Genomic DNA, 54,022 nt, shown 5'->3' with positions numbered 1-54,022 from the left:
TGGATATGGGGCACGCGGGCCACGACATGGGCGCGGCACCAAAAAGCGCGACCATGCTGCCTGAGGGCCAGGCGTTGCGCGAGTTGCCGCTGCTAGCCAATGAAGCCAATGCGCCCCGCCTGTTCAGAGCAAACCTCACGGCTGAACCCGCCATGGTTCGCTTTGCAGAAGGGCTCGACACGCCAATCCTTGGATACAACGGTATGAGCCCGGGGCCATTGATCGAGGTGACTGAAGGCGACCGTGTCGAGATTGCATTCACGAACCGAATTCCTGAAGAGACAAGCACCATCCATTGGCATGGCATGCCGGTTCCAGCTGACCAGGATGGCAATCCTATGGACCCCGTTGCGACGGGCACGGAGCGCACCTACAGCTTCGAACTGCCCGAAGGAAGCGCGGGGTCGTACTGGTATCATCCGCATCCGCACGGCAAGACGGCCGAGCAGGTCTATCGCGGACTTGCCGGCGCGTTCGTGGTCAAGCCGAAGGCGGACCCGATCCCGGCCCAGTATGGCGACACTGTGCTGGTGTTCACAGACCTTCGCCTTGCCGCCGACGGCACCATGCCGGACAACACCATGGTCGATTTGATGAACGGGCGCGTCGGCGATCACGTGCTGGTCAATGGACAGAAAAATCCCGCGCTATCGGTTCCGTTTGGAACAAAGCGGCGATTTCGGTTCTACAACGCGACTAACGCGCGCTTTTTGCGGCTCTCCTTCGACGGCGCACCCATGACGATCATCGGCACCGATGGCGGTCTGCTGGAGGCGCCGGTGGCAGCCAAGGATGTCCTGCTCAGCCCGGCGGAACGCCTTGAACTGATCGTCTCGTTTGAGAAGCGCGGCCCCGTCACCCTGAACACGCTCGACTACGATCGCGGCTGGATGGGCGCAGGCCGCCCCGCCGATGCAGGCCTGACATTGCTTACGGTCAATGTTTTGGACACGCCTGCAGAGACGTTTCCTCCGCTGCCGGAAAAGCTTCGACCAATTGCGCAACTTGGCACCCCTGCCGTCAGCCGGCGTTTCGTGTTCACCGAAACGACGACGATGAGCGCGACGGATATGCAGATGGGCTTCCTGATCAACGGCGCGGCGTTCGACATGGGCCGCATCGACGTGGTGTCGAAAACAGGACAGGTCGAGCTCTGGGAAATCGTCAACAAGGCCGACATGGACCATCCGTTCCATGTTCACGGGACGCAGTTCCAAGTGGTCGAGCACGAACGTGGTGGGCAGGTCTCGAAACCGGCCTATCTCGCCTGGAAGGACACGGTCAACGTGGCGCGCGGCGAAACGATGCGGCTTTTGCTGCGCCAGGATCGCCCCGGGCGGAGGATGTATCATTGCCACATCCTGGAGCACGAGCAGCTCGGCATGATGGGCGTCGTCGACGTGCAGGCCTAGCCGGTCGCTCGACGTGGCTGCACTGGCAATCTATGGCGCCATGTTCACCAGCGCATTCCTCGCCGCAACCATCTTGCCGGTCTCGTCGGAAGTTGTGCTCGCTGGCTTGATCGCCGGCGGCCGTGGCGATCCGGTGCTACTGCTTGCGGTCGCCACAATCGGCAACACGCTCGGCTCGGTGGTGAACTGGACGCTGGGCCGTGGCATCGATACGCTGAAATCTAGGCGATGGTTTCCCATCACCCGTGAACGATACCAGCGGGCCAGCCGGAGCTTTCGCCGCTTTGGCGCGTGGCTGCTCCTATTCGCCTGGCTGCCGGTCGTCGGGGACGCCTTCACTGTCGCGGCAGGCGCGGCCCGCATGCATCTCGGCATATTCGTGATGCTTGTCGCATTGGGCAAGGCTGCACGATATGCGGCAATTGTCGCAGGATTGTGGGTGCTAAGATAATTGCCGCTGCTCGCCATCGACCAAAGGGCAGATCCTCCCGAGCATCACCGCTCGTCGAATACGCGTAAGGTCCGAGCAAGACAGAGAGCCCGGTCCGCCGGTCTTGTCCCGAACCGGCGTACAGGATCAGTGCAGGATCTGCGACAGGAACAGCTTCGTGCGCTCATGGCGCGGGTGGTCGAAGAACTCGGCCGGCGTGTTCTGCTCGACGATCTGGCCTTGGTCCATGAAGATCACCCGGTTGGCGACTTTGCGCGCAAAGCCCATTTCGTGGGTGACGCAGAGCATGGTCATGCCTTCCTCGGCCAGCCCGACCATCGTCTCCAGCACTTCCTTGATCATTTCCGGATCGAGAGCCGAGGTCGGCTCATCGAACAGCATGATGCGCGGGTTCATACACAGCGAGCGGGCGATCGCCACGCGCTGTTGCTGGCCGCCGGAAAGCTGGCCGGGATATTTGTTGGCCTGTTCCGGGATCTTGACGCGCTTGAGGAAATGCATGGCGATTTCCTCGGCCTGTTTCCGCGGCATCTTGCGCACCCAGATCGGCGCCAGCGTGCAATTCTCCAGGATGGTCAGATGCGGGAACAGGTTGAAGTGCTGGAACACCATGCCGACCTCGCGGCGCACCTCGTCGATCTTCTTCAGATCGTTGGTCAGTTCCTTGCCGTCGACTATGATCTTGCCCTTCTGGTGTTCCTCCAGCCGGTTGATGCAGCGGATCATCGTCGATTTGCCGGAGCCCGACGGGCCGCAGATGACGATGCGCTCGCCGCGCATCACCTTTAGATTGATGTCCTTCAGCACATGGAATTCGCCGTACCATTTGTGCATGGCGATGATGTCGATGGCGACATCGGTGGTGGAAATGTGCATCTTGGCGGCATTGACCTTGATCTCTTCCGCGCTGACGGCGTTTTCTATGGCCATGACAAGGTCCCCTTTTTTAGCGTTTGTGGCCGGTGTCGAGACGGCGTTCCGTGTACATTGAATAGCGCGACATGCCGAAGCAGAACAGCCAGAAGATGAACGCCGCGAACACCAGGCCGGATCTGGCCGTCTGCGGCGTCGCCCAATTGGCGTCGGAGAAGTTCTGCTTGACGATGCCGAGGAGGTCGAACATCGAGATGACGATGACCAGGCTGGTGTCCTTGAACATGCCGATGAAGGTGTTGACGATGCCGGGAATGACCAGCTTCAGCGCCTGCGGCATGACGACCAGACCCATCTTCTGCCAGTAGCTGAGGCCGAGCGAATCGGCGCCCTCATACTGGCCTTTGGGGATCGCCTGCAGGCCGCCGCGCACCACTTCGGCCATGTAGGCGGCGGCAAACAGCGACACGCCGATCAGCGCGCGCAGGAACTTGTCGAAGCTGACGCCGGCCGGCAGGAACAGCGGCAGCATCACGCTGGCAAAGAACAGCACCGTAATCAACGGGATGCCGCGTACCGTCTCGATGAAGATCACGCACAGCAGCTTGACGATCGGCATGTTCGAGCGCCGGCCGAGCGCCAGCACGATGCCGACCGGCAGCGACACAGCTATGCCGACGAAGGACAGGCTGAGTGTCACCAGCAGTCCACCCCAGAGCGGGGTTTCGACATAGGGCAGGCCGAACATGCCGCCGATCAGCAGAACGAAGGCGACGACCGGCAGTGCAAAAAAGAGAAGAATGGCATTCAGCCCCTTGCGCGGTACGCGCGGAACGAGCAGCGGCACCAGCAGCGCCACGAACAGGATGGCGACTAGGATCGGGCGCCAACGCTCTTCCAGGGGATAGCGGCCGAACATGAACTGGCCGAACTTGGCGTTGACGAAAGCCCAGCAGGCGCCGGTCCAGCCGTCCGACTGGATGCCGCCCTGCGCCACGGTGGCGCAGACCGTGCGGTCCGGTCCCGTCCACTGGGCGTTGATGAAAGCCCAATTGACGATCTGCGGCAGGATCATGGCAACCAGCACGATGCCGATGATGGTCAGGATGGCGTCGCCGGTCGATGCGATCAGATTCTTGCGGACCCAGGCGGTGAGGCCGCGCTCGCTCGACGGCGCCGGCTGCGCCAGCGCCATCTCCGTCCGCACCCAGGACATATCGTGCTCTTGCATGGCCCTACCTCTCCACCAGCGCCATCCTGGCATTGACGACGTTCATGATCGCCGACGTGATCAGGCTGAGCGCCAGGTACACCGCCATCATGATCACCACGCCTTCGACTGCCTGCCCGGTCTGGTTCAAGACCGTGCCGGCCGTCGCCGTCAGGTCCGGATAGCCGATGGCGATGGCGAGCGAGGAATTCTTGGTCAGGTTGAGATACTGGCTGGTCAGCGGCGGAATGACGATGCGCATCGCCTGCGGCACGACGACAAGCCTGAGGATCGATCCCGAGCGCAGCCCGAGTGCCGCGGCCGCCTCGGTCTGGCCTGCGCTGACGCCCCTGATGCCGGCGCGCACGATCTCGGCGATAAAGGCGGCCGTATAGCAGGACAACGCCAGATAGAGTGACAGGAACTCGGGCCTGACCTGAAAGCCACCGACGAGATTGAAGGTCGACTGCTTTGGAAATTCAAAGCTCAGCGGAAAGCCGCTCAGCGCGTAGGCCAGCAACGGCAGGCCGACGATCAACGCCATGGATGTCCAGAACACCGGGAACGGCTGACCCGTCGCCATCTGCCGCTGCCGCGCCTTGCGGGCGACGAACCAGGCCATGGCGATGCCGAGGAGCAGTGCGACCAGGATCAGCCAGGAGCCCTCGCCCCATATAGCGCGGGGAAAATAGAAGCCGCGCTGGTTGAGAAAGGAGCCGAACGGCAGATTGATGCTCTCGCGCGGCGGCGGCAGCACAGCGAGCACGCCGGAATACCAGAAGAAGATGACCAGCAGCGGTGGGATGTTGCGGAACACCTCGACATAAACGGTGCAGATCTTCCTGATCAGCCAGTTATGCGACAGCCGGCCGATGCCGACGATGAAACCGATGATGGTGGCGGTGATGATGCCGACGACAGCAACGATGACGGTGTTGATAAAGCCAACCAGGATGGCACGGAAATAGGTCGAATCCGATGAATAAGCGATGGCGCTTTCGCTGATGTCGAAGCCGGCGCGGCCCTTAAGAAAGCCGAAGCCGGAAGCGATATGCAGCCGCGTCAAATTGGCGATGACGTTGTGGGTAACCCACCAGACACCCGCTACCAGCAGGACGAGGACCAGTGCTTGAAAGAATATGCCGCGGACGCGCGGATCATTGATGAAGGAACCGCGGCTTGGCTCCTCGCGAAGAACTTCCTGCGATGCCATTCGACAGTCCCCTGGAAAGAGAGACCGGAAGGCAGACGATCTGCCTTCCGGATCCATTTTCGATCAGCGGATCGGCGGAGCGTACTGCAGGCCACCCTTGGTCCACAGCGCGTTGATGCCGCGGGCGATCTTCAGCGGGCTGCCGGAGCCGACATTGCGTTCGAACATCTCGCCGTAATTGCCGACGGCCTTGACGATGTTGACGACCCAGTCGTTGGAGACACCTAGATCGGTGCCGATCTTGGTGTCGGCTTCCTGGCCGAGCACGCGCTTGATCTCGGGATTGTCCGAGTTCTTCATCTCGTCGACATTGGCCTGGGTGATGCCCAGTTCCTCGGCGTTGAGCAGCGCGAAATAGGTCCACTTGACGATGTGGTACCACTGGTCGTCACCCTGGCGCACGGCCGGCCCAAGCGGCTCCTTGGAGATGATCTCGGGCAACACGACGTGGTCGGCCGGCGAGCTGAGCGTCAGGCGAATGCCGTAGAGACCCGACTGGTCGGTGGTGTAGACGTCGCAGCGGCCGGCGTCATATGCGGCGTTGACCTCATCCAGCTTTTCGAAAACGACGGGGTTGTACTCCATCTTGTTCGACTTGAAATAGTCGGCAAGGTTGAGCTCGGTCGTGGTGCCGCTCTGCACACACACCGCCGCGCCCGAAAGCTGCAGTGCCGAATTCACGCCCGGAAGCTTCTTGGCGTTGATCATGAAGCCCTGACCGTCATAATAGGTGACGCCGACGAAGTTCAGGCCAAGCGCCGTATCGCGGTTGATGGTCCAGGTGGTGTTGCGCGACAGGATGTCGACCTCGCCCGACTGCAGCGCGGTGAACCGCTCCTTGGCGCTGAGCGGCGTGAACTTGACTTTGGTGCCATCGCCGAAGACGGCGGCCGCCACGGCGCGGCAGAAATCCACATCGATGCCTTTCCATTCACCCTTGTCGTCAGGCGCCGCGAAGCCAGCAAGACCCGTATTGGTACCGCACTGGATGAAGCCTTTCGCCTTGACATCGTCGAGCGTGCTCGCCGATGCGGCCGAAGCCGCGAATCCAAACGCGGCGGCGCCCAAAAGGCCGATTGCAATGTGTTTCATGACCCACTGACCCTTTTCTGTTTTTTCCAGGCGAACCTGACTTTTTCCCGTGTGAACGCAGCTAAGTATCCCGGCCCGTTACCGGAATCCCGCATCGTCACCGACGCGCTGCCTCCCATTCACGAACAACATCGAAGGCGATTATTCCTGTGAGGTCAAGGGAAATGACCAAATCCGAAAGACTTTGAAAACCAACCGCCTGAAATGCCTGAAATTGCAGACAAACGCGCTCGCAAATTGGTCAGCGCGCCAATAAAGCCGGCAAAGTCCGACCGTGAGTTGCCAAGCGCACTTGGCAGCCTTCCCGCGGATCCACGGCTCGTTGCTGAATTGGCATATTCAAGACCTTGGCCTGGCGAGTGCGGTGCGGTTGCGCGGCCAATGCCGCCGCACTATGGCTAACGACCAACCCATGGGACGAAAAGCAATGGCAAAAGACGACAGCGAGATGGGCGTCAACACGCGGCTCGCCCATTCCGGCAACAACCCGCATGACTATTTCGGCTTCGTCAATCCGCCGGTCGTGCATGCCTCGACCGTACTCTATCCCAATGCTGCGACGATGGCGGCGCGCAGCCAGAAATACACCTACGGCACGCGCGGCACGCCGACCACCGATGCGCTGACCAGCGCCATCGATGCGCTGGAAGGCTCCGCCGGCACGGTCGCGGTGCCGTCCGGCCTAGCGGCGGTGATGCTGCCGCTGCTCGCCTTCCTGTCGGCCGGCGATCATCTGCTGATCGTCGATTCCGTTTATCATCCGACCCGCAATTTCGCCGACACGATGCTGAAGCGGCTGGGCATCGAGGTCGAATATTACGAGCCCCGCATCGGCGCCGGCATTGCGGCGCTGCTCAGGCCCAACACCAAGGTGGTACTCACCGAATCGCCGGCCTCCAACACCTTCGAGGTGCAGGACATACCGGCCATCGCCAAGGCAGCACACGCCGCCGGCGCCATCGTCATGATGGACAACACCTGGGCGACGCCGCTCTACTTTCGCCCCCTCGACCATGGCGTCGACATCTCGATCCACGCGGCGACGAAATACCCGGCCGGCCATTCCGACGTGCTGCTCGGCACGGTGTCGGCCAACGCAGCCTGCTGGAAGCAGCTTTGCGAGACGTTCAACACGATGGGCTGCTGCGCCGGGCCGGACGACGTCTACCAGGTGCTGCGCGGCCTGCGCACCATGGGCGTGCGGCTGGAGCACCATCAAAAGAGCGCGCTTTCCCTCGCCGGCTGGCTGGAGGGTCAGCCGGGCGTAGCGCAGGTGCTGCATCCGGGGCTGCCCAGTCATCCCGACCACGCCATATGGAAGCGCGATTTTTGCGGATCGAGCGGCATCTTCTCGATCGTTCTCGCGGGCGGCGGACAGAAGCAGCAGCACGCCTTCCTCGACGCGTTGAAGTTTTTCGGCCTCGGCTATTCCTGGGGCGGCTATGAGAGCCTTGCCGTGCCGGTATTCCTTGGCGACCGCACCATCGCCAAGGGCCCGTATGACGGGCCGCTGGTGCGCCTGCAGATCGGGCTCGAGGATGTAGGGGATTTGAAGGCCGACCTGGCGCGCGGGCTGGCGGCGGCCGCTGGGGCCTGAGCCAGCACCTTTTCAAACTGAGTCAGAAAATCGGCGTAACAGCCTGGAAAAATTGCGATCCTGAGCGATATCATGGCGACCGATCGACCGATGATACGGCTCTACAAAATAGAGGCGGCGGCGTGGTGAAGGCGGTAGAATAGCCTCTGCCAGTCGTTGACACGGATTGAGGCTGGCCGGCGGGATCGGTCGGGAACCTTTTGTCGGCCGATGCATCCAATGTCGCGATGAGAAGCCTATCAGGAGATCGGCCATGCCTGCTGCGTTGACGGCAACGCCCGCCGCTTCCGGCGATATGCAGCTTGTCGGCCGCGCGCTGGCACGTGATGGCGATGCATTCCGCACCATCATCAAGACGCACAACCAAAGGCTCTACCGCATCGCCCGAGGCGTCGTGCGTAACGACAGCGAGGCCGAGGACATCGTCCAGGAGGCCTATGTCAGCGCCTTTGCCCATCTCGAGGCCTTTCGCGGCGATGCCTCGCTCGCGACGTGGCTATCGCGTATCGTCATCAACGAAGCGCTCGGTCGCTTGCGCAAAAGGCGGCGAATGGTAGCGATGCCTGAAAACCCGCAAGCCGAAATCATCCGGTTTCCCCTCAACCCGAGCGACGATCCGGAGCGGACGATGGCGCAACGGCAGATCCTTGAGCTTGTCGAACGGGCAACCGACAGTCTTCCCGATGTCTACCGGATGGTGTTCGTGGCGCGCGTCATCGAGGGATTGAGCATCGAGGAGACCGCCGAACTGCTTGGCGTGCGGCCAGAAACCATCAAGACCAGGCTGCACCGCGCCCGCGCGCTGGTGCGCAAGGCGCTGGACGACCAGATCGGCCCGGTGCTGCTCGACGCCTTTCCCTTCGCGGGCCGGCGCTGCGAACGGCTGACCAATGCCGTGATGCAGCGGCTTGGTCTTTCCGGATAGGCCGCGCCGATTTTCGCGGGAACGTTTGGCGGCGACCTGCATCCAATGAGCATCACTGAAAACGAAGCCCGATGCAGTTCCGCGTCGGGGCGAAGGAGAGCATCATGTTTATTCGATCGACCACGGCACTGGCCGCAGTTTTCCTGCTTAGCGCAGCGCCCTTGTCGCAAGCTGCCGACAAACCGACCGATCCGCAGATCGCACATATCGCCTACACAGCGGGCGTGCTTGACGTCGAGGCGGCCAAGCAGGCGCTGAAGAAATCGAAGAACAAGGAGGTCGTGGATTTCGCCAAGGACATGGTGCGAGATCACGAGGCGGTCAACAAACAGGCTCTCGACCTGGTCAAGAAGCTCAAGGTCACGCCTGAGGACAACCCCACCAGCAAGGCGCTGACCAAGGCGGCGGCCGAGGAACGTGCCAAGCTTGCCAAGCTCAAGGGCGCGGCGTTCGACAAGGCCTATGTCGCCAGCGAAGTGGCCTACCACAAGCAGGTCAATGGCGCGCTCGAAACACTGCTGATTCCGTCGGCCAGCAATGCCGAGTTGAAGAGCCTGCTGGAAACCGGCCTGAAAATATTCCAGGGTCACGAACAGCACGCCGAACACGTCGCCGGCATGCTGAAGTGAGGATTGGGCCAATGATGTCGAGGCGGCATCTTTGGGTTGCGCTGGCATTGGCCTTGGGTGCCGCGCCGGCCAAGGCCGAAACCATCGAGGTGACGATCGACAAGCTTGTGTTTTCGCCGGCAAAGATCGAGGCGAAGGTCGGCGACACGATCAGGTGGGTAAACAAGGACGTGTTCGCCCACACGGCAACCGTCAACGGCGGTTGGGAAGTGATGATCCCGCCGAAGAAGGCGGCGAGCCTGACGGTGAAGAAGGCGGAATCGGTCGATTATTTCTGCCGCTTCCATCCCAACATGAGGGGCCATCTGACGGTGACATCGCCCTGACTGGCTGATGCATGCCGCGCAAAGTGTGCAGCGGTTTTGCGACAACGACATGCATAAAAAAGAGCCCAATGCGCGCCGCATGAGGCCGGTCCAATGCGACGCGCTTTTAGGCCGCCAGCCATGCCGTCCCTACGAGAAGCGTGACCAGCGTCAACGGCAGGCCGACCTTGAAGAAGGCGATGAAGCCCAGCGGTTTGCCGGAGACCCGCGCGTGCTCGGCAACGATCAGATTGGCGACCGAGCCGAGCAGCGTGAAATTGCCGGCCAGCGTCGAGCTCATGGCGACGACCAGCCAGGCCCGCTCGGGGTTTTCCAGTCCGGGCACGAACGGCTTCAGCGCCAGCACGGCCGGGACATTGCTCATGATGTTGGATAGCACTGCGGTGAAGCCGGACAGCCGCCAGACATCATTCAGCCCGAGGTCCTTTGCCGAGGCGACGATGTCGGGCGTCAGCAGCGTCTTCTCCGCCCCGGCGACGACGATGAACAGCCCGGCGAACATGAACAGCAGCGGCCCATCGATCTCGCGATAGATGCGCTCAGGTTTGATGGCGCGGGTCAAAAGAAGAATGGCGCCGCCGATCAGCGCTGCCTTGGCGACTGGAACGCCGGCGAAGAAGGCGATCGCCAAACCGACACAGACGACCACCGCCTTCACCACCTGCCCCGGCAGCATGCGGCCGCGATAGACTTCGGGGCTGAGCTCGGCCTTGCGCGAAAATTCGGCGCGGTAGACGATGCGGATGATGACGATGACGGCGACGAGGCCGAACGCCGCGACCGGCGCCAGCGCCGCCGAGAAGGCCGGATAGGAAATCCCCGACAGCGCGCCGATGACCATGTTCTGCGGATTGCCGGTGATGGTGGCGACGCTGCCGCAATTCGAGGCCGTGGCGGTGGCGATCAGATAGGGAACCGGGTTGCGGTTGATGACGCGGGTGACATGGACGACGATCGGCGCCATGACCAGGCAGATGGCGTCGTTGACCAGGAACGCCGACAGGACGCCGGTTAACAGCGTCACCATCACCAGCAGCATGAACGGCGCATGCGCATGCTCGATGGCGAACGCGCCGAGCGCGCGAAAGGCGCCCGACACTTTCAGATGCGCCACGACGATCATCATGCCGAGCAGAAGCGTGATGGTGTCGAAGCTGATGGCGCGGTAGGCGTCCTCCATGTCGAGCGCGCCGATGGCGATCATCGCCGCACCGCCGAGCAGCGCGATCCCTGCCCGGTCGAGGCGCAGCCCGGGTATCCTGCCGATTGCGACGCCGGCATAGGTCAGGACAAGGATCAGCAATGCCGCCGCGCCCATCGCTGTCATGTGTTGGAAATCCTGTGCGACTGGCGAGTGAACCTGTCCGGAATGGACATTGAAAATATTGGCGATCCCGACAGGATTCGAACCTGTGACCATCGGCTTAGAAGGCCGGTGCTCTATCCAGCTGAGCTACGGGACCGCTGGCCGGCCGCACGACCGGCTGATTTGTTCTTGGCGCCGGCACGGGCCGGCATGGCCGTCAATGCGTCCAGGGCGTCCTGCGGTCATAGCGGAAATTCTCCGCATAGGAAATCTGGCGGCGCTTGATTTCCTTCGGCTCCTCGACGCGAAAAGCGAGCCCTTCCTTCTCGGCATAGGCCACCGCCTCTTCCCTGGTGTCGAAGGTCAGCCTGATCTGGCTTCGCATGTCGCCGGACGTGGTGTAGCCCATCAGCGGATCGATCTTCTTGCGCTGCTCCGGATCGAATTCCAGCACCCAATAGCCGGTCTTGGCCTTGCCGGACTGCATCGCGGTTTTGGCTGGGCTGAAAATGCGGGCTGACATGACCACCTCATTGCTGGTTGCAAGCACACGACCCCGAGACCACATTACTGTTCTCTGGCCATGCACTAGCCCGTCATTACTGCGCAATGCCGTCGGCAGCAAGGCCGATGGCTTTTTACGCTTGCTTTGGCGGGCCGAAATCACTAGGCAACAGACCGTTCGGAGTGTAGCGCAGCCTGGTAGCGCATCTGGTTTGGGACCAGAGGGTCGGGAGTTCGAATCTCTCCACTCCGACCATTCATCAAGCAAATCTCGTCGGCAGGGCAAGCGGATCACGCTCGAGTGTGTCTCCCGTCGCCGGTCATGTTTAAGCGACGGACGGACAGCACGAGCCCGCGCTGCCCGTCCGATATGCAAGCCGTCAGCCCTGGATGAAGGCCAGCAGATCCGGATTGATGATCTCCGGATGCGTGGTGCACATGCCGTGCGGCAGGCCCTTGTAGACCTTGAGCGTGCCGTGCTTCACCAGCTTGGCCGCAAGCAGCGCAGAATCGGCGATCGGCACGATCTGGTCGTCGTCGCCATGCATGATCAGGACGGGCACGTCAATCTTCTTGAGATCGTCGGTGAAGTCGGTCTCGGAAAAGGCCTCGATGCAGTCGTAATGGGCCTTGGCGCCGCCCATCATGCCCTGGCGCCACCAATTGTCGATAGCCCCTGGCGAGACCTTGGCGCCCTCGCGATTGAAACCGTAAAACGGGCCGGCCGGCACATCCCTGTAGAACTGGGCGCGGTTGGCGACCAAAGCGGCGCGAAAGCCGTCGAAGACCTCGATCGGCAGGCCACCCGGATTGCTGTCGGTCTTGACCATGATCGGCGGCACGGCGCCGATCAGTACCGCCTTGGCAACGCGGCCGCCACCGCCATAAAGCGCGACGTAACGGGCCACCTCGCCGCCACCGGTCGAATGGCCGATGTGGATCGCATCCCTGAGATCGAGATGCGCCGCCAGCGCCGCAACGTCGGCGGCGTAGGTGTCCATCTCATTGCCGGTCGCGGTCTGCGACGAGCGGCCGTGGCCGCGGCGGTCATGTGCGATGACGCGGTAGCCCTTTTCGAGGAAGAACAGCATCTGGTTGTCCCAGTCGTCTGAGCTCAGCGGCCAGCCGTGATGGAACACGATCGGCTGGCCCTTGCCCCAATCCTTGTAGAAAATCTCGGTGCCGTCATGGGTGGTGAATGTGCTCATCGTCCTACTCCTTGATGGAAAAGTTGGGGGTAACAGGGAAGCTTTTAGCCCCCTTCAGCTGGACAAATTATAACAGTGCGGCCAGGGTGAGCATTGGCAAAACGGACATTCAACGTGGCAAAACTGACAAATGACGGCTGCGCGTGATCTGATCGAAATCGGCCTTGTCTTGTATCCCGGCGTGCAGGAAGCAGCCGTGCTCGGCCTGACCGATCTTTTCATGCTGGCAAACCGGCTGGCTGTCGAGCGGTCGCCGGACGCGTTGAGGCTTCGCGTCAGTCATTGGCAATTGGAGGACGCGGGCCACACCGTAGTCCGCACCTTCGACAGCGACCCCGGCGCCGACAATGAACCAGCCATGGTTATCCTCCCGCCGACCTTGGGAGATCCGATCGCTCGGGAAGCAGCCGCGCCCTATGCCGGCTGGCTCAGGGACCGTCATGCGGCAGGCGCGACCCTCGGCTCGGTCTGCGCCGGCGCCTTCGTGCTTGCCGAGACCGGCCTGTTGTCCGGTCGCGCGGCGACGACGCACTGGGCCTATCGCGACGCGCTGGCGCTACGCTTTCCCGACATCCTGCTCGACGCCGACAGGCTGGTCATTGACGATAGCGACATCATCACCGCGGGCGGCTACATGGCCTGGACCGACCTCGGCCTGAAGCTGGTGGACCGGGTGCTCGGGTCAGCCGTGATGATGGACACGGCGCGTTTCATGCTGATCGACCCGCCGGGCCGCGAGCAACGTTTTTACAGTCCGTTTGCGCCGCGGCTGACCCACGGCGACGAAGCGATTCTCAAGGTGCAGCACTGGCTGCAGGCGAACGGCGCGCGCGATGTGACGCTTGGCGCCATGGCCGATCACGCCGGGCTGGAGGAGCGGACTTTTCTGCGCAGGTTCCGCAACGCCACCGGCCTCAAGCCGACCGAATATTGCCAGCACCTGCGCGTCGGCAAGGCGCGCGAGATGCTGGAAACCACGATACGAGCGATCGACCAGATCGCCTGGGAGGTCGGCTATGACGATCCCGGCTCGTTCCGCAAAGTATTCGCCAGGATAACCGGATTGGTGCCCGGCGACTATCGCCGGCGGTTTGGCGTGGAACGAGCGGCGCTTGGGGGAGACGATCGGTCTGAAACGGTAGCGAGGCTAGAGCAATGACGGACCGACCAATCGCGACCTGCGATGAGTGCGGCAGCACATATTTTTCCGACAGCAGCGCAATGGCCAGTCTATGTGCCGAATGCGCATCTCTGCTCTATGGATATCCAAACTGCGAACATAATTTCGAAAGCGGCCGATGCACGGCCTGCGGGTGGGACGGCTCTCGATCAAAATACGTCGCCGATATCATTTCCAGGCAAGACCGACAGCGTTGAGAATATCGCTATCAGCTGGCGAGAAAATCACACTTCAAGGCGACTGGTCGGATCGCCGCATATGGCAAGCTCGCCGGGAAGAGAACCCCAACCACCCATCTCCCGGCGAGCCTACTACCTGATTTGATACGCAATCAGGACCGGGATTAGCCGGCAAGCTGTCAGGTGCAAGACAGATGCCAGGTTTGTTTCCCGAAATGAGACACCGGCCGAGGTAAGAACTAGGTATATGCACCTTCCCCGGCCCAGCCAAAAACCATTGGCCGTAGTTCTTCAAGGGCGGCTTGCAGCATTTCGGGAGACGCGTGGCGTTCCTCTCTGCCACCCCATTTGTGTAGCGCTTTTAGGATCCAGCACCGACGCCACAATGGTTACGTTGCCGTTGACGTCAGGCAAATTGAGCCACAACTGAGCACGACGATTGCCATTCTTGTCGTAAACCCAGATAGAACGGACATCGTCGTCGCGATATTTAGTGGCGACCCGTATTCCGTGCCGATTTGCCCACGACATCAGAAACGGATCAATGATGTCGTATGCACTGAATTCAGACGTCATTTTGTATCCTCTAAATCTCGAACTCGCCCTGCCCTTCGTCCATGGCGCTGACGGTCTCGGCGGCGAGCGCGCGGGTGATCGGCGTCTTGCGCTCGAGCGCGGTGCGGTCGAGCCGTTCGACCACGCGCATGGCAGTGGCCAGCGAGCGCTCGATGCGGCGCACCAGATATTGCACGACATGCGGCTCGACCTCGACCTGGCGGTCGGCGAACAGCTTTGTGATGACGCCGGCCAGCAGAAGATCGTCGGGTTCGTGGATCTCGACGGTCGCCGCCGCCTTCAGCCGCGACGCCAGGTCGGGCAGCCTGACGCCCCAGGCGGACGGGAAGCGCCGCGCCGTCAACAGCAAGGTCGAGCCGGCGCCGCGCACCGCGTTGATCAGGTGGAAGAGGCCGTGCTCATCGATCGGTTCCGCATCGATATCGTCGATCAGGGCCGGATGCGGGCCGAGGTTTTCGATGCACTCGCCGATGCGGCCGGCCTCCACTTTCACGGCGTCGGCGCGGGTCCGCCAAATCGAGGCCAGATGGGTTTTCCCCGAGCCGGCCGGCCCGGCCAGCACAACGACCGGCGACGGCCAGTCCGGCCAGCGGTCGACAAGCGCCGCCGCCTGGCTGTTGGTGCTGGAGACGACGAGCTCGTCGCGCGAATAGCCGGTGCCGTGGCCTAGATCGAGCGGCAATTGACGCGGCGGATCGATCTTGTCCGGCATCTGGCTCAACCGCGCGCGCCCCCGCGGCGCCGCACCTGCAGCGGCGGCACCGGCTCGTCGGCATGGCCCTTGTAGAGCGGCGATTCGAGATAGCGGGCGATGGCGAAACGCACCAGAACGGCAACGGCGGCGGAAGCCGGCACGGCAATCAGCAGGCCGACGAAGCCGAACAGCGCGCCGAAGGCAAACAGCGCAAACATCAGCCACACCGGATGCAGACCGACGCTTTTGCCGACCAACCGCGGCTGCAGGATATTGCCCTCGATGAACTGCCCGACGAAGAACACGCCGGCCACCGCCGCGATCATGGTCCAGTCCGGCCAGAACTGGACGAAGGCGACGCCGACGGCCAGCACCAGGCCGGTCAGCGAGCCGACATAGGGGATGAACGAGATCAGCCCGGCAAACAGGCCGATGAGGATGCCGAAATTCAGGCCCGTCAACGTCAGGCCGGTGGCATACATGGCGCCCAGCACCAGGCACAGCGTGCCCTGTCCGCGCACGAAGCCGGCGGTTGCCGTATTGATGTCCCTGGCGATCGCCCTGACGGTCTTGACATAGTCGCGCGGCACCCAGCTGTCGACGATTGCCACCATGCGGTCCCAGTCGAGCAGCATGTAGAAGGCGACGACCGGCGTCACCACGAACAGGCTGACCACCGAGACCAGCGCCACGCCGGAGCTCCAGATCGAGGTGAAGACGGTGGTCAGGAGGCCGAAGCCGGAGGTCAGCAGCGAGTTCAAGCCTTCACGCAGACCGTTGGCGTCGACGCCGAATTTTTCTTCCAGCCATTTCGGGTCGAAGCTGGTGATCAGGCCCTGCAGCCGGGTCAGATAGTCCGGCAGCTTGCTGGCGAAATCAGCCATCTGCGAGGCGAGCACCGGAACCAGGATGACGACGGCCAGCACCAGGACGACGATAAAGGCGATGAGGATGACCACCGTCGCCATCAGCCTGGACAGGCCGAGGCGCTCCAGCCGGTCGGCCACAGGATCGAGGAAATAGGCGAGCACCATGCCGGCAACGAAGGGCAGAAGGATGCCGCTGAAGACATAAAGGAAGACGGCGAGGATGATGGCGCTGACCAGCCAGAAGCGGATCTGGCGGCGAAACGACGCCGATGCCGCAGCCTCCGCTGCCGCGGCTTCGGCCTCGGCGTCGATGGACCGTTCGTCAGGTGCCCGGTGGTCAGGTGCCCCGTGTTCAGGTGCCGGGTGTGGAGCCTTCGCCATAGCCGCTCATATGCCTCAGCCAAGCCACGAGATAGGCCGCGGCCGAAGCCACGGTCAAGACCCCGGACAGCAATATGAGGGCCGGCCTCAGCGGATCGAGACGGATGTCGAAGGCGAGCTCGCCCAACACCACTGCCGCCAGCACGATCTGGATCGCGGTGTTGGCCTTCGACACCAGGAGCGGCTTCATCTCGACCGGATGCGCCATGACGGTGGATAAAAGCACGGCGCAGACGATCAGTGCGTCGCGCGACACCATGGTAACGACCAGCCACAGCGGCAGTTCGCCGCTGAAGCCCAGGACCACGAAAACCGAGACCAGCAGCAGCTTGTCGGCCATCGGATCGAGATAGGCGCCGAGCCTGGAAAACTGGTTGAAATGACGGGCGATGAAGCCGTCGACGCCGTCGGAAATGCCGGCAATGAGGAAGCCGGCAAAGGCCCAGTCCCAGCGTTCCTGCAGCATGGCCAGCACCACGGCCGGCACCAGCACGAAGCGCATGATCGTGATCATGTTGGGGATGGTCAAACGCATATCCCGTCGCTCTTGTTTGTCGATACATGATGGAGATGGAGGGTTACGGCAAGTGAGAAGCGACACAGAAGCTGCCAATCTCCCCACGAGGGCGCCAGCAATGAAATAGGTCAAGACCGATGTCGATTTCGGGGAGGCTCATTCGTCTCACGATAGGAAGCCGAGGAAATTTGCCCAGCAAGGAAACGGACGCGATGACAATCACTATCACAGCATTTGAACGATCGCCCGATGGCGGCAAGGGACTGGCGCGCGATACGCGCGTTCGCTGGGCGCTCGAAGAAGTGGGGCAGCCGTATGAGGTTCGTCTTGTTTCCTTCGCAGAAATGAAGGCGCCTGGCCATCTGGCCATCCATCCCTTCGGCCAGATCCCCACCTATGAGGAAGGTTCTCTCTCGCTGTTCGAAACCGGCTCGATCGTCTTTCACCTTGCTGAGCAGCATGCGGGATTGCTGCCGAAGGATCCCAATGCCCGCGCGCGTGCGATCACGTGGATGTTTGCCGCACTTAACACCGTCGAGCCGACGATCCTCGAATTAACGACGGCAAGAATATTCGAACGTGACAAGCCTTGGAGCGAGGAGCGCTTGCCGTTAGTAAAGGACCGTGTTCGCGCTCGGCTGGACAAACTCTCGGCCCACTTGGGCGTCGCCGACTGGCTCGATGATACGTTCAGCGCAGGCGATTTATTGATGGTATCGGTGCTGCTGCGACTAAGAATGTCAGGCATTTTGGACGAATATCAAAACTTGGCTGCCTATGTAGCGCGCGGGGAAGCTCGGCCGGCTTATATCCGGGCTTTCGCCGCGCAATTTGCAATCAACGCAGAGGGGCGTGAAGAATAGCCAGCGTTGAACTAACCAAATGGAAGCGAGCCCGAAGCGCGCTATCCTTTGGCCGTTAGGAAACAAGGCGCGCTTTGGATGGACTAATAGGCCGCTAGCAAGGCACGATGCGCAACAGAGAGGGAGTGGAACCTTGTCTTTGGCCGTTGGCGAAGTGCGTAAGTATCTCGATACGTTCATGACGGGACATGGCTTTCGCCGCATCCGGAAAGGCGTCTTCGAAGTCGACCGGAGCGACGATATCAGCCTGATTCTCGAAGAGGCCTTTACTGCAAGCCATGGCGATGTTCATTTGAACATGCTCGTTTACCTGGACTTTCTTACCGTCAGGCCGTTGCTTGAAAGGCTGTACGGCAAAAAATGGATCTGGCCCGGACTGTCGCAGTTTCATCCTGAAACGATATTTAACAATGAGCTGAAAGCTTATGCTCGTTACTTTGAGCACCTTGACCAGACGAGCATAGATAGGTTGCTGGGGAAATATGTCGAGCTGGCGCGACGGATCAGGGCTCAGAACCCGGACCTCGCCAGTTACGTCGCCGGACATAGCGAGTTGCTCGACAAACCTTACGAATTCACACAGCCCTTCGCAGTTCGAATCCTCGCGCTGATTGCCTGCGAAATCGAACTTGGGCACTACGAGCGGGTTAAGCAGGCTGTGCACTGGATTCGAACGAACAATGGCGGAATAGCGCTGAGCGGCTACGCCAAGGCACAACTCGACCGCGTCGACATGGTTCTGGCGGAACGAGAGGGGCGTCCATAAGGGGGGCAGCTTGGGCGACTGTCCACTCCTTTGTCGAGCCAAGACCGTCTGATCCCGCCGTCATCCTTGCGAGGTGCGGCCGTTCATGCGAAGAGCCCGTGAAGCGACAGCCTATTTCCCCACTGCTGAATGACGATGGCGCAGAGAATCACAATCGCTTGGCGAGTAACGCTTTGTTATCTGGCCGGACTGACGGAAAGTCTTTTGGTCTTCGCATTTTTCGGAGCCTCGCACCGCAACGTGGCAGCGCAGGATCTTCTTTCGACCTTCGCTCTTTATCTGGCCGTAGGCGTGGTCGTCTCTTGGCCCCTCTGGCTGACCGCCGCTGTCGTCGCGTTCGTTTTCTCAAGGTCAGTCGCTGCAAAGCCAGGTCTGTGGACTGCCGCGGCGGCTTTGATCGCCGCCGGCTTCTCGTATGGGACCCTGCCCTTCGACGGTGAGATCAGGTCTCTTGCCACCGTCGGAGGCCTCGCCGCAATTCTGGCAGGGATTTCTTTTTACTGTTGGAGTGTATCACGCCCGGTTCCGCCGTTATCCAACTGAAACACCATCATCACGCGCTTGCCTTGCGGGGCAAAACCGTTCATGCGAAGAGCCCGCAAGCGAATGAAACCAGCGACAGGCAAGCGCAACAGATGAGCAGGCGCCGGAAATGAGCAAGCGCAAGAACGGGCTCACCTATGCCGAAGCGGGCGTCGACATCGATGCCGGCAACCTCATGGTCGAGAAGATCAAGCCGCTGGTGCGCGCCACCCGCCGGCCGGGCGCCGATGGCGAGATCGGCGGCTTCGGCGGCCTGTTCGACCTCAAGGCCGCCGGCTTCACCGATCCGGTGCTGGTGGCCGCCAATGACGGCGTCGGCACCAAGCTGAAGATCGCCATCGATGCCGGCAAGCACGATACGATCGGCATCGACCTCGTCGCCATGTGCGTCAACGACATCGTCGTGCAAGGCGCCGAGCCGCTGTTCTTCCTCGACTATTTCGCCACCGGCAAGCTCGATCCCGACCAGGGTGCTTCGATCGTCGGCGGTATCGCTGCCGGCTGCCGGCAGGCCGGCTGCGCGCTGATCGGCGGCGAGACGGCGGAAATGCCCGGCATGTATCACGACAAGGATTACGACCTTGCCGGCTTTGCCGTCGGTGCCGCCGAACGCGGCCAGCTGCTGCCGACCGACGACATCGTCGAAGGCGACGTGCTGCTCGGCCTCGCCTCGTCGGGCCTGCATTCGAACGGCTTTTCGCTGGTCCGCCGCATCGTCGCCGTAAGCGGCCTTGGCTGGGGCGATCCGGCGCCGTTCAATGACGAGGCGACGCTGGCCGAGGCGCTGCTCGAGCCGACGCGCATCTACGTCAAGTCGATCCTCAAGGCGATCCGCAACACGCATGGCATCAAGGCGCTAGCCCATATCACCGGCGGCGGCTTTCCCGAAAATATCCCGCGCGTTCTGCCCAAGGATTTTTCGGCCGAGCTCGATCTCGGCGCCATCGAGGTGCCGCCGGTGTTTTCGTGGCTGGCCAAGACCGGCGGCGTCGCGCCGGAAGAGATGATGCGGACCTTCAATTGCGGCATCGGCATGATCCTGGTCGTCGCCTCCGGCCAGGCGGCGCAGGTCGCTGCCGTTCTGCAGGAGGCCGGCGAGACGGTGACGCCGATCGGCCAGATCGTGCCGCGCCGCGATGCCGGCGTCATCTATCGGGGCTCGATTGGCCTATGACCAGGAAACGGACGGTCGTACTGATCTCGGGGCGCGGCTCCAACATGACGGCGCTGGTTGCGGCGGCGAGCAACCCGGCCTATCCGGCCGAGATCGTCGGCGTCATCTCCGACCGCGCCAATGCCGCCGGCCTTGGCATCGCCGCGGCGCGCGGCATCGCCACCAGAGTGATTTCGCGCTCCGACTATGCCAGCAAGCAAGCGCATGACGAGGCGATCGATGCGGCCCTCTTGTCGTTCGGCGCCGAGATCGTCGCGCTGGCCGGCTATATGCGCATCCTCGGCGCGCGCTTCGTAGAGAAGTGGCAGGGCCGCATGATCAATATCCACCCTGCCCTGCTGCCTGCCTTCAAGGGGCTGGATACGCATGCGCGGGCGCTGCGCGCAGGCATGCGCATCCATGGCTGCACGGTGCATTTCGTCACGCTCGACATGGATGACGGGCCGATCATCGCCCAGGCCGCCGTGCCGGTGATGGTCGGCGACAATGAGGATACGCTGGCCGCGCGCGTGCTCAAGGCCGAGCACCAGCTCTATCCGCTGGCGCTGGGCCTAGTCGCCGAAGGCAAGGCGCGGATGGAAGGCGGCCGCACGGTGTTTTCGCGCTTCGCCGACGATGCCGACAACGCCACGTCGGTGGTGATCGCGCCCGACCCGCTGCGCGAAGAGACCGATCTCGAGCACCTGGCGCGGATCACGCCGTGAGGGTCCGCAGAAACGGCCAATAAATCGCCGGGGAATGACAGAATAGATCAATGGACGTTTTCGACAGCGCGATCCGGACAAAGCGTGATCTCGCCGGCGTCTTCGAGTACGACGAGGCGGACGATCCGAAAAGTGCCACGGCATATTTTTATCTCTGTCGGATCGAGGACGGACGAGTAGGTCCCGTCGTCGGTGCAATTCACCTTCGATCGGGCGATTGGGCCATCACTGAAGCAGACATTTTGGTCAGATGGGATAAAGATGAACGGCATGTAGGCCTGTTCATCTTTGGTGCGCTTTGGGCGAGTTTTGATACCGCCATGGGCACAAAACATGGCGGCGGCTATGGGAAAGACTTTCAGCCGGACATCTCTTGGACTTGAATTGAATCCATGAAGCAACTGCTGCTCCTGCGTCACGCCAAGTCGAGTTGGGACGATCCCGACCTCATCGACTTCGACCGGCCGCTGTCCGCGCGCGGGCTGAAGGCAGCACCACTGGTCGGGCGCGAACTGGCCCGGCGCGGCTGGCTGCCGGAGTTGGCGCTGGTGTCGCCGGCACTGCGCACCCGCGACACATGGCGGCTGGTCTCGGCGGAATTGCCGGCGAAGGTGCAGGCCAAATCTGCCCAGGCGCTTTACGAGGCAGCAGCGGCGGACATCCTCGCCAAGGTGCGGCAAGTGAAGGCGGGGACCGGAACGCTGCTGGTGCTTGGCCACAATCCCGGGTTGGAGGAGTTCGCGCGCGGTCTTGCCGGGGCTGGATCTGATGAAGCGGCGCTGAAAAAACTGGCGGAAAAATTCCCGACCGCGGCCCTGGCTCGGTTCGACGTCGATGGCGATTGGGCCGGTCTCACCTTCGGCAGCGCCCGGCTGACGCACTGCATTTGGCCGAAGGATCTTCGCTAGGGACTGCCTGACAGGCCGGGGGATCGCCGACCTTTCGGCCAAACCCGGCTTCGCACAAACAAAAGCGGCGGGCCAAGCCCGCCGCTCTTCGTGCTCCGGGGTTTGAGGAACTATCGGCCCCAGTTGCCCCGGCCAGATTGGGGCACTACGGGTTGATCAGTGCCGAACCGGGTCGTCGCCTCGGTGTCGACGGCGTTGTGCTCGGCCGTCAGCGGCTTGCGGATGGAACCGGTAAACCCGCTGTCGATGGTGCCGACAGGCGCGTTGCCAACAGGCGCGGCCGGCTGGTTGACGCCGTCCGAACCATAGTGATCACTGCCTGCAAAGGCGCTGCCCGTGGCGACGAGGACGATGGTGGCGACGGTAAGAGCAATCTTGGTCATTTCAGGTACTCCAGTGTACTGGTCATTCGTGAGTTGTCGTTGCTTTCGACGCATTCGAGATGAGAGCGCTGTCCGCGCCGACGAATACGCACCCGGCTTTTTCCGATGTGCACGTTGCTGGACGATTTCAGCAACCGAGATTGTGGCTACAGATGAAACCTGCAGATCAACGTATTCGATTGGCGCAGGATGCTATTCGGCGCACACGCCCGTTGATACGCGAAAGCAAGAGTAGCGGGCCAAGCCCGCCGCTCTTTGTGTTGCGGGCCGTGATAATCAGCGGCCCCAGATGCCTTGGCCGGATTCAGGCGCCACCGACTCGGAGGTTATCTTGGCACCGGTACGCTCGGAAGTAACTGGCTTGCGGATCGAACCGGTGAAGGTGTTGTCGACGTTGGCAGCAGCAGCAGCGGCCGGCTGGTTGACGTTGTCCGAGCCATAATGGTCGCTGCCGGCAAAAGCAGTGCCGGTGGCAACGAGGATGGCGGCGGCGGTAAGAGCGAGCTTGGTCATTTCGGGTACTCCGGTAGTTCTTTAGTCTGTCCGTCAAGTGGCGTGCCTCGGGAGGAATTCGCGTCGCTCGGACCACCCCGAGATGGGTCGGCAAGCCTGTCGTTTCCAATCACGAAAATTTTGTACGGGTGCGCCAAATTGGCCGCTTGAAATTCGACATGCAGCTCCTTGTGCCACAATGTTCTTCTTTCTTTTCAGCTAGTTATGCGGTCAGTGGTGATTTGCCGCGCGAACATTCTTTGAGCCGGCGTTCGCCCTTTCCTGTACTCTCTGTCAACAGAACCGAACCGTTCGGTTCGAGCTCTTTTACGTTTGGCTGATCAGCGCTTTCAGAGGCTCGATCGACATTCCTGCCGACGGATCAATGCGCCGTGAAATTCACGCTGCCAGTTCAGCGCCAGCGGCGTCATGCTTGGGCCGCGCGCTGGCCAGAAGCACCACGGGGCAATTGCAGGCGGCTAAAACAGCGCCGGCGGTTTCGCCGAAGAACAGGTCCTCGCCCGGACGTTGAGTGACGCCCATCACGACGATCGCCGCGCCTTTGGCCGCCTCCCGGGTGATCGCCTTGTCGGGTGTGACGCGGGTATGGAACGCGGTGTCGATATGCAGGCCGTAGCGGCCCGCCAGATCGGCGATGTCTTTCAGCACGGCCTCTTCGCGGCTATGTGACACCGATGTCGACCTGCGGCCCTTGGCCGCCTTTTGCGAGACGTAGAGAACCTTGATCCGCGCCCGGTTTGGACGGGCCAGCGCCAGCGCCAAGTCGGCGGCGCGACGCGCCACCTGGGTACCGTTGACGGGGACGAGAATGCTGGTGCCGGCCTTCAGCGTCGGCATCTTTTCGCCAGCATTGCCGCCGTTCAGGACCAGGCAAAGCGGGCCGTCAAATCCCGCGGCAATGTCGTTGAGGGCCGGCGCGAAGGCGCCATCGGCGGTCAGCACATCGTCAAGGCCGACCAGCAACAGGCCGTATCCCTTGCGGGCCTCTTCGGCGATCGTCTCACCCGTGGCTTCCAATTCGGTGCGGGCCGTCAGATGGACTTTGTCGACAAGCGTATCTTCGATCCGTTTCACCGCCTGAGCGCTCTTTTTTGCGCCCTTCTTGATTTCCTGCAGGGCGCGCTCCTGTCCTTTGCTGTCGGTTGGCCTGTCAATTCGGCCGTCCTTCGGCTGAAGCAAGGTGGTGGGCATGCCGCTGCCTCCGCCGACCAGTCCGGCGAGATATGCAGTGAACTTGCCGATCCTGCTGTCGTCGACCAGCACCAGCAGCCTCTCCAGCCTGGAAATGAAGCCGTATTCGTCCAACGCCTCGCGCTCGACACGCTGCTGCTCGTCGTGCCCAACCGGCAGCCGGCCGAGCGCCCAGCGCAGCATCGGCGGCATGGCCAGCGTGGTGATCACGGCCATGGTAACGATCATGGTGAAGAGATTGTGCGACAGGATGTTCATCGACAGGCCGATGCTGGCGACGATCACCTCGGTCGAGCCGCGCGCGTTCATGGCACTGCCGACGGCGATTGCTTCCTTGAACGACATGCCGGCGAGCTTGGCGCCGATGAACGCGCCGCCAAACTTGCCGATGCTGGCGATGACCACGAGAGCGCCCGTCAGCATGGCAAGGGTTGGATCGGCGAGCACGGTGAGATCGGCGGAAAGCCCCGCCATGCCGAAGAAGATCGGCATGAACAGCGCGGTGATGACGCCGCGAAGCTGGCCTTCGATATGGCTGGAGAGGATGGGCGATTCCCCGACAAGGATACCGGCGACGAACGCCCCCAGCACGGTATGGACGCCTATCATGTTGGTGATCAGCGCCATCACGCCCATGATGATGAGGATCATGGTGATCACCGCAAACTCGCTGCGGAATTGATCGTTGGTCCAGCGGATCAAGGTGAAGACAAGACGGCGGCCAATGGTGAAGGAGAACACCATGAACAGTGCCACGGCGGCGATGGTGGTCACCAGCGGTACGAGCTGCAGCCTGCCATTGGTGGCGATGCCGAAGGTTACGGCGATGACCAGCCAGCCGATCGTGTCCTCGATGATTGCCGAGGAAATAATCACCTGTCCGAGGTTGCGGCGCATGAAGTTCATCTCGCGCACCACCATGGCGACGATCTTGACCGACGAGATCGACAGCGCGGTGCCCAGGAACAGCCCGGCGACGGTACGTTGCGTGGGGTCAGCCAGCAATGCGTCCGGCAGGAACTGCGCCAGCGCGAAACCGCAGATGAAGGGCACCACGACGCCGGTAGCCGAAATGGAAAAACAGGCCGCGCCAACCCGGCGCACCAGCCGCAGGTCCGTCTCCATGCCGGTCAGCAAAAGCAGCATCAGGATGCCGAGCTGCGAGACGGCGTCGATCATGCCCTTTTGCGCAGGATCACTGGGAAAGATCAGGTGCTGGGCCGACGGCCACAGCCAGCCGAACAGCGAAGGACCGAGCAGGATGCCGCCGATCAGTTGGCCCATGATTGCCGGCTGGCCATAACGCTGCAGCACTTCGCCCAGGCCGCGCCCAACAAGCAGCAGAAGCACGATCTCGGCGACGAAAGCGCCTTCGCCCGAACCACCCATGCCGGAGGCCCGGGTACCGACAACGAGCGTCTCCGCTGCCCAGGCCGCGCCCGCGGGGACGAAAGCGCAAACCAGCAGTGTCAGGCTTGAACGTGTCGGAGCCTGCCAAGCCATGAAACCCCCATCGCCCAATGCACGTGTCCAACAACGCGCGACAGGGCGTTGCGTTGCTAGACGTGGACGTCACCGAAGGAGAGTTCGCCGTCGTCGCTCTCTGTCAGAAAGGCTGTCACCAGCAGGCCTGCATAGAGGACGGCGACCAGCACGACGATGGCGCCACCAGGAACGGGACCCAGGGCAGCACTGGCGACGGCCTCACGCATCGACCCGACGAAGCCGATGCGGACGCCTTCGGCCAGAAGACTGGGGGTCGACAGTTTGAGGATCCAGGCCAGCAGCAGAATCAGCAGCATGTAAATGTAATTGCGACGCAGGCGGCGCGCCAAAGCCACGCGTTGCGAAATCAGGAATTTCGGCGCGCGCAGGCTCTCGCCGACGATCAACAGCCAATCGGACGCGAAGTCCGGCTGCGGCGAGAATATCTGCGCGAAATAGTGCCGTTCGAACTGGCGCACGCGAGCCCGATAGAAGTCGAAGAAGCGATATCGGCGGGCCTCTATCCACAGCAGCAGCAGAACAAGCAGCATGGCAAACAGCAGCACGCCATGGTGAGCGCTGGCTGTCGAAAGCGAAACGGACAGCATGGCTGCGACAACGGTTATCGCCCAGTTGCTCGTCCGGTCCAGGCGGTCACGCCACCCAGCCATGCGCGCAATCTCGGCGCGATGAAAGTGGGACATCGTGGTTACGAGTTCGCCGGACGACAGTGTCCTTCCGATGGGATCCGGCGCCGGCAACACTTCTGCCATGACAATGCCTCCACCCGCCACGCGAAAACGGCCGGATGGAGATATCGTTCCGACGCTCAATCCGCCGGGCGCAGCCAGACCTTGTTGTCGTGGAAGGCGGCGCCGCCATAGGGCGCCGGCGCATCGGCGCCGGTCAGCACGTTGATGCCCTCGCCGCGCTCATGGGCGCTGTTGGGCCAGATGCCTTCGGCGACTACGACGCCGCGCTTGATGCCGTCGAACAGCTTCGCGTGCAGCACCACCTCGCCACGCTGGTTGCCGACCTCGATGCGGCCACCGTCGGCGACGCCGAGTGCCGCCGCATCATCGGGATGCAAGAGCAGCTCCGGCCGGCGCTCTTTTGCCTGCGATACCGGCGTTTCGGCAAAGGTCGAATTGAGGAAATTGCGCGCCGGCGAGGTGGTCAGCCGGAACGGGTGCGCCTCGTCCGCCACCTCGATCAGGTCGACATGATCGGGGAATTCCGGCAGGCGCGCCACCGGCCCGAACAGGCCCATGCTTTTCGGTGGCCGATTGGGCGACGCCTGCCCGGTCCAGTTGGCGCGAAAATGGAATTTCTTGTCGGCATGGCCGAAGCCTTCCAAGAAATGCGCGGCCGCGAAATCCGGCTGCAAATCGACCCATTTCTGCTCTTTCAGGCTCGAAAAGCTGCCCAGCCCGCGCTTGCCCAGAATGATGTCGATATGCTGCTGCTCGGTCATGCCGAAGCCAGGACGATCGGCGACACCGAGCCTTTTGCCGAGCTCCTCGATGACGAAATGGTTGGTGCGCGGACCTTCCGGCGGGTCGATCAGCTTCGGCCCGAGTGTGATGTGCTGGTTGCCGCCGCCCTTGTAGACGTCGTCATGCTCGAGAAACATCGTCGCCGGCAGCACCACATCGGCGAGCTTGGCGGTGTCGGTCATGAACTGCTCATGCACGCAGGAAAACAGATCGTCGCGCAGAAAACCTTGCTTCACCAGCCGCTGCTCCGGCGCGACATTGACCGGATTGGTGTTCTGGATCAGTAGCGCCGTCAGCGGTGGGCCGCCATAGAGCGCATCCTCAGCCCCGGTCAGCACCGGGCCGATGCGCGAATGATCGAGATGACGGATCGCGGGGTCGCGCATCCGCGTGCCTTCGAGCAGTTCCTGGTTGAGCTTGAAGATGCCCGAATTGGTATGGAAGGCGCCGCCTCCCTCATACTGCCAGCAGCCGGTGACCGCCGCGATCGAGGCTGCGGCATGCATGTTGACCGAACCGTTACGCTGCCGCGAAAAACCGTAGCCGAGGCGGAAATAGGTCTTCTTCGTCGTGCCGACGAGGCGGGCGAAGGCCTCGATTTCGTCGACGGAAAGCCCGGTGATGTCAGCGGCCCATTGCGGCGTCCGCGTCTTGAGATGCGCTTCCAGACCGTGCGGATCGTCGGTGTATTTTTCTAGATAGGTGCGGTCGGCCATGCCGTCACGGAACAGCACGTGCATCACCGCGCAGGCCAGCGCGCCGTCGGTGCCGGGCTTCAGCACCAGGCCGAGATCGGCCTGCTTCATCGTTGCATTTTCGTAGACGTCGATGACGACGATCTTGGCGCCGCGTTCCTTGCGCGCCTTGATGGCGTGGGTCATGACGTTGACCTGCGTGACCACGGCGTTGGTGCCCCAGATCACCACGCAGTCGGACTTTGCCATTTCGCGCGGGTCGGGGCCGCGCAGCGCGCCGGCGCCCATCATCCAGCCGGTCCAGGCCAGATTGGTGCAGATCGAACCGAAGAAGCCGGAGTATTTTTTGGCGTGCCTGAGCCGCTCGATGCCGTCGCGCTGCACCAGCCCCATCGTGCCGGCATAGTAATAGGGCCAGACCGTCTCCGAGCCGTATTTTGCCTCCGCCGCGATGAATTTTTCAGCGACCAGATCGAGCGCCGCCTCCCAGCTGGATTCCTTCCAGGCGCCGTCGCCCTTGGCGCCGGCCCGCACCAGCGGCTTCAGCAGGCGGTCGGGATGATGGACGCGGTCGGCATAGCGGGCGACCTTGGCGCAGATGACGCCGGCCGTGTAGCTGTTGGATTTGGCGCCATGGACACGGCCGATGCGCTTTTCGTCGAGCAGTTCGACCTCGAGCGCGCAGGTCGAAGGGCAATCATGCGGACAGGCCGAATGGCCGATTTTGAGCTTGGCGTGCTGATTCATGGGAGCAAACTAGCCGGTTGTGATAGCGGCGTGTAGGGCCAGATGGGCGGGCCTACATCCCCCTCTGGGCTATTCGTCGGAAAGGCCGATCAAGTCCAAGAATGCATCAAAGTCCGGCGCAATGGGCCAAACGCTTTCGACAAGATCGATATTTGTCATGTCAAACGCAACGAGCGGATAAAGCCCCACTGTGCGTAGATCGAACGCAATCGCCTCGCCGCCCCCGTTGCTGCCGATAACGAAAAAACCCGGAAAGAACTCCTTGAATGTCCCCTGTTGCTCTATTTCGATCACCTCTTCCGCAGCGTGCAAGGCAAGCCATAGCGGCTGGACTGGCAGGGGGCCCTCACCACCGTTGCTGAAAGAGAGAAGGGCAACATAGCTTTCAGGCAGGACCAAAGGCCCCACGTCCCTGAGTTTCTCGATCGCTTCGTCTGACGCTCCATCTTTTTTGCGCCACTCCCGACCTTCAAGCATCTCATTCACCTCCTACCGCGAACCATTTGGGTATCCGGGAACGTACCCGGCCACATGACCGCGACACGCTTGAGCAACGCGTCGTAGGCGCGGCATTTCGGGCATCTCCCCCGCGAGGGGGGAGATTGCGCTCTTCCTACTCCGCCGTGCCTTCCTCGTACTCCGCCGACATCGACAGCCATTTTTCCTCATGGCCGGCCAGCTGTTGCGCAAGTTGTGAGCGCTCCTTGGCCAACCTTGTCGCGGTCGAGGGGTCCTTTTCGTAGACGGCCGGGTTGGCGAGTTCGTCCTCGATCAGGTCGATGCGCTTGCGGAGGCGGTCCATCAGCGCTTCGGTGGCGCGGATTTCCTTGGCCAGCGGCTCGAAGGCGGCGCGGCGCGCGGCCGCATCGCGGCGGCGGTCGGCCTTCGAGGCTTTGTCCGCCTCGCGCTTGCCGCGGCGGTCGCCGGAGACGCCGGTGACCAGCGTCTTGTAATCCTCGAGATCGCCGTCATACGGATTAACCGCGCCGTCCTTGACCAGCCACAGCCGGTCGGCGGTCGCTTCGAGCAGATGGCGGTCGTGCGAGATCAGGATGACCGCGCCGGGAAAATCGTTCAGCGCATGGATCAGCGATTCACGGCTGTCGATATCAAGATGGTTGGTCGGCTCGTCGAGGATGAACAGGTTCGGCCCCTCGAAGGCCGACAGGCCCATCAGCAGCCGCGCCTTTTCGCCGCCAGACAGATCCTTGGCGGCGGTATTCATCTTTTCGGTGGTCAGGCCGAACTGGGCGACGCGGCCGCGCACCTTGGATTCCGGCGCCTCCGGCATCAGCCGGCGGACATGCTCATAGGCGTTTTCGTCGGGCCTGAGGTCGTCGAGCTGGTGCTGGGCGAAGATTGCTACCTTCAGCCCGGGCGCCACCGTCATGCTGCCGGTCTCCGGCTTCAGCCGGCTGGCCAAAAGCTTGGCGAAAGTCGACTTGCCGTTGCCGTTGGCGCCGAGCAGCGCGATGCGGTCGTCGGCATCGATGCGCAGCGTCATCTTCTTCAGGATCGGCTCGCCCTCGATGTAGCCGACGTTGACGTTGTTCAGCGCAATGATCGGCGAGGCCACCGTCTTCACCGGCTCCGGGAAGGAGAACGGCCGCACCGTGTCGTTCACGATCGCGGCGATCGGCTTCATCTTCTCCAGCGCCTTGATGCGCGACTGCGCCTGCCTCGCCTTCGATGCCTTGGCGCGGAAGCGCTCGACGAAGGATTCCATGTGCTTGCGCGCGGCTTCCTGCTTGACGCGGCCCTTCTCCTGCAATTCGCGCTGCTCGGTGTACTGGCGCTCGAACTGATCGTAGCCGCCGCGCCAGAAGGTCAGCTTCTTCTGGTCGAGATGGACGATCGAGTTGACGGCGCGGTTGAGCAGGTCGCGATCATGCGAAATCAAGAGCACGGTGTGCGGGTATTTCGACACGTAGTTTTCCAGCCACAGCGTGCCTTCGAGATCGAGATAATTGGTCGGCTCGTCGAGCAGCAGCAGATCGGGCTCGGCAAACAACACGGCGGCCAGCGCGACGCGCATGCGCCAGCCACCGGAGAAGGACGAGGCCGGGCGCCGCTGCGCGGCATCGTCGAAGCCGAGGCCGGCGAGAATGGTGGCCGCGCGTGACTCGGCCGAGTGCGCATCGATATCGGCCAGCCGCATGTGGATGTCGGCGATGCGGTGCGGATCGGTCGCCGTCTTTTCCTCTTCGAGCAGTGCACTCCGCTCAAGGTCGGCCTTGAGCACGATCTCGATCAGCGGCTCCTCGGTGCCCGGCGCTTCCTGCGCGACCTGGCCGATGCGCATGTTCTTGGGCAGGCTGATCGAGCCGGTCTCGGAGGCGAGGTCGCCGGTGATCGCCTTGAACAGGGTCGTCTTGCCGGTGCCGTTGCGGCCGACAAGGCCAGCCTTGCTGCCGGCCGGCAAGGTCAGTGAGGCATGGTCGAGAAGCAGGCGTCCGGCCATGCGGAGCGAAAGGTCGTTGATGATCAGCATGGCCGGGCTTTTGCACGGGACAACCATGCTTCGCAAGGGCTTGAGCCCCGGTTCGCCGCATAAGGCGCGAAAACCGACAAAGCTGGTGATGTCGACCCCGCGCGCCGCGACTTCCCGCAAAACGCAAAAAGAACCCGCTATCCTGAGGGGGGACAAGGAGAGCGGGCTCTTTCGTGAACGGCGGCCTTGGGAGCGTCCGATCGACATCCAAACACGCAGCAGCTTGGTTTGTTCCATGGGAAGAACGAACTATGTGATGAACAAATGCTGCTGTGGCCGGCAGGTTTGTCCACAGGGGCGTGCCGTCTGTACGCTATCGACCATGACGCTGCGGAAAGACTCGGCTATCCTTGGATGTGCGGCGGGCCTGATCTCCGCCTGGCCGGCGCCATCAGCTTCCTCCCAAGCGGCGCCGGCCACCTTCCTTGACCGGCGCCGACGCCATTTGAGGCGGTCATTGTTTCGGCGGCGTGCCGGGCTGATCGCCGCCGGTCGTCGACTTCGGCACCGGATTCTTGTCGACCTGCGGGTTCTGATCGACCGTGTCGCCAGGGGCCTTGGTCGGCTGGATATTGTTGTCGCAACCCGCAACAGTCAGAGCTGCCATAAGCAGCAGGATTGAGCGCTTTTTCATCGCAGTCTCCTCTCGCCCGACAACGAGGCGTCGGCGATTTGGTTGCGCGGCCGGTGTCGTTCCTGCATTCGCCAAGGGGCCTGGGAACAAAATGCCGCGTCTCCGGTTGCTCCACAATCAATGGAGGAAGGCATGATCCGTCTGCTCATCGCCGGGGCAATCGTCTATGTTGCCTATCGCGTCGCCAAGAAAGTGATCGACGAGGTGCCCGACGATTTCGATCCGCTGCTGTTGCCACCGCCGCAGGACGATCGCGAGGCGCTGCGGCGGCAATCGGCAAGGATGGGCGTCGAGCCCGAGCGTTAGTCGACAGGCCTGCCCGCAAGGCTTCTTCGCTCACGGGCCCTATTCCGGCTCCGCAAACCGTTGCGAACAAAGCAGAAACGATGCTTGATGGGCGATGAACCTCGCCGCCCGTGATTCGTCCTTCCAGCCGGCCTATCTGGCGAAGCTCAACGCCGAGCAGCGGCTTGCCGTCGAACATGGCGACGGCAAGATCGCCGGACCGTTGCTGGTCATTGCCGGCGCCGGCTCCGGCAAGACCAACACGCTGGCGCACCGGGTCGCGCATCTGATCGTCAGGGGTGCCGACCCGCGCCGCATCCTTTTGATGACATTTTCGCGCCGTGCCGCAGCGGAAATGGCCAAGCGGGTCGAGCGCATCGCCGGCGAGGTGCTGGGGCGCGATGCCTCGGTGATTACCGATGCGCTGAGCTGGGCCGGTACGTTCCACGGCATCGGCGCCAGGCTGCTGCGCGATTATGCGCTGGAGATCGGTCTCGATCCGGCCTTCACCATCCACGATCGCGAGGATTCCGCCGACCTGATGAACCTCGCCCGCCACGAGCTTGGGTTTTCGAAGACCGAAGCCCGCTTCCCGACCAAGGGCACCTGCCTTGCGATCTATTCGCGCGCCGTCAACGCACAGGCGCCGCTCGGCGAGGTGCTGGGTTCGGTGTTTCCGTGGTGCGCCGGCTGGGCCGAACAGCTGAAACAATTGTTCGCCCGATATGTCGAGGCCAAGCAGGCGCAGAACGTGCTCGACTACGACGACCTGCTGCTCTACTGGGCGCAGATGGCCGGCGAGCCGGAAATCGCCGCGCATCTGGGTGCGCGTTTCGACCATGTGCTGGTCGATGAATACCAGGACACCAACCGGCTGCAGGCATCGATCCTGACGGCGCTCAAGCCCGACGGATCTGGGCTGACGGTGGTCGGCGACGACGCGCAGTCGATCTATTCGTTCCGCGCCGCGGAAGTGCGCAATATCCTGGATTTTCCCAAGCAGTTCGCGCAGCCGGCGGAAGTCGTCATGTTGGAGCGCAATTACCGCTCGACCGAGACCATCCTGGCAGCCGCCAATGCGGTAATCGGCGAAGCGTCGGAACGTTTCACCAAAAATCTCTGGACCGAGCGCAAATCTGCGGAAAAGCCGAAGCTGGTCAGCGTGCGCGACGAGACCGAGCAGGCGAGCTATGTCTGCCAGGCGATACTCACCGAACGCGAGGCCGGCACCGTTCTCAAAGCACAGGCGGTGCTGTTTCGCGCCTCCCACCATAGCGGCCCGCTGGAGATCGAGCTGACGCGCCGCAACATCCCCTTCGTCAAGTTCGGCGGGCTGAAATTTCTCGATGCAGCTCACGTCAAGGACTTGCTGGCCGTACTGCGCTTTGCCGAAAACCCGCGCGACCGCGTCGCCGGCTTTCGCGTGCTGCAACTTCTGCCGGGCATCGGCCCTTCGGCCGCCAATGCGATCGTCGAGACCATGGCAAATTCGCTTGACGAGACGATGGGGCTTGCCCGCTATCGGCCGCCGCAGCGTGCCGCCGACGACTGGCCGGGCTTTGTCGCGCTCTATAGCGGCCTGCGCGCCGGCGCGCAAAAATGGCCGGCCGACATCGAACAGGTCAGGCTCTGGTACGAGCCGCATCTGGAACGTATCCACGAGGATGCAACGACGCGCCGGGCCGATCTCCTGCAGCTCGAGCAGATCGCTTCCGGCTATGCGTCGCGCGAGCGCTTCCTCACCGAGCTGACACTCGATCCGCCGGACGCGACCAGCGACGAGGCCGGCCCGCCGCACCGCGACGAGGATTATCTGATCCTGTCGACGATCCATTCGGCCAAGGGGCAGGAGTGGAAGAACGTCTTCGTGCTCAACACCGTCGACGGCTGCATCCCGATCGATCTCGGCGTCGGCAGCAAGGAGGACGTCGACGAGGAGCGGCGGCTGCTCTACGTGGCGATGACGCGGGCCAAGGACAGCCTGCACCTGGTCATGCCGCATCGCTTTTTCGTCCACGGCCAGGCGGCGCGCGGCGACCGCCATGTCTATGCCTCGCGCACGCGCTTCATCCCGCGCTCTATCCTCGGCGCCTTCGAGCAGGTGGCATGGTCCAGCGTCCAGGCCAGAGACGATCCGCGCCGCCAGCCGCAGGTGCGTGTCGACCTCGGCGCCCGCATGCGCGGCATGTGGAAATAGGCACCCGCCTCGACGTCGGCGCTGCTCGCCCGGCGACCGCTCCCAGAGCCGGCGAAAAAACAATCCCGGCAACATGGAACCTCGCGCCGTGATCCGCGTTTCTGCCCGACCCCCAGACCGGAGAACGGCGTCCGCCGTGACCTCCGCCCATTCGAGAGGCCAGAATGCACGACAGGACGTTTTCCACCCCGGTCGCCCTAACTGTTGGCGCCGGCTACAAGCGTACGATCGCTTCGTTCTCCGAGATGCACGAATTCCTGACCGAGTTCCCGCCTTCGCGCCGCCGGCTGAGCTATGGCGCCGCGGTAAAGGCCTGCGAGGCGGCACGTGCCGGCGATATCTCGGCCGAAGCGGCACGCGACGCCCTGATCACCTTCGCCGTGACGGCAGGCATCCTCTGGCCGGCCGCCCAGCCGGCAGTCTCGGTCAAGCCGGTCGCCCGGGGCCTCGGCGGCTACGCCGCCTGACAAGACTCTTCGTCATCATGGCCGGCCGGATTCCGGTCATCAGTGCTGGCCCGGCGGATCCTAAATCAGCTGCCTTCTGATGCTCATCCGGGTGACCGCGGTCACAAGAATGGCGCCGATCATGAAATAGATGGTCGCGACAATGTCGCCCTGGTGGAAATAATAACCGGAGTTGAGAAGCGCCAGGACCACGGCGAAGAACGCCACAAGGCGCAAGGGTTCATTGGGCATGCGTGCCAATTCTCGCTGTTGCTGCTGAATGCTGCTGAAGCGGCCGCCCTCACGACCGTGCGCTCCATAAAATGTTTTGGCGCGTTTTGCAATCTCGGCAGATCGTCCTCTATCCACCGTCCGCTTCACCAGCCGCCCCAGGTTCAGGCGAAAGCCCTGCCCTCCTCGCTGCGCTGGAACATCGTCAGGTCCAGTCCGAGGCTTGGCTTGCCCAGAATGGTCAGGATCGCATGCGCCTGGCCGCGGTGGTGGGTCTGGTGGTTGAAGAAGTGGTCGAGCGCCGGCGCCAGCCGCTGCGAGACGGTGCGCATATCCGAGACGGTCATGTAGGAGAAGCGGCCCGACAGCGCCTTGTCGCTCAGGCCGTCGACCCAGTCGATGATCCGTTTGTCCTCGGCCTCGCGCGCCAGCCGCAAGCCTGGCAAGGCGCGGTGCAGGATCGTGTCGAGCCTTGCCGGCGCGTCGCCCTCGCCGGTGAAGCGTTTCGTCCAGATACGGTCGGCTGCCAGGAGGTGGTTGAGCGTTCCCATCATCGAACCGAAGAAGACGCCGATATTGCGGTCGAACTCTTCCTCATCGAGATCGGCGGCGGAATCGTAGATGCGGCCGTTGGCCCATTGATTGTAGGCCGCAAACATCCTGAAATGCTGTTTCATTTTCTCTCGACCTGCGAGACCCCCTGCGCGGGTCCGTTTCGGCCATAGTTAGACTGCAAGGACGCTGCCGCCAATGACCATTCTGCTCTATGACCTTGTCGGCCGCGATGCCGCCCGCCCATTCAGCCCACATTGCTGGAAGGCGGCGATGGCGCTGGCTCACAAAGGGCTCGACATCACCAGCGTGCCGACCCGTTTCCTCGAAGTGCCGAAGGTGGAAGGCGGCGTCTCGAAGCTCGTTCCGGTGATCCGCGACGGCGAGACGGTGGTCGCCGATTCCTTCGCTATCGCGCTCTATCTCGAGGAGGCCTATCGCGAGCGGCCGACATTGTTTTCCGGCGACGGCGGTAAGGCGACGGCGCGCTTCATCGAACGCTGGTCGCAGCTGACCATCCATCCCTACGTCACCACCGCGGCGATACTGGACCTGCATGCCCATGCAGGACGAGGCAAACGCCGCCTATTTCCGGCAGAACCGCGAACAGCGCTTCGGCAAGCGCCTGGAGGCGGTTTACGCCACCCGCGACGCCGGGCTCGCCAGCTTCCGCGCCTCGCTGGAGCCGCTGCGCTCGATGCTTGGCTATCAGCCCTTCATCGGAGGCCGGTCGCCGCTGTTTGCCGACTACATCGTCTTCGGCGCGCTGCAATGGGCGCGCATCGCCACGCCCTACCGGCTGCTCGACGACACCGATGTCGTGGCGCAATGGTTCGAACGATGCCTCGATCTGCATGGCGGCCTCGGCCGCACGGTCGCGGCGGCGGCGATCTCCCGCCTTGAGAGTTGAAATCGGCAGTTTTCATCGGCGGCGGCACATTTTGTTCTTGCTTTGTGCCGGCAGCTATGCTACTAATCTCGATATGGTGATGATTCGCACCGACGCCCGCCCGGCCTGCCGAGGCGGGTTTTGTTTTGCCGATCGAGGTCCAACGGCGTTACCGGCAGGGACGTCGTCCGGCCTTAGCTGCAAGTTGCCAGCCGGCGAAATGCGACAATGCGGGTAGACGAAGTGTCGCTTGAAGCGCCTCATCAGCGCCTGGATCGAAGCAAACAAGACGAACATCCGGCGAACCGGGCAATCACAACAAAGGCAGCGCGCCATGATCGCAAACCCAGATTTCCCGGCCGATTTTCGCGCTGCGCTCGCCAACCTCTTCCTGTGGCGGCGCGACGTCAGGCGATTCAAGCCGACGCCGCTCCCCGATGGAGCGCTGGAGCGGCTGCTCGAGCTTGCCAGCGCCGCACCGTCCGTCGGGCTGAGCCAGCCCTGGCGCTTCGTCGTCGCCGAGAGCGAAGCATGCCGCGCCGCCGTCAGGGCCTGCTTCGAGCGCTGCAACGCGGAGGCACTCCAAAGCTTTTGCGGTGAACGCGCCGCCCTGTATTCGCGCCTGAAGCTTGCCGGCCTGAATGAGGCGCCCTGCCAGCTTGCGGTTTTCGCCGACCGCGCAACCGAGCAAGGGCATGGGCTCGGCCGCCTGACCATGCCAGCCACCATAGACTATTCCGCTGTCATGGCGGTCCACACGATGTGGCTGGCGGCGCGCGCCGAAGGAATAGGCATGGGCTGGGTCTCGATCCTCGATCCGGCCGAGGTGGCGACGATCATGGACGTGCCGGCGGAGTGGACGCTGATCGGCTATTTCTGCGTCGGCTATCCCTCGGAGGAACACAGCGTGCCGGAACTGGAACGGGAAGGCTGGGAGGTCCGGCGCGCTTCGATCGTGATAAGGCGGTAGTGCAACGGCGGCGCTGCCATCCTCTTTGCGGGGAAGAATGACTCCTCCCTGCAGGGCTGTGGACGTCAGGGATGGTTTCGCCGATCGTCAGCATCGCCAGCAAGACACCATGGCAATGCCAGTCGTGACGGCCTTGATCTGAGGAAGGGCATTGAATGTTTCGCTGCGACGTGCAGGCCGAGATCTGGGTCTATCCGGGCAAGGGCGGCTGGCATTTCGTGACGCTGCCGCCGGAGCCTGGAGCATGGATCAAGACGGCGATGACGGGGCTGGCACGGCCCTGGGGCTCGCTCGGCGTGGAAGCCGTCATCGGCCAGACCAGATGGCGGACATCGCTGTTTCCCGACAAGAAATCCGGCAGCCTGCTCTTGCCGATCAAGACCGCGGTGCGGGTCCGCGAAGGCCTCGGGGCTGGCGACACGGCCAACCTGACGATCGAGATGCAGTTATGACGACGTTGGGTCAGGCTGACGACGACGCGCTATAGGGCGGCCAGTCGGTCGGATCCAAAGTGAGTACCGGTTTTTGGAAAATCCGATGCTCAACAAAAAGATGAGCGGCGGCATGGTTCGACTTGAAAGTCCGCCGCCCCAGCGCAGAAATGCGCGCCGCGCCGGCCTCCCCTTGGCAAGGCGGCGGGCGACTTGTATAGAGCCCGCCACCCTCAATTCCACTCTCCATCACAAGGACGATCCCATGGCGCTCGAACGCACCTTTTCCATGATCAAGCCGGACGCGACCCGTCGCAATCTCACCGGCGCTATCACCAAGATACTGGAAGATGCCGGCCTGCGCGTCGTCGCTTCGCGCCGGGTGTGGATGAGCCGCCGCGAGGCGGAAGGTTTCTATGCCGTCCACAAGGAGCGTCCGTTCTTCGGCGAGCTGGTCGAATCCATGTCGTCGGGCCCGACAGTCGTGCAGGTACTGGAAGGCGAGAACGCCATTGCCAAGAACCGCGAAGTGATGGGCGCCACCAATCCGGCAAGCGCCGCCGAAGGCACCATTCGCAAGCTGCACGCGCTGTCGATCGGCGAGAATTCCGTGCATGGTTCCGATGCGCCGGAAACCGCCGCGCAGGAGATCAAATACTGGTTCTCGGACACCGAGATCGTCGGCTGAGCCGGCATCCCGAACCCCATCAAAGAGGCCGGCGCAACGCCGGCCTTTTTTGCTGAAGCGCGTCGCGTTCGACCGGCCTCCTGCGACGCGCTTTAGGTTTCTTGTCTTGATGCATGTCGTTATCGCAAAACCGCTGCACACTTTTGCGCGACATGCAGTGGCGGACATTTTCAGCTTCAGGCTCCTCGACGGGTCACGGGTGCGTTAAGCTCGGAGGGGCGGATCAAACGCGATCCCGACAATGGAGCCGACCAGGCCATGACCAGCACCATTCCCGGTTTCTTCCAAGGCACCGAAATGCCGACCGGCGGCTGGTGGGAAGCGTTGTGGCCCGACCCTGCCGGGGTGTTGACGGCGGTGGGAATGAAGCCCGGCATGGACGTGGTCGATCTCTGCTGCGGCGACGGCTGGTTCACGTTGCCAATCGCCAGGGTCGCCCGTCATGTGATCGCCATCGACATCGATGCCGATCTGCTCGACGTCGCCAGGCGGCGGCTGGCCGAAGGAGGCGCGGGCAATTGCGAGTTTTTGGCGGGCGACGCCTATGAACTTGCCAGGCTGGTGCCTCAAACCGTCGACTTCGTTTTTATCGCCAACGCTTTCCACGGCGTTCCGGATCGGCCGCGGCTTGCCCGCGCCGTGCGCGCGACGCTTGGCCCTGCCGGTCGTTTTGCCATCGTCAACTGGCACCAGTATCCGCGCGAGCAGACCACGGTCCTGGGCGAGCCGCGCGGGCCAAAGACCGAGCTGAGGCTGTCACCCGAACAGACCACCGCGTCGGTGGAAGCGAGCGGGTTCAAGCTCGCCGAGCTGGTTGATGTGCCGCCCTATCACTATGGCGCGGTATTCAAACTCGCGACGAATTGAGAAATATCGCATGAGATGCGGCATCGTCGCCCGATACATGTCGCCCGCCGCCCCCTAGCGGCGGGTTCTGCCAGTCTATTTCGCCTCGCGTTCCTTCACGTTCGCATGTTCGTTCGCCGCTTCCGTGTCGGTGGACGGGGTCTTGGTCTCTTCACCTGAAAACGGGCTGCCCTGCCCCGGTGCGAGATCGCCGCTATGGCCGGCCTTGTTGGTCTGGAACGGTTGGCTGTCCGCTTTGAGACCGTGGTCAAGAGCATTGACGAGATGGTCGTCCGCCTTGGCAAGGCCGGTAAAGGCAAGGAGCGATGCACCGGTGGCGGCAAGGATAAGCGTGTGCGTTTTCATGTCTGGACTCCTTTGAGTTAAGGCCAGAACGAGCCGCAGCCATTCTGGCGGCTTCAACGAAGGGACAAACGTCCCTTTTGCCTTACCCGCCATTTATGAAGAACTAACGCGCCCCCTGCCCGGCCTATTCCCGCTGAAACACAACGTGATCGGCATGCAGCTGCCGCAGAGAGTAATCGGCTTGGGTGATGCGCTAGCTCGCGGCGTTGAAGCGCAGAATGTCGCGGCCGTCCTTGTCGGCGATAACAAGTTTGCCGGCATCGATATGGTACGACGCTGCCTTGGCCAGCGCCTCGAACAGCGCCTTTTCCTCGGCCATGGTCTCGGGCGCGCAGGCCTTGAAGGTCGAGCCGATGTCGCTGATGGCGATCGTCGAGCCGTTTATCCTGGCGGTGGCGAAATAGACGTTGCAAGGGCCGCTGCCGCCGGCCTTGCCGGCTTCGCTGATCCGGAATGTCGCCCGCGGCTCGGCAATCACGCCGACACCGTCGATATATTCGACCAGCCAGCTTTGGCCGAACACCGAAGCTGCCGCCGGCGCATCGCTCGGCGCCGCCATTTTCAGCATGATGGTCTGTGGCGCGTCGCTGAGCGGGTCGACCTGGTGGCGCGCATCTGTGACGAACAGCAGCCGGTCGTCGACAGTGATGCGCGCCTGCAGCGCGTAGGTCATATCAGGCCGGATCACCTGCGGATCGAAGCTGATCTCGAACTTGATCGGCACCTGGCCGGCCGGCACCACCTTGCGCTCACCGATGATTGCGGCCGGCGCGTCGGCCAGCGACACGTCGGCAAGCTGCACGGAAAGCACGGCATTGGGCGGCAGCGCGATGCGCTCGCGATACATCACCTCGCCCTTGAGGGTCTTTTCGGCAGCGGCGGAATGATCCGGAACGGCCAGGATGCCGACGGCCAGCGGCACGAGCCCGAAGATGAAGAACTCGGCAATCCTGTCCAGCATGATCCTGCTCCCCTTCCGGCCAAGGGTCTCGCAGGATTGCGGTCAATGAATGGCCGGCAGGGTATGGGATGGCTGTCGCAGGGATTTATTTGGACGGCGGCTGCTTCCAGCGGCCCGCCGCCTTGTCGTCGGCCTCCTTGGCGTCGACCCAGCCGCCTTCGGAACCGTCGCTATGGTGTTCCTTTTTCCAGAACGGCGCGCGTGATTTCAAATAGTCCATCAGGAAATTCGCGGCCTCGAACGCCGCTTGCCGGTGGGCGGAAGCGGCCACCACCAGCACGATGTTTTCGCCCGGCGCGATCTTGCCGTGGCGATGGATGACGGTGAGCCCCTGCAGCGGCCAGCGCTCGATTGCCTCGCCGGCGATGCGGGATATCTCGGCTTCCGCCATGCCGGGATAATGTTCGAGCTCGAGCGCCGAGAGCCTGCCTTGCTCGTCGCGGCAAAGGCCGGAGAAGGTCACCACAGCGCCGATATCGTTGCGACCCCTGGTCAGCCTGGCGATCTCGGCGGCGACGTCGAAATCCTCCGCCTGGATGCGCACGACCGGCACCACCGCGGACATGGTTCAGCCACCGGTCATCGGCGGGAACAGCGCGATCTCGCGCGCGCCGGCGATCTTCTCGCGGTGCTCGACATGTTCCTGGTTGATGGCGACGCGGATCACGTCAGGATATTGCAGCGCGTTCTCGTACTCCTCGCCGCGCGATTTCAGCCAGCGCAACAGGTCGGCGACCGTTTCGATGCCGGCCGGCAGGTCGACGTCCTCCTCCGGTCTGCCGATCCGCTCGCGCACCCAGGCGAAATAGATGAGCTTCGTCGACATGTTACTCGTCCATGATGTGCTTGAGGCCGGCGCGGAAATAGTCGTAGCCGGTGTAGAGCGTCACCAGGGCTGCGATCCACAGCAGCACCAGCCCGGTCTGGGTGGTCAGCGGGAAGATCTTGTCGCCGGCGGGACCTGCCAGCAGGAAGGCGATGGCGATCATCTGGATGGTGGTCTTCCATTTGGCGAGCTGCGTCACCGGCACCGAAACCTTCAAGGCCGCCAGATATTCGCGCAGGCCCGAGACCAGGATCTCGCGGCACAGGATGATGATCGCCGCCCATAGCGACCAGCCGGCGATGCCGGCATGGCGGTCGGTGTCGGCGGCAAGCAGCAGCAGGCAAGTGGCGACCAGCAGCTTGTCGGCGATCGGGTCGAGCATCTTGCCGATGTTGGAGGTCTGCTGCCAGGCGCGCGCCAGATAGCCGTCGAAGTAATCGGTGATCGAGGCGAGCAGGAAAATGATGAGCGCCGACCAGCGCGCGAAGTCGCTCGATTTCAGATGCCCTTCCAGGAAGAAGCACAGCACCACCAGCGGCACCGCCAGGATGCGGGCATAAGTGAGCATGTTGGGCAGGTTGAACGCGCGCTGAGCCATGTTTTGGGAACTCTTTCTGCCTGCTTAGTCAAATCAGAAGCGAATGTGGGGGGTCAACAGGCCAGAATCGATTAGCCAGCCGAAATATCGGCAATAGGGGCTTAGCTCTCGTGAAAATGATTGTAGACCAATTTCGCCACCTGCTCGGAAATGCCGTCGACCTTGACCAGGTCCTCGACGGCGGCGCGGCTGACCGCCTTGGCCGTACCGAAATGCATCAGCAGCGCGCGCTTGCGGCCGGGGCCGATGCCGCTGATCTCGTCGAGCGGGCTCTTGACCATCTCCTTCTTGCGGCGGGCGCGGTGCGAACCGATGGCGAAACGATGGACCTCGTCGCGCAGCCGCTGGACGAAATAGAGCACCGGATCGCGTACGGGCAGCGAGAATGGGGCCTTGCCCTTGACGAAGAAGCGTTCGCGGCCTGCATCACGGTCCTGACCCTTGGCGATGCCGATGGCCACGACGCGGTCCTCGATGCCGAGATCGGCGAGGATCTTGCGCACCGCCGTCATCTGCCCTTGGCCGCCGTCGATGAGGATGACGTCGGGCCAGGCCGGGAAGCCGCCGGCGTCCTCGATATCGTCGCCCGGTCCGGTAGGGCCCGCCTCGTCCGCGCCCTCGGTTTGCGGGGCATCGCCATGTTCCTTCAACAGCCGCGAAAAGCGCCGCTGCATCACCTCGCGCATCATGCCGAAATCGTCGCCCGGCGTGATCTCGGTCGAGCGGATGTTGAACTTTCGATACTGGTTCTTCACAAAACCTTCCGGCCCGGCGACGACCATGGCGCCGACGGCGTTGGTGCCCATGATGTGCGAGTTGTCATAGACCTCGATGCGCACCGGCGGTTTTTCCACGCCGAAGGTCTCGGCAAAGCCAGTGAGCAGCCGCGCCTGGGTCGAGGTTTCGGCGAGCCGCCGGCCGAGCGCCTCGCGCGCGTTCTGCCGCGCGTTGTCGGTCAGGTCCTTCTTCTCGCCGCGCTGCGGCACGGAGATCGACACCTTGCGGCCGGCGCGGGTGGAGAGGGCCTCCGCCAGCAAGTCCTGCTCCTCGACGCCATGCGACAACAGGATGGTGCGCGGCGTCGGCTTGTCGTCGTAGAACTGCGCCAGGAACGATCCCAGCACCTCGCCGGCTTCGAGCGCCGGATCGGCCTTGGGAAAATAGGCGCGGTTGCCCCAGTTCTGGCCGGTGCGGAAGAAGAACACCTGGATGCAGACCTGGCCGCCCTCCTGATGGATGGCGAAGACATCGGCCTCGTCGACGGTCTGCGGATTGATGCCTTGATGGCTCTGCACATGCGACAGCGCCGCCAGCCGATCGCGATAGATGGCGGCGCGTTCGAAATCGAGGTTCTCCGAAGCCTGCTGCATGGCGGCGGAGATCTCCGTCTTCACCTTCTGGCTGCGGCCGGAGAGAAAATCCTTCGCCTCGGCGACAAGCCTTGCATAGTCGCCGTGCGAGATTTCGCCGGTGCACGGGCCGGCGCAGCGCTTGATCTGGAACAAAAGGCAAGGCCGGGTGCGGTTCTCGTAGAAGGAGTCGGTGCAGCTCCTGAGCAGGAAGGCGCGCTGCAGCGAGTTGATGGTACGGCCAACTGCGCCGGCCGAGGCGAAGGGGCCGAAATAATCGCCCTTGCGCGAGCGCGCGCCGCGGTGCTTGTAAATACCGGGCGAGACATGATCGCCGGTCAATAGGATATAGGGGAACGACTTGTCGTCGCGCATCAGCACGTTGAAGCGTGGCCGCAAGCGCTTGATGAGGTTGGCTTCAAGCAGCAGCGCTTCGATCTCGGTACGGGTGACGACGAACTCCATGGTCGACGTCTCGCGCACCATGCGGCCGATGCGGCTGGTGTGGAACCGGCCTTGCGCGTAGCTGGTGACCCGCTTCTTCAGGCTGCGTGCCTTGCCGACATAGAGCACGTCGCCGGCGGCATTCATCATGCGGTAGACGCCGGGCGCATTGGGCAGCCGCTTTACCAGCGTCTGGATCACCTCGGCGCCGACCATGCCGTCGGCGTCGCCGGCATGCGGGGTCCAGTCGATGGCGGTGAAGGTAACGTCCGGACCGCTGGCTGCAGGCTCGACGACTTCCTCGGCCGCCTCGTCCTCGAGGTCGATTTCGGGCGGCAGGTCGTCGGCGCCACCGCGCGTTTTTTGTTTCTGGTCCATGGGGCTCATTCCGTCATGCCTGTCACATCGGGCGTCTGCCATGCAAGATGCTGGCCGCCGTCAAGCGCGATCATCTGGCCGGTGACCGAGCGTGCCGCCCAGAGATAACGGATAGTGGCACCGAATTCCGGCAATTCCGGGCCGCGTTTCAGGATCAGCCCGGCAATCTGGGCATCGAAATCGCTGTCGTGCTGGCGCGTGTTCTTCAAGGTCGGGCCAGGACCAATGGCGTTGACACGGATGCGGGGACCCAGCGCCTGCGCCATCATCTCGGTCGCCGCCCACAAGGTCGACTTCGACAGCGCATAGGAAAAATAACGCGGCGTCGGTCGCCAGACGCGCTGATCGATCATGTTGACGATCAGCCCCTCACTGTTCTGCGGCAAGGCCCGGGCGAAAGTCTGCGCCAACAGCGCCGGCGCCTTGACATGCATGGCGAAATGGCGATCCCAGGCCGGCCAGTCGAAATCCTCAACGCTGTCGTGCTCGAACAGCGAGGCGTTGTTGACCAGCAGCGACACCGGCCCGAGCGCCGCCGCCGCGCGACCGACCAGGTCGCCGACGGCGTCCATCTCGGTCAGGTCGGCAGCAATCACTGCGGCCCGGCCATGTCGACCAAAATGACCACTGGTGATCTGGGCCGCCAGTTCCTCCGCCTCGGCCAGCGAGCGATTGCAATGAATGGCGACGGCAAAACCATGCGCGGCAAGATCTTCGACGATCGCCCTGCCGATCCGCTTCGCCCCGCCCGTCACCAGTGCCGTCGCGGCGACCTTGCTCATCTGTCAATCCTTAATCCGATGCCGATTCCGACCTGCCGGGATCGCGCCGGCAAATTATGGCCCGCCAAGCGTTAAATCCCATTTCCACCTGGGGCAGGATTGTGGCAAAGTGGCCGGTGGGCGTTTTGGCTCGACCGGAATTCGGGCCAGCCCGCCCGCAATATAGGGCGCTGGAGCCCTTACACCAAGCCGTGTGCAGTGCAGCACGGCGAACCTGCTGACATTCGCTGTTGCGAAGATGCAACGTCAAGGTTCTGCCTCATTCGTGCCAGGTAATGACCCAAGTTCAGGTTCGCTTCAGCCGCATTTCGACACGACATTTGGAACCGTTGAACGCCGGATCCGTTTCACCCCCCGGACGGGTTGAGGGCGCTCATGAAAAAACAAGCCTGTGTCCTGTGGCTTAAGGAGTAAAGAACAATGCAAGCCAATCTTAAATTTGCGCGACCGCTCGCGGTGGCGTTTGGGCTGTTCGCCCTCGGCGGAACCGCCTATGCCGCGGACGTGGTTCAGGAAGAGCCGCCGGCACCTGCCCCGATCGCAGAACTTCCGGTCGCATCCTGGGCTGGTCCCTATGCCGGTGTGAGCGTCGGCTACGGCTTTGCTGGCCACGCCAAAGCCAAAGACATTGGCGTCGACGTCGACACCAAGGGTTTTGTCGGCGGTGTCTTCGGCGGCTATAACTGGCAGCAGGAGAACTTCGTCTACGGTGCCGAAGCCGATATCGGCTACAACGGCGTCAAGGGCGACGATGCCGGCATCGAGGCCAAGGGTGGCTTCGAGGGCTCGCTGCGTGCCCGTCTCGGCTACGCTGTCACCCCGGACATCCTGCTCTACGGCACCGCCGGTGGCGCGCTGAAGAACCAGAAGATTGAAGCGGCCGGCGTAAGCGACACCAACACCCAGTTTGGCTGGACAGCCGGCGTCGGTACCGACATCAAGATCACCGACAATGTGTTCGGCCGTGTCGAGTATCGTTACACGGACTTCGGCAGGAAGGACTTCGACGGTATCGGCAAGGTCAAGTCGACCGACAATCGCGTCACCTTCGGCGTCGGTATGAAGTTCTAAGTCGTCCAAGCCACGACACGAAAAAGCCGGGCCTCGCGCCCGGCTTTTTTTGTTGGCATCGGTTGAGACCGCTTGTCCTCAAGCCGGGATGGCGGGCTTCAGCTCCGGGAATTTCTCGTCGAAGCGTGCCGCCCAGCGCGTCAGCCGGCCGCGGCCCTTTTCCCATTTTCCAGCGAAGCGCAGCGAGAGATAGCCGAGGCAGGCGCGCAGTGCGATCTGGCCGAGGGTGATTTTCTTCGGCAGCTTCGGCGGGTTCGCGTTGAGCAGATCGAGCGCGGCCGAAATCTTCGTCCACTGGCGCTCGAGCCAAGGCTGGTAGACCATCTCTTCCGGCCGTGTGCGCCGCTCATAGACCATCGACAGCGCGCAGTCGCAGATGCCGTCGGCCAATGCCTCCAGCACCTCCGCCTCAAGGCGCTTGTCGGGATTGCGCGGAAACAATGCGTTCTTCGACATCCGGTTGAGATGCTGGGTGATGGCGCGGCTGTCGTGGACCGAGCGGCCGTCATCGAGCACCAGCACCGGGATCTTGCCGAGCGGATTGGCGCCGATCAGTTCGGCCGGCCTTTCCTCGGTCTTTATCGGCACGAGATCGACCGCAATGCGGGCATGAAGTGCTGCCATGCGCACCTTGGAACTATAGGGGGAAGTAGACGCGTAGAGCAGTCTGGGCATTGTCGATTCCTGTTTGTCGGCTACAGCTCCATACGTCCTGTTGGACGCGCAAAAGGACGCGGTAGCATTGTGACTTCGCGCATGACCCTTACCGAAAATCGATTCCGACAGGGGCTCGTGCGTGGCACTGTTGACCGATCATGCAGGGTTCATCAACGGCCAGAGGCGGAAAACCGCGCCGCCAGCGTGCAGCCATAGTCTCGCGTTCGGATGCGATGAGCCGGAGGTGCGGCGGCAGACGCGAGCAGGTCGGACAATCCAGATCCGAGCAACTACCAACTCGGCCTTGCACCGAAGGTTGGTTTTGGCAGCCACGAATATCCCACCGGACTTCGCCGCATGGCGAAGTCCTGGGAGCTGCGAAAAGACGTCTTCCTCCCGCCTCTTTCTGGTCCTGCCCGACTGTCAACCAAGAAGCGAGGCGCCTGTCCGGCATCCCGCCCTGGCTGTCTTGAGTACTGTCCCCTGCGACAGCAGGACCGCGACTACTTCTTGGCCTTCGCCTTTGCGGGCGCTGCCTTCGGCTTGGCCGCGGGCGCTGCTTTCTTCACTGCTGCAGAAGATTTCGCAGCGGCGGCCTTTGCCGGTGCTGCCTTCTTCGCAGCGGGCTTCGCCGCGGCCTTTGCAGCCGGCTTCTTGGCCGGTGCCGCCTTCTTTGCCGGTGCAGCCTTGGCCTTGGCCGGTGCTGCTTTTGCCTTGGCCGGTGCTGCTTTCTTCACGGCTGGTTTTGCCGCGGCCTTGGCGGCCGGCTTTTTGGCCGGCGCTGCTTTTGCCTTAGGCGCAGCGGCCTTCGCTTTGGCCGCGGGTGCTGCTTTCTTCACAGCAGTTGCGGCCTTTGCCGCGGCTGCTTTTGCCGGTGCTTTCTTTGCCGGTGACTTTGCCGGTGCCTTGGATGCCGGCGCTTTGGATGACTGCTTAGCCATATCATGCCCCTTCCGTTGTGCCGACGGCCGTTATTGACCCGGCGCGCATTGCATATCTGACTCGCGGCTTGCTAGCCAGCGAAGCATTAGAATGATTTTTGCAGCTTAAGTTTTGGTTACGGCGAGCGCGCGACCATTTTACCCGCGCAAAAATCGGCTGCGAATCTTTGTGTCCCGCAGCGAAGTTCTGCGACAGAAATTCTGGTCGCTCTATCTCGACCGGTCTTCTCGTCAAGCTCATGACCTGTTCGACCAGCTTTGCGCTTCAACGTCCGACGCTCGGCGCGAACATTGTCAAGAGCGAAGGCGGTCGCCCGCCTCGTCTTGTCCGAAACGATAAACTACAGGTAAGTAGGAAGCAACGCGACGAGCACGCCGCTGCACTATCTTGCACGACGCGATGAAAGTAAGCAGACAGCTCGCATTTCTGAAGGACAGGATATCCGTCGATAGATCCGGTCGAGCCGACCGTGATCGAAAGCGCTTGGCCGTTCAGGCGCCGAGCGGCTCACGGCCTATCTGCAGCCGGCGCGAAGGCTCGGCCCTGTGGAGATGGACGGCGAAGGTATCCCATGGCGGCATGACCGAAATCTGCGCCAGGATGCGCCCCGCTTCACCGCGATGATAGCCGCCGTGCAGTACGACGTGGGTCAGCATTTCCTGTCGCGACATCAATGCCTTATCCCCGTCGGTGAACACGAATGCGACGGGCTCGGACAGCTGCCGCGACGAAACGGTTTCGAGATAATCGAGATACCAGCGATCGGTCGCTGCGACCGCGGCGCGAAGTTCGTCGAACGCCGGCGTGTCCTCGGTGGTGTCGGCGGAGTAGCCATGGCTTGCGTCAACCAGGTGCGCCGAGAATATCCGCGACACCACATGGCTGTGATCGACGAGCCGTATCACGGCCTGCCGTTCCTTGCCGTGAACATGCGGGTCGAGACTCGCGAGCTTTTCCAGCAGTTCGTCATTGGCCCAGGCCTGATAGGCAAACAGGCTGCGAAGCAGAGCGAGCGCATTCATGGTCGGTGTCCTTTTCCGGAAATGCGAGTATGTTGTTTATATTTTCAGGAGAATGGGCGAACGTGTCTACTCGCATTGCAAAACCGCATCCGCGCATGCGCAAACAGCCGCGCCAGGCGCGTTCCAGAGCAACCGTCGAGGCGATCATCGAGGCGGCGGCTCATGTTCTGAGCGGGCTGGGGTGGGCCGGCTTCACCACCAACAAGGTTGCCGAGACAGCAGGTGTAAGCATCGGCACGCTCTACCAGTATTTTCCCGACAAGCTTTCCCTGCTCGCTGCCGTCCGGCGCCGTCACTTCGATCATGTGCTGTCGGTCATTCGCGATTCGGCGGAAGACCAAAAGCCGCTCAGGAAATTCGCGCAGGAGCTGGTGCGCGGCATGATCGCCGCGCACAGCATTCACCCGACACTACATCAGGTGCTGCTCGACGAGGCGCCGGGCGATCGCGGCTCCAGGGCCGCCCATGCTTCGTTCCAGGCACAATACCTCAATCACTATGCGACTGCTGTCGCCACTTATCGCAAGCCAAGGAAAGGCGCCGACATGCAGACCGTGGCGCGCGTGCTATCGTCAGCGATCGAAGGTGTGATCCACAACGCGGCACGCCGGAACATGCTCGCCGCGCCGGAGCTGCAAAAGCAACTCGTCGAACTGATCTGCGCCTACCTATCGGGAGCAGGCCGCATCGGTCGATAGCGCATGGCACGGCGGAAGTCGCGATTTCTGTGTGTCGTTCAAACCCGGCTTATGAGGTGCGGCAAGGACGATACCAACAATGCCCCACCTGATGCGGCCAAGAGTGTGAGGACGATCTTTCGAAAAGTCGTCTCGCTAACGCCGACGTAGAGTCTCGCGCCAAGGAGCGTCGGTATCAACATGGCCGGCGCAACGATGGCAAACATCGGCAGCATTTCGAGCCTGATCTTTCCGGCCGCAAGATAGGCAGCCATCGTCATGGAGAGGGTCACCAGGTTGAAATTTTGGACGACAATGCGCTGCCTGTCCTTTTCCCATTGGCGCAGCACGCACCACAGCGTTGGAACCGGGCCGGTGAAGCCGCCAAGTCCACCCATGATGCCGCCGACCAGACCTATTGCGCCGTCTGCAACAGGACCTCCGACCGTGATGGGAGGGAGGCGACGGGCAAAGAGCATCAAGGGACACCAAACGACCAGCAGCGCTCCGAAGACCAGCTTGAACAATTGCACATCCAGCAAGGGCAGGATGGCGACACCGACCGGAATCCCGATGATCCCGCCGATCAGGAATGGCAGCAGAAGCCTGAGGTCGAAGCCCCGGCGGACGGTGACGGCGGCGATGATCTGGCCGGTGAGCGCCCCAAAGACCGCCATGGCGGCAGCAAGCTGGGGCTCCACGGTCCAAATCCAAATCGACATGGCAACCAGGCTGAAAGCGAACCCGGAAAGCCCCTGGACGAAGCCAGCAACGACCGCGCCGAGAGCAACAGTATAAACAAACGAATCCATGTAGTGCTGTTTCCCCGCAAACTCGTGACAGCAGATCGCGCTTCCCGCGAATGCTGCGCCGCATGGAAACGGTGACGGTCGATCAGGTGGCCGGTGCTAAAAATCGGAATCAGCGAGTGCGCGATCAGCGCAGGACGCGGCAGCGGCCGTTGTAGACCATCCAGCGGTCGAAGCCCGAGACGCAGAATTCGACATTGTCGCCGATCGAGGCAAAACCCTGGCCTTCCTCGATCAGGTACCAGATGGTGCGAGCGCCGCCGTCGGAGAGGCTGACGGTGGCGCCGCAATAACGGCGGCCGATCGGCCAGGTGTCGTCGGCCGGCAGATAGCGATGCTGATGGATGCGCTGGAAGTCGACGATCTGCACATCCGGCAGATGCGGCACGTGATGCACCTGGTAGGAGAAGCGGTCGGTGATCTTGTTCAGCACCCAGGCCTCGCCGCAGACGCCGCTATCCTCGTCGGTATAGATTGCAAGGTCGGCCGCCTGGACTGCCTGGGTGACGCCAAGAGGCGCGGCCAGCGGCGTGCAAAAGGCGAGCAGTGCGGCAAGGGCGGATTGGGCGAAGCGAGTCATGGCAGCCTCTCAAGGTCGACTGCGCGCACTGTGCGGATTCGCTGACGCGCGGTCAAGCGGTTGTAGCGACCGTGGTTGTGGTGACGATGGTTGCGCTGACGGAACGGCAGGGCCGCGCCTCAAACTACTCTCCCGCCAGCCAGTCCAGCGTCCAGTGCGACGGCTGCTCGACAGCAAGCAGCCGGTGCAGCGCCGGCAACAGCGTCCGTAACTCGTCTTCCAGCGTGAAGGGCGGATTGACCACCACCATGCCGCAGCCGTCGAGGCTCGGCTCGACGGCGGCCGGCCTGATCTCAAAACCGATGTCGAGCAGCTTCGAAATGCCTGTCTGCTTCAGCGCCTTGCGGAAGGCGGCGACCGCCCTGCGGTCCTTGAGCGGATACCACAGCGCGTAAATCCCTCCTGGCCAGCGCCGATGGGCTTTTTGCAGCCCGTCGACCAAGCGACCGAACTCGCCCTCTTCCTCGAAAGGCGGATCGATGAGCACGAGGCCGCGCTTTTCCTTTGGCGGCAGATGCGCGCCGAGGGCCAGCCAGCCGTCGAGCTCGATCACCCGGGTCTGGAAGTCGCCGTCGAACAGCGCCTTCAGTCTGGCGGCATCCTTAGGGTGCAGTTCGACTGCCGACAGCCGGTCCTGCTTGCGCATCAGGTGCCGGGCGATCAGCGGCGAACCCGGATATTTTTTCACGCCGCCCTCCGGATTGAGCGAATGGACGGCTTCAAGATACGGCGCCAGCAGTGCCGCCGCCGGCGCATCGAGTGCGGCGTCGACCAGCCGGCCGATGCCGCCTTGCCATTCGCCGGTCTTTTGCGCTTCGGTCGAGGACAGATCGTAGCGGCCGATGCCGGCATGGGTGTCGATGACCCGAAACGCCTTGTCCTTCTGCTTCAGATATTCGATCAGCCGGCTGAGCACGACATGCTTGACGACGTCGGCGAAGTTCCCGGCGTGGTAGGCGTGGCGATAGTTCAATTGGAGCCCCTGCCCCAGCGCGGCGGTGGCGGCTGCGAGTTCGGATTTTCCGGCCGGCGGCCGCCGAAACGGAATGCCAGCACCAGCCCCACCAGGCCGGCCGCCATCAGGGAAAAACCGACCGGGCGCGCCCGGCGGTCGACCTCGCCGGCCCCCGAGCGCAGGACGAGATCGACGGCCCGCATCGGAATGCCTTCGGCGTCGCCCGGACCGACGGTGAAGATGTAAGAACCAGGGGTAACGGTCGGGATCAGGCCGGCCTCGTCGCGAAAGATCCTGTCCGGCAGTTGCGGGCTGACCTGGCGCGGATTGTCGGAGTGATTGAACTGCAGCGTCGAGGCGAGCACCGTCCTGCCGCCGGTGGCGGCAGTGAGGGTCAACACAGTGCGCTGCTGCGAGACGATGCGCTCGGCTCTCGCCGTAAGGTCGACCAGCACGCGTAGCGGCCCGTCGCGTGCGCTCAGGGGCACGGTCACCGGCTTGAACCGGCCCTGGTCGTAAACCCGCCAGATGCCGATCTCACGGCCGGAGAAATTGGTCATCGCCCAGGGATAGACGACGCCGATGCCGGTACCGATGAGCAGTATCAGGGCGAACAGAGAGCGCATGAGGTCAAGACCCGGTATTCGGCGCGCTGGTGCCGTCGCGGGCGCGCTCCATTTCGTCCAGGAGCATCTCAAGGCCGAGATCAAACGTCCGGTCGAATTCGGCGGTGCCGAAATAACGCCCGGCCGCAGCTACTTTTGGAAAATCCTGCGCCAGTTGCTCGTCGCTGACGATGGTCACGGCCGAAGGCCCCTTTGCATAGCCGGCAGTCTCGTCGAGGATGGCACCCATCAGATAATAGCCGGTGGTGCGGAACAGCCGCGCACCCAGTTCCGGTCCGAAGCCGCCGGACTCGAACAGGCCAAGGATGCCGTTCAGCCAAGTGAGACAGGTCGGCGAATTCATCCGGTAGGTTACAAGGAACGTGGCAAAGGCCGGGTGCTCACGCGCGACGCGGCGGAAATCCTGCACGGCAATGCGTAACCTTTGTCGCCAAGGGAGGTCCGCGTCGGGCATTTCGAGGGAGCCGATCAGCCGATCCACCAAGGCTTCGAAGAGATGCGCCACCGAAGGAAAGTGGTGATAGATGCTCATGGCTTCGCAGCCGAGTTCTGCCGCCAGCTTGCGCATCGAAAACCCGGCGAGGCCCTCGCTCTCGATAACCTTCAAAGCCGCATCCTCGATCATCTCGCGAGACAGCCGGCCGCGCGGTCGCTTTTTTTTGATCGATGTGTCCATGGTGCCGCTTGACAACTTACACTGTAAGGCTAATTTTCGACAGTACCTTACATCGTAAGGCTAACAAACGCCAGAGGAGAATGTCATGTCTGTCTGTCGTACTCTTTCATCAAAGCACTCTTCCATCCGCCGTGCCTGCCTGCTCGCCGCCACCTGTGTGCTGACGCTGGCTGCAGCTCCTTCTTATGCCGATGAGTATGACGCGACCGTCAAGGACATCCAGTCGACCATGGGCGGGGTGCCCGGTTTCGTAAAGCAGTTCCCGAAAGCCGGTCTGCCCGGTGCATGGGCCGAGGTCAAGGCCATCCAGCTCAGCGACAAGACGGCGCTGCCGCCGAAGGTCAAGTCGCTGATCTCGCTGGCGGTGGCGGCGCAAATCCCGTGCAACTACTGTATCTGGTCGGACACGCAGGACGCCAAGCGCGCCGGCGCCACCGACGAGGAGATCCAGGAGGCGGTCGCCGTTTCAGCGCTGACCCGCCATTGGAGCACCATCTTCAACGGCATGCAGGTCGATTTCGATACGTTCAGGAAGGAGATGGGGCGGGCAGTAATGCTTTCGTTACTAGAGCGGGACGCGTTCAGACTGAATTAGCCTTCCCGCTTCGACTGTTTGTGTGATCCGCCAGCACCTCATCGATGACCCGCCACGATTTTTCCGCCTCGCGCTGGTTGCCGTCATGTCCCGAGGCGACGATCAGCGCCTTCCACAACGCCCAGCCCCGTGCGCGCGCCCAGCTGTGCTCGTCAAGGGCAATGGCGGCGCGGAACGCCTGGCGGCTCTCGCCGTAAAATTCCGTCCACGCGATCACCAGGTCACAGGCAGGATCGCCGATAGCCGAGCTGCCGAAATCGACGACCGCGCACAGTTTGCCATCTTCGACGAGCAGATTGCCCGAGGCAACGTCGCCATGGACCCAGACCGGCGGCCCATGGCATCGCGGGGCCAGGGCCGGCGCCCCCACCGCCACCGCGGCGGCCGTGTGGATGGGGCCGCCGCGCCGCGCGCGCGCCGCGCGGGGGGGGGCGGGGG

Annotated in this window: 61 protein-coding genes, 2 tRNA genes and 1 pseudogene (1 of these 64 cut by a window edge); 26 read left to right on the top strand and 38 right to left on the bottom strand. The window is 62.7% G+C overall.

All coding sequences use genetic code 11. The features are described from left to right. Positions 1-1,412, top strand: the 3' portion of a protein-coding gene (locus NKI17_RS24790) for a multicopper oxidase family protein (protein ID WP_352755934.1). It extends 94 nt beyond the left edge of the window; the window shows 1,412 of its 1,506 coding nt (coding positions 95-1,506); its start codon lies beyond the left edge, outside the window; the stop codon is at positions 1,410-1,412. Positions 1,413-1,425: 13 nt separating this feature from the next. Next, entirely contained in the window at positions 1,426-1,863 is a 438-nt protein-coding gene (locus tag NKI17_RS24785; RefSeq protein ID WP_352796375.1) for a YqaA family protein, read from the top strand. 126 nt (positions 1,864-1,989) lie between these two features. Here the strand turns inward: NKI17_RS24785 and NKI17_RS24780 are convergent, their stop codons facing one another. The 4 genes from NKI17_RS24780 to NKI17_RS24765 all read right to left on the bottom strand — a co-directional run bounded on the left by NKI17_RS24780 (position 1,990) and on the right by NKI17_RS24765 (position 6,251). Further along, positions 1,990-2,739: an amino acid ABC transporter ATP-binding protein gene (locus NKI17_RS24780; protein ID WP_031212005.1), complete on the bottom strand. Its 750-nt coding sequence runs from the start codon at positions 2,737-2,739 to the stop codon at positions 1,990-1,992. Between the two features lie 70 nt (positions 2,740-2,809). After that, positions 2,810-3,967, bottom strand: coding sequence for an amino acid ABC transporter permease (locus NKI17_RS24775; protein ID WP_352616744.1), 1,158 nt, complete (start codon positions 3,965-3,967; stop codon positions 2,810-2,812). Between the two features lie 4 nt (positions 3,968-3,971). Next, entirely contained in the window at positions 3,972-5,159 is a 1,188-nt protein-coding gene (locus NKI17_RS24770; RefSeq protein ID WP_023677634.1) for an amino acid ABC transporter permease, read from the bottom strand. A 63-nt stretch (positions 5,160-5,222) separates the two neighbouring features. Continuing rightward, positions 5,223-6,251: an amino acid ABC transporter substrate-binding protein gene (locus tag NKI17_RS24765; protein WP_023677635.1), complete on the bottom strand. Its 1,029-nt coding sequence runs from the start codon at positions 6,249-6,251 to the stop codon at positions 5,223-5,225. A gap of 427 nt (positions 6,252-6,678) precedes the next feature. Here NKI17_RS24765 and NKI17_RS24760 point away from each other — a divergent pair, with 427 nt between their 5' ends. From NKI17_RS24760 to NKI17_RS24745, 4 genes are all read left to right on the top strand, one after another. Further along, on the top strand, positions 6,679-7,848 hold the full coding sequence (locus NKI17_RS24760) for a cystathionine beta-lyase (RefSeq protein WP_352755930.1): 1,170 nt from the start codon (positions 6,679-6,681) through the stop codon (positions 7,846-7,848). A gap of 253 nt (positions 7,849-8,101) precedes the next feature. After that, positions 8,102-8,773: an RNA polymerase sigma factor gene (locus NKI17_RS24755; RefSeq protein WP_023677637.1), complete on the top strand. Its 672-nt coding sequence runs from the start codon at positions 8,102-8,104 to the stop codon at positions 8,771-8,773. A gap of 104 nt (positions 8,774-8,877) precedes the next feature. Then, entirely contained in the window at positions 8,878-9,402 is a 525-nt protein-coding gene (locus tag NKI17_RS24750) for a DUF4142 domain-containing protein (protein ID WP_023677638.1), read from the top strand. Positions 9,403-9,416: 14 nt separating this feature from the next. After that, complete coding sequence (locus tag NKI17_RS24745) at positions 9,417-9,728, top strand: cupredoxin domain-containing protein (RefSeq protein WP_352906944.1); 312 nt, start codon at positions 9,417-9,419, stop codon at positions 9,726-9,728. 106 nt (positions 9,729-9,834) lie between these two features. On the opposite strand, the gene NKI17_RS24740 is transcribed toward NKI17_RS24745, so the two are convergent. The 3 genes from NKI17_RS24740 to NKI17_RS24730 form a co-directional block, all read right to left on the bottom strand. Next, positions 9,835-11,055, bottom strand: coding sequence for an anion transporter (locus tag NKI17_RS24740; protein WP_352906927.1), 1,221 nt, complete (start codon positions 11,053-11,055; stop codon positions 9,835-9,837). A gap of 59 nt (positions 11,056-11,114) precedes the next feature. Next, positions 11,115-11,191, bottom strand: a tRNA-Arg gene (locus NKI17_RS24735). A 60-nt stretch (positions 11,192-11,251) separates the two neighbouring features. Further along, positions 11,252-11,557, bottom strand: coding sequence for an ETC complex I subunit (locus tag NKI17_RS24730; RefSeq protein WP_023677641.1), 306 nt, complete (start codon positions 11,555-11,557; stop codon positions 11,252-11,254). A 160-nt stretch (positions 11,558-11,717) separates the two neighbouring features. On the opposite strand from NKI17_RS24730, the gene NKI17_RS24725 reads away from it, so the two are divergent. Beyond that, positions 11,718-11,794: transfer RNA gene (locus NKI17_RS24725), tRNA-Pro, on the top strand. Between the two features lie 124 nt (positions 11,795-11,918). On the opposite strand, the gene NKI17_RS24720 is transcribed toward NKI17_RS24725, so the two are convergent. After that, positions 11,919-12,746, bottom strand: coding sequence for an alpha/beta fold hydrolase (locus NKI17_RS24720; protein WP_352594421.1), 828 nt, complete (start codon positions 12,744-12,746; stop codon positions 11,919-11,921). Positions 12,747-12,876: 130 nt separating this feature from the next. Here NKI17_RS24720 and NKI17_RS24715 point away from each other — a divergent pair, with 130 nt between their 5' ends. Further along, positions 12,877-13,905 (top strand): GlxA family transcriptional regulator, encoded by a 1,029-nt coding sequence (locus tag NKI17_RS24715; RefSeq protein WP_352636529.1) that lies wholly within the window; start codon positions 12,877-12,879, stop codon positions 13,903-13,905. Between the two features lie 491 nt (positions 13,906-14,396). Here the strand turns inward: NKI17_RS24715 and NKI17_RS24710 are convergent, their stop codons facing one another. The 4 genes from NKI17_RS24710 to NKI17_RS24695 are packed head-to-tail and all read right to left on the bottom strand — an operon-like array spanning position 14,397 to position 17,154. Then, positions 14,397-14,681 carry a hypothetical protein gene (locus NKI17_RS24710; RefSeq protein ID WP_352636528.1) on the bottom strand — a complete coding sequence of 95 codons (285 nt, stop codon included), beginning with the start codon at positions 14,679-14,681 and terminating at the stop codon, positions 14,397-14,399. 10 nt (positions 14,682-14,691) lie between these two features. Further along, positions 14,692-15,393 (bottom strand): DnaA regulatory inactivator HdaA, encoded by a 702-nt coding sequence (gene hdaA / locus NKI17_RS24705; RefSeq protein WP_352636527.1) that lies wholly within the window; start codon positions 15,391-15,393, stop codon positions 14,692-14,694. 5 nt (positions 15,394-15,398) lie between these two features. Then, a complete protein-coding gene (locus NKI17_RS24700) occupies positions 15,399-16,625 on the bottom strand; it encodes an AI-2E family transporter (protein ID WP_352569723.1) in 1,227 nt (408 codons plus the stop codon). Next, the gene (locus tag NKI17_RS24695) at positions 16,597-17,154 is read right to left on the bottom strand and encodes a CDP-alcohol phosphatidyltransferase family protein (RefSeq protein ID WP_023677645.1); all 558 of its coding nucleotides are present in this window, start codon (positions 17,152-17,154) and stop codon (positions 16,597-16,599) included. The genes NKI17_RS24700 and NKI17_RS24695 overlap by 29 nt, the downstream gene beginning before the upstream one ends. A 200-nt stretch (positions 17,155-17,354) precedes the next feature. Between NKI17_RS24695 and NKI17_RS24690 the strand changes: the two genes are divergently transcribed. The 7 genes from NKI17_RS24690 to NKI17_RS24660 all read left to right on the top strand — a co-directional run bounded on the left by NKI17_RS24690 (position 17,355) and on the right by NKI17_RS24660 (position 22,100). Further along, positions 17,355-18,005, top strand: coding sequence for a glutathione S-transferase family protein (locus NKI17_RS24690; protein ID WP_352636526.1), 651 nt, complete (start codon positions 17,355-17,357; stop codon positions 18,003-18,005). Between the two features lie 133 nt (positions 18,006-18,138). Next, positions 18,139-18,771 carry a hypothetical protein gene (locus NKI17_RS24685; RefSeq protein ID WP_352569720.1) on the top strand — a complete coding sequence of 211 codons (633 nt, stop codon included), beginning with the start codon at positions 18,139-18,141 and terminating at the stop codon, positions 18,769-18,771. A 135-nt stretch (positions 18,772-18,906) separates the two neighbouring features. Continuing rightward, positions 18,907-19,314, top strand: a complete 408-nt coding sequence (locus tag NKI17_RS24680; protein WP_352569719.1) for a hypothetical protein — start codon at positions 18,907-18,909, stop codon at positions 19,312-19,314. Between the two features lie 109 nt (positions 19,315-19,423). Then, positions 19,424-20,488 (top strand): phosphoribosylformylglycinamidine cyclo-ligase, encoded by a 1,065-nt coding sequence (purM, locus tag NKI17_RS24675; protein ID WP_352472623.1) that lies wholly within the window; start codon positions 19,424-19,426, stop codon positions 20,486-20,488. Beyond that, a complete protein-coding gene (gene purN / locus NKI17_RS24670) occupies positions 20,485-21,192 on the top strand; it encodes a phosphoribosylglycinamide formyltransferase (protein WP_352457663.1) in 708 nt (235 codons plus the stop codon). The genes purM and purN overlap by 4 nt, the downstream gene beginning before the upstream one ends. 50 nt (positions 21,193-21,242) lie before the next feature. Beyond that, entirely contained in the window at positions 21,243-21,575 is a 333-nt protein-coding gene (locus NKI17_RS24665) for a hypothetical protein (protein ID WP_352569718.1), read from the top strand. A gap of 9 nt (positions 21,576-21,584) precedes the next feature. Further along, a complete protein-coding gene (locus NKI17_RS24660; protein WP_352569716.1) occupies positions 21,585-22,100 on the top strand; it encodes a SixA phosphatase family protein in 516 nt (171 codons plus the stop codon). A gap of 110 nt (positions 22,101-22,210) precedes the next feature. Here NKI17_RS24660 and NKI17_RS24655 read toward each other — a convergent pair whose 3' ends face one another. The 8 genes from NKI17_RS24655 to NKI17_RS24620 all read right to left on the bottom strand — a co-directional run bounded on the left by NKI17_RS24655 (position 22,211) and on the right by NKI17_RS24620 (position 31,735). Next, entirely contained in the window at positions 22,211-22,483 is a 273-nt protein-coding gene (locus NKI17_RS24655; protein WP_352452971.1) for a DUF680 domain-containing protein, read from the bottom strand. 276 nt (positions 22,484-22,759) lie between these two features. Further along, the gene (locus tag NKI17_RS24650; protein WP_352452970.1) at positions 22,760-22,996 is read right to left on the bottom strand and encodes a DUF680 domain-containing protein; all 237 of its coding nucleotides are present in this window, start codon (positions 22,994-22,996) and stop codon (positions 22,760-22,762) included. A gap of 378 nt (positions 22,997-23,374) precedes the next feature. Then, positions 23,375-25,576 carry a cation:proton antiporter domain-containing protein gene (locus tag NKI17_RS24645; RefSeq protein WP_502894600.1) on the bottom strand — a complete coding sequence of 734 codons (2,202 nt, stop codon included), beginning with the start codon at positions 25,574-25,576 and terminating at the stop codon, positions 23,375-23,377. A gap of 170 nt (positions 25,577-25,746) precedes the next feature. After that, positions 25,747-26,445: a DUF2270 domain-containing protein gene (locus NKI17_RS24640; RefSeq protein WP_352622363.1), complete on the bottom strand. Its 699-nt coding sequence runs from the start codon at positions 26,443-26,445 to the stop codon at positions 25,747-25,749. 56 nt (positions 26,446-26,501) lie between these two features. Then, positions 26,502-28,610 (bottom strand): molybdopterin-containing oxidoreductase family protein, encoded by a 2,109-nt coding sequence (locus NKI17_RS24635; RefSeq protein WP_352906925.1) that lies wholly within the window; start codon positions 28,608-28,610, stop codon positions 26,502-26,504. Positions 28,611-28,679: 69 nt separating this feature from the next. Continuing rightward, positions 28,680-29,087 (bottom strand): SMI1/KNR4 family protein, encoded by a 408-nt coding sequence (locus tag NKI17_RS24630; RefSeq protein WP_352594409.1) that lies wholly within the window; start codon positions 29,085-29,087, stop codon positions 28,680-28,682. Between the two features lie 136 nt (positions 29,088-29,223). Next, the gene (locus NKI17_RS24625; RefSeq protein WP_352906924.1) at positions 29,224-31,101 is read right to left on the bottom strand and encodes an ABC-F family ATP-binding cassette domain-containing protein; all 1,878 of its coding nucleotides are present in this window, start codon (positions 31,099-31,101) and stop codon (positions 29,224-29,226) included. Positions 31,102-31,555: 454 nt separating this feature from the next. Beyond that, positions 31,556-31,735: a hypothetical protein gene (locus NKI17_RS24620; RefSeq protein WP_023677659.1), complete on the bottom strand. Its 180-nt coding sequence runs from the start codon at positions 31,733-31,735 to the stop codon at positions 31,556-31,558. A gap of 132 nt (positions 31,736-31,867) precedes the next feature. Here NKI17_RS24620 and NKI17_RS24615 point away from each other — a divergent pair, with 132 nt between their 5' ends. The 3 genes from NKI17_RS24615 (at position 31,868) to NKI17_RS24605 (ending at position 34,684) form a co-directional block, all read left to right on the top strand. Continuing rightward, on the top strand, positions 31,868-32,041 hold the full coding sequence (locus tag NKI17_RS24615) for a hypothetical protein (RefSeq protein WP_023677660.1): 174 nt from the start codon (positions 31,868-31,870) through the stop codon (positions 32,039-32,041). A 94-nt stretch (positions 32,042-32,135) separates the two neighbouring features. Continuing rightward, positions 32,136-34,217, top strand: a complete 2,082-nt coding sequence (locus NKI17_RS24610) for an ATP-dependent helicase (RefSeq protein ID WP_352636521.1) — start codon at positions 32,136-32,138, stop codon at positions 34,215-34,217. Between the two features lie 164 nt (positions 34,218-34,381). Continuing rightward, entirely contained in the window at positions 34,382-34,684 is a 303-nt protein-coding gene (locus tag NKI17_RS24605; RefSeq protein ID WP_023677662.1) for a DUF982 domain-containing protein, read from the top strand. 60 nt (positions 34,685-34,744) lie between these two features. On the opposite strand, the gene NKI17_RS24600 is transcribed toward NKI17_RS24605, so the two are convergent. Then, complete coding sequence (locus NKI17_RS24600) at positions 34,745-35,044, bottom strand: hypothetical protein (RefSeq protein ID WP_156937369.1); 300 nt, start codon at positions 35,042-35,044, stop codon at positions 34,745-34,747. Positions 35,045-35,058: 14 nt separating this feature from the next. Next, positions 35,059-35,571 carry a DinB family protein gene (locus NKI17_RS24595; protein ID WP_352906923.1) on the bottom strand — a complete coding sequence of 171 codons (513 nt, stop codon included), beginning with the start codon at positions 35,569-35,571 and terminating at the stop codon, positions 35,059-35,061. A gap of 73 nt (positions 35,572-35,644) precedes the next feature. Between NKI17_RS24595 and NKI17_RS24590 the strand changes: the two are divergent. From NKI17_RS24590 to NKI17_RS24570, 5 genes and pseudogenes are all read left to right on the top strand, one after another. Then, positions 35,645-36,356, top strand: a pseudogene (locus NKI17_RS24590) (glutathione S-transferase family protein). 313 nt (positions 36,357-36,669) lie between these two features. Continuing rightward, entirely contained in the window at positions 36,670-37,305 is a 636-nt protein-coding gene (gene bluB / locus NKI17_RS24585; RefSeq protein WP_352622375.1) for a 5,6-dimethylbenzimidazole synthase, read from the top strand. A gap of 155 nt (positions 37,306-37,460) precedes the next feature. After that, a complete protein-coding gene (locus NKI17_RS24580) occupies positions 37,461-37,757 on the top strand; it encodes a DUF1905 domain-containing protein (RefSeq protein ID WP_023677668.1) in 297 nt (98 codons plus the stop codon). A gap of 244 nt (positions 37,758-38,001) precedes the next feature. Then, positions 38,002-38,424 carry a nucleoside-diphosphate kinase gene (gene ndk, locus NKI17_RS24575; RefSeq protein ID WP_023677669.1) on the top strand — a complete coding sequence of 141 codons (423 nt, stop codon included), beginning with the start codon at positions 38,002-38,004 and terminating at the stop codon, positions 38,422-38,424. 258 nt (positions 38,425-38,682) lie between these two features. Next, a complete protein-coding gene (locus NKI17_RS24570; protein ID WP_352906922.1) occupies positions 38,683-39,291 on the top strand; it encodes a class I SAM-dependent methyltransferase in 609 nt (202 codons plus the stop codon). Between the two features lie 75 nt (positions 39,292-39,366). Here the strand turns inward: NKI17_RS24570 and NKI17_RS24565 are convergent, their stop codons facing one another. From NKI17_RS24565 to NKI17_RS24535, 7 genes are all read right to left on the bottom strand, one after another. Continuing rightward, the gene (locus tag NKI17_RS24565; protein ID WP_023677671.1) at positions 39,367-39,636 is read right to left on the bottom strand and encodes a hypothetical protein; all 270 of its coding nucleotides are present in this window, start codon (positions 39,634-39,636) and stop codon (positions 39,367-39,369) included. A 193-nt stretch (positions 39,637-39,829) separates the two neighbouring features. Further along, positions 39,830-40,597 (bottom strand): YbaY family lipoprotein, encoded by a 768-nt coding sequence (locus tag NKI17_RS24560; protein ID WP_352906921.1) that lies wholly within the window; start codon positions 40,595-40,597, stop codon positions 39,830-39,832. Positions 40,598-40,682: 85 nt separating this feature from the next. Beyond that, the gene (locus tag NKI17_RS24555; RefSeq protein ID WP_352906920.1) at positions 40,683-41,162 is read right to left on the bottom strand and encodes a molybdenum cofactor biosynthesis protein MoaE; all 480 of its coding nucleotides are present in this window, start codon (positions 41,160-41,162) and stop codon (positions 40,683-40,685) included. Between the two features lie 3 nt (positions 41,163-41,165). After that, a complete protein-coding gene (moaD, locus tag NKI17_RS24550; protein ID WP_352636513.1) occupies positions 41,166-41,423 on the bottom strand; it encodes a molybdopterin converting factor subunit 1 in 258 nt (85 codons plus the stop codon). A gap of 1 nt (position 41,424) precedes the next feature. Further along, positions 41,425-42,021 carry a CDP-diacylglycerol--glycerol-3-phosphate 3-phosphatidyltransferase gene (gene pgsA, locus NKI17_RS24545; protein WP_352481786.1) on the bottom strand — a complete coding sequence of 199 codons (597 nt, stop codon included), beginning with the start codon at positions 42,019-42,021 and terminating at the stop codon, positions 41,425-41,427. A 101-nt stretch (positions 42,022-42,122) separates the two neighbouring features. Continuing rightward, positions 42,123-44,201, bottom strand: a complete 2,079-nt coding sequence (uvrC, locus tag NKI17_RS24540) for an excinuclease ABC subunit UvrC (RefSeq protein ID WP_352906919.1) — start codon at positions 44,199-44,201, stop codon at positions 42,123-42,125. After that, entirely contained in the window at positions 44,198-44,974 is a 777-nt protein-coding gene (locus tag NKI17_RS24535; RefSeq protein WP_352594394.1) for an SDR family oxidoreductase, read from the bottom strand. Before NKI17_RS24535 ends, uvrC begins: the two co-directional genes overlap by 4 nt. Before the next feature lie 420 nt (positions 44,975-45,394). Between NKI17_RS24535 and NKI17_RS24530 the strand changes: the two genes are divergently transcribed. Beyond that, positions 45,395-46,045 (top strand): outer membrane protein, encoded by a 651-nt coding sequence (locus tag NKI17_RS24530; protein ID WP_292662341.1) that lies wholly within the window; start codon positions 45,395-45,397, stop codon positions 46,043-46,045. Positions 46,046-46,123: 78 nt separating this feature from the next. Here NKI17_RS24530 and NKI17_RS24525 read toward each other — a convergent pair whose 3' ends face one another. The 3 genes from NKI17_RS24525 to NKI17_RS24515 form a co-directional block, all read right to left on the bottom strand. Next, a complete protein-coding gene (locus tag NKI17_RS24525) occupies positions 46,124-46,720 on the bottom strand; it encodes a glutathione S-transferase family protein (RefSeq protein ID WP_352569696.1) in 597 nt (198 codons plus the stop codon). A 485-nt stretch (positions 46,721-47,205) separates the two neighbouring features. After that, entirely contained in the window at positions 47,206-47,643 is a 438-nt protein-coding gene (locus NKI17_RS24520) for a hypothetical protein (RefSeq protein WP_084641221.1), read from the bottom strand. A 492-nt stretch (positions 47,644-48,135) separates the two neighbouring features. Next, complete coding sequence (locus NKI17_RS24515; RefSeq protein ID WP_352569694.1) at positions 48,136-48,666, bottom strand: DinB family protein; 531 nt, start codon at positions 48,664-48,666, stop codon at positions 48,136-48,138. Between the two features lie 62 nt (positions 48,667-48,728). Between NKI17_RS24515 and NKI17_RS24510 the strand changes: the two genes are divergently transcribed. After that, entirely contained in the window at positions 48,729-49,364 is a 636-nt protein-coding gene (locus NKI17_RS24510; RefSeq protein ID WP_502894595.1) for a TetR/AcrR family transcriptional regulator, read from the top strand. Positions 49,365-49,402: 38 nt separating this feature from the next. Here NKI17_RS24510 and NKI17_RS24505 read toward each other — a convergent pair whose 3' ends face one another. The 5 genes from NKI17_RS24505 to NKI17_RS24485 form a co-directional block, all read right to left on the bottom strand. Next, entirely contained in the window at positions 49,403-50,155 is a 753-nt protein-coding gene (locus NKI17_RS24505; RefSeq protein ID WP_352906918.1) for a sulfite exporter TauE/SafE family protein, read from the bottom strand. A gap of 124 nt (positions 50,156-50,279) precedes the next feature. Further along, positions 50,280-50,732, bottom strand: a complete 453-nt coding sequence (locus tag NKI17_RS24500) for a hypothetical protein (RefSeq protein WP_023677684.1) — start codon at positions 50,730-50,732, stop codon at positions 50,280-50,282. 124 nt (positions 50,733-50,856) lie between these two features. Then, on the bottom strand, positions 50,857-51,705 hold the full coding sequence (locus NKI17_RS24495; protein WP_352569692.1) for a 23S rRNA (adenine(2030)-N(6))-methyltransferase RlmJ: 849 nt from the start codon (positions 51,703-51,705) through the stop codon (positions 50,857-50,859). Beyond that, entirely contained in the window at positions 51,702-52,313 is a 612-nt protein-coding gene (locus NKI17_RS24490; RefSeq protein WP_352569691.1) for a hypothetical protein, read from the bottom strand. The genes NKI17_RS24495 and NKI17_RS24490 overlap by 4 nt, the downstream gene beginning before the upstream one ends. A gap of 4 nt (positions 52,314-52,317) precedes the next feature. Next, positions 52,318-52,989, bottom strand: a complete 672-nt coding sequence (locus NKI17_RS24485; RefSeq protein ID WP_352569690.1) for a TetR/AcrR family transcriptional regulator — start codon at positions 52,987-52,989, stop codon at positions 52,318-52,320. Positions 52,990-53,074: 85 nt separating this feature from the next. Between NKI17_RS24485 and NKI17_RS24480 the strand changes: the two genes are divergently transcribed. Further along, entirely contained in the window at positions 53,075-53,584 is a 510-nt protein-coding gene (locus NKI17_RS24480) for a carboxymuconolactone decarboxylase family protein (RefSeq protein ID WP_352569689.1), read from the top strand. On the opposite strand, the gene NKI17_RS24475 is transcribed toward NKI17_RS24480, so the two are convergent. After that, positions 53,571-54,022: phosphotransferase (locus NKI17_RS24475; RefSeq protein ID WP_352906917.1), on the bottom strand; the 452-nt coding region annotated here is incomplete at its 5' end. The two genes, NKI17_RS24480 and NKI17_RS24475, sit on opposite strands and share 14 nt — an antisense overlap.

Origin of the sequence: Mesorhizobium sp. M0816 (genome assembly GCF_040320005.1) — a bacterium.
Taxonomy (GTDB): Bacteria; Pseudomonadota; Alphaproteobacteria; order Rhizobiales; family Rhizobiaceae; genus Mesorhizobium.
The sequence above is the reverse complement of the archived record's forward strand: the minus strand, read 5'-3'. Positions and strand labels throughout refer to the sequence as shown.

What these genes read in the sequence shown, in the direction of transcription:
- NKI17_RS24770 (WP_023677634.1), bottom strand. Translation starts at nt 5,159, where the DNA reads ATGGCATCGCAGGAAGTTCTTCGCGAGGAGCCAAGCCGCGGTTCCTTC.
- NKI17_RS24720 (WP_352594421.1), bottom strand. Translation starts at nt 12,746, where the DNA reads ATGAGCACATTCACCACCCATGACGGCACCGAGATTTTCTACAAGGAT.
- NKI17_RS24635 (WP_352906925.1), bottom strand. Translation starts at nt 28,610, where the DNA reads ATGAATCAGCACGCCAAGCTCAAAATCGGCCATTCGGCCTGTCCGCAT.
- NKI17_RS24595 (WP_352906923.1), bottom strand. Translation starts at nt 35,571, where the DNA reads ATGAAACAGCATTTCAGGATGTTTGCGGCCTACAATCAATGGGCCAAC.
- NKI17_RS24755 (WP_023677637.1), top strand. Translation starts at nt 8,102, where the DNA reads ATGCCTGCTGCGTTGACGGCAACGCCCGCCGCTTCCGGCGATATGCAG.
- NKI17_RS24485 (WP_352569690.1), bottom strand. Translation starts at nt 52,989, where the DNA reads ATGGACACATCGATCAAAAAAAAGCGACCGCGCGGCCGGCTGTCTCGC.
- NKI17_RS24780 (WP_031212005.1), bottom strand. Translation starts at nt 2,739, where the DNA reads ATGCACATTTCCACCACCGATGTCGCCATCGACATCATCGCCATGCAC.
- NKI17_RS24655 (WP_352452971.1), bottom strand. Translation starts at nt 22,483, where the DNA reads ATGACCAAGATTGCTCTTACCGTCGCCACCATCGTCCTCGTCGCCACG.
- NKI17_RS24490 (WP_352569691.1), bottom strand. Translation starts at nt 52,313, where the DNA reads ATGCGCTCTCTGTTCGCCCTGATACTGCTCATCGGTACCGGCATCGGC.
- NKI17_RS24605 (WP_023677662.1), top strand. Translation starts at nt 34,382, where the DNA reads ATGCACGACAGGACGTTTTCCACCCCGGTCGCCCTAACTGTTGGCGCC.
- moaD (WP_352636513.1), bottom strand. Translation starts at nt 41,423, where the DNA reads ATGTCGACGAAGCTCATCTATTTCGCCTGGGTGCGCGAGCGGATCGGC.
- bluB (WP_352622375.1), top strand. Translation starts at nt 36,670, where the DNA reads ATGATCGCAAACCCAGATTTCCCGGCCGATTTTCGCGCTGCGCTCGCC.
- NKI17_RS24620 (WP_023677659.1), bottom strand. Translation starts at nt 31,735, where the DNA reads ATGAAAAAGCGCTCAATCCTGCTGCTTATGGCAGCTCTGACTGTTGCG.
- NKI17_RS24625 (WP_352906924.1), bottom strand. Translation starts at nt 31,101, where the DNA reads ATGCTGATCATCAACGACCTTTCGCTCCGCATGGCCGGACGCCTGCTT.
- NKI17_RS24765 (WP_023677635.1), bottom strand. Translation starts at nt 6,251, where the DNA reads ATGAAACACATTGCAATCGGCCTTTTGGGCGCCGCCGCGTTTGGATTC.
- NKI17_RS24660 (WP_352569716.1), top strand. Translation starts at nt 21,585, where the DNA reads ATGAAGCAACTGCTGCTCCTGCGTCACGCCAAGTCGAGTTGGGACGAT.
- NKI17_RS24525 (WP_352569696.1), bottom strand. Translation starts at nt 46,720, where the DNA reads ATGCCCAGACTGCTCTACGCGTCTACTTCCCCCTATAGTTCCAAGGTG.
- NKI17_RS24500 (WP_023677684.1), bottom strand. Translation starts at nt 50,732, where the DNA reads ATGACTCGCTTCGCCCAATCCGCCCTTGCCGCACTGCTCGCCTTTTGC.
- NKI17_RS24700 (WP_352569723.1), bottom strand. Translation starts at nt 16,625, where the DNA reads ATGGCGAAGGCTCCACACCCGGCACCTGAACACGGGGCACCTGACCAC.
- uvrC (WP_352906919.1), bottom strand. Translation starts at nt 44,201, where the DNA reads ATGAGCCCCATGGACCAGAAACAAAAAACGCGCGGTGGCGCCGACGAC.
- NKI17_RS24650 (WP_352452970.1), bottom strand. Translation starts at nt 22,996, where the DNA reads ATGACCAAGCTCGCTCTTACCGCCGCCGCCATCCTCGTTGCCACCGGC.
- NKI17_RS24530 (WP_292662341.1), top strand. Translation starts at nt 45,395, where the DNA reads ATGCAAGCCAATCTTAAATTTGCGCGACCGCTCGCGGTGGCGTTTGGG.
- NKI17_RS24640 (WP_352622363.1), bottom strand. Translation starts at nt 26,445, where the DNA reads ATGGCAGAAGTGTTGCCGGCGCCGGATCCCATCGGAAGGACACTGTCG.
- NKI17_RS24555 (WP_352906920.1), bottom strand. Translation starts at nt 41,162, where the DNA reads ATGTCCGCGGTGGTGCCGGTCGTGCGCATCCAGGCGGAGGATTTCGAC.
- NKI17_RS24520 (WP_084641221.1), bottom strand. Translation starts at nt 47,643, where the DNA reads ATGGCTAAGCAGTCATCCAAAGCGCCGGCATCCAAGGCACCGGCAAAG.
- NKI17_RS24630 (WP_352594409.1), bottom strand. Translation starts at nt 29,087, where the DNA reads ATGCTTGAAGGTCGGGAGTGGCGCAAAAAAGATGGAGCGTCAGACGAA.
- purM (WP_352472623.1), top strand. Translation starts at nt 19,424, where the DNA reads ATGAGCAAGCGCAAGAACGGGCTCACCTATGCCGAAGCGGGCGTCGAC.
- NKI17_RS24760 (WP_352755930.1), top strand. Translation starts at nt 6,679, where the DNA reads ATGGCAAAAGACGACAGCGAGATGGGCGTCAACACGCGGCTCGCCCAT.
- NKI17_RS24565 (WP_023677671.1), bottom strand. Translation starts at nt 39,636, where the DNA reads ATGAAAACGCACACGCTTATCCTTGCCGCCACCGGTGCATCGCTCCTT.
- NKI17_RS24680 (WP_352569719.1), top strand. Translation starts at nt 18,907, where the DNA reads ATGGCGCAGAGAATCACAATCGCTTGGCGAGTAACGCTTTGTTATCTG.
- NKI17_RS24710 (WP_352636528.1), bottom strand. Translation starts at nt 14,681, where the DNA reads ATGACGTCTGAATTCAGTGCATACGACATCATTGATCCGTTTCTGATG.
- hdaA (WP_352636527.1), bottom strand. Translation starts at nt 15,393, where the DNA reads ATGCCGGACAAGATCGATCCGCCGCGTCAATTGCCGCTCGATCTAGGC.
- NKI17_RS24715 (WP_352636529.1), top strand. Translation starts at nt 12,877, where the DNA reads ATGACGGCTGCGCGTGATCTGATCGAAATCGGCCTTGTCTTGTATCCC.
- NKI17_RS24750 (WP_023677638.1), top strand. Translation starts at nt 8,878, where the DNA reads ATGTTTATTCGATCGACCACGGCACTGGCCGCAGTTTTCCTGCTTAGC.
- NKI17_RS24665 (WP_352569718.1), top strand. Translation starts at nt 21,243, where the DNA reads ATGGACGTTTTCGACAGCGCGATCCGGACAAAGCGTGATCTCGCCGGC.
- NKI17_RS24570 (WP_352906922.1), top strand. Translation starts at nt 38,683, where the DNA reads ATGACCAGCACCATTCCCGGTTTCTTCCAAGGCACCGAAATGCCGACC.
- NKI17_RS24690 (WP_352636526.1), top strand. Translation starts at nt 17,355, where the DNA reads ATGACAATCACTATCACAGCATTTGAACGATCGCCCGATGGCGGCAAG.
- pgsA (WP_352481786.1), bottom strand. Translation starts at nt 42,021, where the DNA reads ATGGCTCAGCGCGCGTTCAACCTGCCCAACATGCTCACTTATGCCCGC.
- NKI17_RS24615 (WP_023677660.1), top strand. Translation starts at nt 31,868, where the DNA reads ATGATCCGTCTGCTCATCGCCGGGGCAATCGTCTATGTTGCCTATCGC.
- NKI17_RS24610 (WP_352636521.1), top strand. Translation starts at nt 32,136, where the DNA reads ATGAACCTCGCCGCCCGTGATTCGTCCTTCCAGCCGGCCTATCTGGCG.
- ndk (WP_023677669.1), top strand. Translation starts at nt 38,002, where the DNA reads ATGGCGCTCGAACGCACCTTTTCCATGATCAAGCCGGACGCGACCCGT.
- purN (WP_352457663.1), top strand. Translation starts at nt 20,485, where the DNA reads ATGACCAGGAAACGGACGGTCGTACTGATCTCGGGGCGCGGCTCCAAC.
- NKI17_RS24740 (WP_352906927.1), bottom strand. Translation starts at nt 11,055, where the DNA reads ATGACAGCGATGGGCGCGGCGGCATTGCTGATCCTTGTCCTGACCTAT.
- NKI17_RS24730 (WP_023677641.1), bottom strand. Translation starts at nt 11,557, where the DNA reads ATGTCAGCCCGCATTTTCAGCCCAGCCAAAACCGCGATGCAGTCCGGC.
- NKI17_RS24535 (WP_352594394.1), bottom strand. Translation starts at nt 44,974, where the DNA reads ATGAGCAAGGTCGCCGCGACGGCACTGGTGACGGGCGGGGCGAAGCGG.
- NKI17_RS24745 (WP_352906944.1), top strand. Translation starts at nt 9,417, where the DNA reads ATGTCGAGGCGGCATCTTTGGGTTGCGCTGGCATTGGCCTTGGGTGCC.
- NKI17_RS24560 (WP_352906921.1), bottom strand. Translation starts at nt 40,597, where the DNA reads ATGCTGGACAGGATTGCCGAGTTCTTCATCTTCGGGCTCGTGCCGCTG.
- NKI17_RS24480 (WP_352569689.1), top strand. Translation starts at nt 53,075, where the DNA reads ATGTCTGTCTGTCGTACTCTTTCATCAAAGCACTCTTCCATCCGCCGT.
- NKI17_RS24505 (WP_352906918.1), bottom strand. Translation starts at nt 50,155, where the DNA reads ATGGATTCGTTTGTTTATACTGTTGCTCTCGGCGCGGTCGTTGCTGGC.
- NKI17_RS24515 (WP_352569694.1), bottom strand. Translation starts at nt 48,666, where the DNA reads ATGAATGCGCTCGCTCTGCTTCGCAGCCTGTTTGCCTATCAGGCCTGG.
- NKI17_RS24580 (WP_023677668.1), top strand. Translation starts at nt 37,461, where the DNA reads ATGTTTCGCTGCGACGTGCAGGCCGAGATCTGGGTCTATCCGGGCAAG.
- NKI17_RS24775 (WP_352616744.1), bottom strand. Translation starts at nt 3,967, where the DNA reads ATGCAAGAGCACGATATGTCCTGGGTGCGGACGGAGATGGCGCTGGCG.
- NKI17_RS24645 (WP_502894600.1), bottom strand. Translation starts at nt 25,576, where the DNA reads ATGGGTGGTTCGGGCGAAGGCGCTTTCGTCGCCGAGATCGTGCTTCTG.